This is a genomic window from Dyella sp. A6, assembly GCF_036320485.1.
GTDB classification, from domain to species: domain Bacteria; phylum Pseudomonadota; class Gammaproteobacteria; order Xanthomonadales; family Rhodanobacteraceae; genus Rhodanobacter_A; species Rhodanobacter_A aluminiiresistens.
Genome location: NZ_CP132911.1, coordinates 747,943 through 805,613 on the forward strand (window position 1 = coordinate 747,943; position 57,671 = coordinate 805,613).

Annotated in this window: 41 protein-coding genes, 1 tRNA gene and 2 pseudogenes (1 of these 44 running past the window's edge); 20 read left to right on the top strand and 24 right to left on the bottom strand. The window is 65.5% G+C overall.

Annotation, left to right across the window (positions count from 1 at the left end):
• Positions 1–53 precede the first annotated feature (53 nt).
• The 3 genes from RA164_RS03110 to ppnN all read left to right on the top strand — a co-directional run bounded on the left by RA164_RS03110 (position 54) and on the right by ppnN (position 8,069).
• Entirely contained in the window at positions 54–3,347 is a 3,294-nt protein-coding gene (locus RA164_RS03110) for a TonB-dependent receptor (protein WP_329742517.1), read from the top strand.
• Positions 3,348–3,987: 640 nt separating this feature from the next.
• Positions 3,988–6,492, top strand: coding sequence for a TonB-dependent receptor (locus RA164_RS03115; protein ID WP_329742518.1), 2,505 nt, complete (start codon positions 3,988–3,990; stop codon positions 6,490–6,492).
• A gap of 170 nt (positions 6,493–6,662) precedes the next feature.
• Complete coding sequence (gene ppnN / locus RA164_RS03120; protein WP_329742519.1) at positions 6,663–8,069, top strand: nucleotide 5'-monophosphate nucleosidase PpnN; 1,407 nt, start codon at positions 6,663–6,665, stop codon at positions 8,067–8,069.
• Positions 8,070–8,850: 781 nt separating this feature from the next.
• Here ppnN and RA164_RS03125 read toward each other — a convergent pair.
• The 3 genes from RA164_RS03125 to RA164_RS03135 all read right to left on the bottom strand — a co-directional run bounded on the left by RA164_RS03125 (position 8,851) and on the right by RA164_RS03135 (position 14,067).
• Positions 8,851–8,927: transfer RNA gene (locus RA164_RS03125), tRNA-Asn, on the bottom strand.
• Between the two features lie 137 nt (positions 8,928–9,064).
• Positions 9,065–11,938 (bottom strand): TonB-dependent receptor plug domain-containing protein, encoded by a 2,874-nt coding sequence (locus RA164_RS03130; protein WP_329742520.1) that lies wholly within the window; start codon positions 11,936–11,938, stop codon positions 9,065–9,067.
• Between the two features lie 281 nt (positions 11,939–12,219).
• Positions 12,220–14,067 (bottom strand): alpha/beta hydrolase family protein, encoded by a 1,848-nt coding sequence (locus RA164_RS03135; protein ID WP_329742521.1) that lies wholly within the window; start codon positions 14,065–14,067, stop codon positions 12,220–12,222.
• On the opposite strand from RA164_RS03135, the gene RA164_RS03140 reads away from it, so the two are divergent.
• Positions 14,066–14,308 (top strand): hypothetical protein, encoded by a 243-nt coding sequence (locus RA164_RS03140; protein ID WP_329742522.1) that lies wholly within the window; start codon positions 14,066–14,068, stop codon positions 14,306–14,308. The two genes, RA164_RS03135 and RA164_RS03140, sit on opposite strands and share 2 nt — an antisense overlap.
• A 113-nt stretch (positions 14,309–14,421) precedes the next feature.
• The gene (gene lgt, locus RA164_RS03145; protein ID WP_329742523.1) at positions 14,422–15,315 is read left to right on the top strand and encodes a prolipoprotein diacylglyceryl transferase; all 894 of its coding nucleotides are present in this window, start codon (positions 14,422–14,424) and stop codon (positions 15,313–15,315) included.
• Positions 15,316–15,356: 41 nt separating this feature from the next.
• Here lgt and RA164_RS03150 read toward each other — a convergent pair whose 3' ends face one another.
• Complete coding sequence (locus RA164_RS03150) at positions 15,357–16,373, bottom strand: TIGR00266 family protein (protein ID WP_329742524.1); 1,017 nt, start codon at positions 16,371–16,373, stop codon at positions 15,357–15,359.
• 112 nt (positions 16,374–16,485) lie between these two features.
• Here RA164_RS03150 and RA164_RS03155 point away from each other — a divergent pair, with 112 nt between their 5' ends.
• The 6 genes from RA164_RS03155 (at position 16,486) to RA164_RS03180 (ending at position 20,252) form a co-directional block, all read left to right on the top strand.
• Entirely contained in the window at positions 16,486–17,280 is a 795-nt protein-coding gene (locus tag RA164_RS03155; RefSeq protein ID WP_329742525.1) for a thymidylate synthase, read from the top strand.
• A 250-nt stretch (positions 17,281–17,530) separates the two neighbouring features.
• A complete protein-coding gene (locus tag RA164_RS03160; protein WP_329742526.1) occupies positions 17,531–18,019 on the top strand; it encodes a dihydrofolate reductase in 489 nt (162 codons plus the stop codon).
• Positions 18,020–18,028: 9 nt separating this feature from the next.
• Positions 18,029–18,442, top strand: a complete 414-nt coding sequence (locus RA164_RS03165; RefSeq protein ID WP_329742527.1) for a (deoxy)nucleoside triphosphate pyrophosphohydrolase — start codon at positions 18,029–18,031, stop codon at positions 18,440–18,442.
• Positions 18,443–18,499: 57 nt separating this feature from the next.
• A complete protein-coding gene (locus tag RA164_RS03170; protein WP_329742528.1) occupies positions 18,500–18,778 on the top strand; it encodes a putative signal transducing protein in 279 nt (92 codons plus the stop codon).
• Positions 18,779–18,786: 8 nt separating this feature from the next.
• Positions 18,787–19,737: a DMT family transporter gene (locus RA164_RS03175; protein WP_329742529.1), complete on the top strand. Its 951-nt coding sequence runs from the start codon at positions 18,787–18,789 to the stop codon at positions 19,735–19,737.
• Positions 19,734–20,252, top strand: coding sequence for an adenine phosphoribosyltransferase (locus RA164_RS03180; protein WP_329742530.1), 519 nt, complete (start codon positions 19,734–19,736; stop codon positions 20,250–20,252). The genes RA164_RS03175 and RA164_RS03180 overlap by 4 nt, the downstream gene beginning before the upstream one ends.
• Here RA164_RS03180 and RA164_RS03185 read toward each other — a convergent pair.
• The 8 genes and pseudogenes from RA164_RS03185 to RA164_RS03210 form a co-directional block, all read right to left on the bottom strand.
• Positions 20,246–20,845: a DUF3501 family protein gene (locus RA164_RS03185; RefSeq protein WP_329742531.1), complete on the bottom strand. Its 600-nt coding sequence runs from the start codon at positions 20,843–20,845 to the stop codon at positions 20,246–20,248. The genes RA164_RS03180 and RA164_RS03185 overlap by 7 nt on opposite strands.
• A gap of 127 nt (positions 20,846–20,972) precedes the next feature.
• A complete protein-coding gene (locus RA164_RS03190) occupies positions 20,973–22,316 on the bottom strand; it encodes a (Fe-S)-binding protein (protein WP_329742532.1) in 1,344 nt (447 codons plus the stop codon).
• 82 nt (positions 22,317–22,398) lie between these two features.
• The gene (locus RA164_RS03195) at positions 22,399–22,818 is read right to left on the bottom strand and encodes a rubrerythrin family protein (protein WP_329742533.1); all 420 of its coding nucleotides are present in this window, start codon (positions 22,816–22,818) and stop codon (positions 22,399–22,401) included.
• A 108-nt stretch (positions 22,819–22,926) separates the two neighbouring features.
• Positions 22,927–23,907 (bottom strand): DNA-binding transcriptional regulator OxyR, encoded by a 981-nt coding sequence (gene oxyR / locus RA164_RS03200; protein ID WP_329742534.1) that lies wholly within the window; start codon positions 23,905–23,907, stop codon positions 22,927–22,929.
• Positions 23,908–24,047: 140 nt separating this feature from the next.
• Positions 24,048–25,961 carry a S8 family serine peptidase gene (locus tag RA164_RS03205; protein ID WP_329742535.1) on the bottom strand — a complete coding sequence of 638 codons (1,914 nt, stop codon included), beginning with the start codon at positions 25,959–25,961 and terminating at the stop codon, positions 24,048–24,050.
• Positions 25,962–26,079: 118 nt separating this feature from the next.
• Positions 26,080–26,295 carry a YadA-like family protein gene (locus RA164_RS16645; protein WP_459553953.1) on the bottom strand — a complete coding sequence of 72 codons (216 nt, stop codon included), beginning with the start codon at positions 26,293–26,295 and terminating at the stop codon, positions 26,080–26,082.
• A gap of 147 nt (positions 26,296–26,442) precedes the next feature.
• A pseudogene (locus RA164_RS16650) lies at positions 26,443–26,844 on the bottom strand (YadA family autotransporter adhesin); the annotation flags it as partial.
• Between the two features lie 231 nt (positions 26,845–27,075).
• Positions 27,076–30,243, bottom strand: a pseudogene (locus RA164_RS03210) (ESPR-type extended signal peptide-containing protein); the annotation flags it as partial.
• 363 nt (positions 30,244–30,606) lie between these two features.
• Here RA164_RS03210 and RA164_RS03215 point away from each other — a divergent pair.
• Positions 30,607–31,938: a sensor histidine kinase gene (locus RA164_RS03215; RefSeq protein ID WP_329742537.1), complete on the top strand. Its 1,332-nt coding sequence runs from the start codon at positions 30,607–30,609 to the stop codon at positions 31,936–31,938.
• Here the strand turns inward: RA164_RS03215 and RA164_RS03220 are convergent.
• Positions 31,905–32,648 carry a response regulator transcription factor gene (locus tag RA164_RS03220; RefSeq protein WP_329742538.1) on the bottom strand — a complete coding sequence of 248 codons (744 nt, stop codon included), beginning with the start codon at positions 32,646–32,648 and terminating at the stop codon, positions 31,905–31,907. The two genes, RA164_RS03215 and RA164_RS03220, sit on opposite strands and share 34 nt — an antisense overlap.
• A gap of 148 nt (positions 32,649–32,796) precedes the next feature.
• On the opposite strand from RA164_RS03220, the gene RA164_RS03225 reads away from it, so the two are divergent.
• Both RA164_RS03225 and prmC read left to right on the top strand, forming a co-directional pair.
• Positions 32,797–35,478, top strand: a complete 2,682-nt coding sequence (locus tag RA164_RS03225) for a M1 family metallopeptidase (RefSeq protein ID WP_329742539.1) — start codon at positions 32,797–32,799, stop codon at positions 35,476–35,478.
• Between the two features lie 108 nt (positions 35,479–35,586).
• Complete coding sequence (gene prmC / locus RA164_RS03230) at positions 35,587–36,435, top strand: peptide chain release factor N(5)-glutamine methyltransferase (protein ID WP_329742540.1); 849 nt, start codon at positions 35,587–35,589, stop codon at positions 36,433–36,435.
• A 45-nt stretch (positions 36,436–36,480) separates the two neighbouring features.
• On the opposite strand, the gene dxs is transcribed toward prmC, so the two are convergent.
• On the bottom strand, positions 36,481–38,373 hold the full coding sequence (dxs, locus tag RA164_RS03235; protein WP_329742541.1) for a 1-deoxy-D-xylulose-5-phosphate synthase: 1,893 nt from the start codon (positions 38,371–38,373) through the stop codon (positions 36,481–36,483).
• Between the two features lie 303 nt (positions 38,374–38,676).
• The gene (locus RA164_RS03240) at positions 38,677–39,279 is read right to left on the bottom strand and encodes an HNH endonuclease (RefSeq protein WP_329742542.1); all 603 of its coding nucleotides are present in this window, start codon (positions 39,277–39,279) and stop codon (positions 38,677–38,679) included.
• 244 nt (positions 39,280–39,523) lie between these two features.
• On the opposite strand from RA164_RS03240, the gene RA164_RS03245 reads away from it, so the two are divergent.
• On the top strand, positions 39,524–40,288 hold the full coding sequence (locus RA164_RS03245; RefSeq protein WP_329742543.1) for a SapC family protein: 765 nt from the start codon (positions 39,524–39,526) through the stop codon (positions 40,286–40,288).
• 150 nt (positions 40,289–40,438) lie between these two features.
• Positions 40,439–40,786 carry a GFA family protein gene (locus RA164_RS03250; RefSeq protein ID WP_329742544.1) on the top strand — a complete coding sequence of 116 codons (348 nt, stop codon included), beginning with the start codon at positions 40,439–40,441 and terminating at the stop codon, positions 40,784–40,786.
• A 7-nt stretch (positions 40,787–40,793) separates the two neighbouring features.
• Here RA164_RS03250 and RA164_RS03255 read toward each other — a convergent pair whose 3' ends face one another.
• From RA164_RS03255 to RA164_RS03275, 5 genes are all read right to left on the bottom strand, one after another.
• Positions 40,794–41,267, bottom strand: a complete 474-nt coding sequence (locus tag RA164_RS03255; RefSeq protein WP_329742545.1) for a GNAT family N-acetyltransferase — start codon at positions 41,265–41,267, stop codon at positions 40,794–40,796.
• Positions 41,268–41,375: 108 nt separating this feature from the next.
• Entirely contained in the window at positions 41,376–43,340 is a 1,965-nt protein-coding gene (locus RA164_RS03260; RefSeq protein ID WP_329742546.1) for a CocE/NonD family hydrolase, read from the bottom strand.
• A 225-nt stretch (positions 43,341–43,565) separates the two neighbouring features.
• The gene (locus RA164_RS03265) at positions 43,566–44,171 is read right to left on the bottom strand and encodes an OmpA family protein (protein WP_329742547.1); all 606 of its coding nucleotides are present in this window, start codon (positions 44,169–44,171) and stop codon (positions 43,566–43,568) included.
• Between the two features lie 260 nt (positions 44,172–44,431).
• Complete coding sequence (locus RA164_RS03270; RefSeq protein WP_329742548.1) at positions 44,432–46,207, bottom strand: acyl-CoA dehydrogenase C-terminal domain-containing protein; 1,776 nt, start codon at positions 46,205–46,207, stop codon at positions 44,432–44,434.
• Positions 46,208–46,234: 27 nt separating this feature from the next.
• The gene (locus tag RA164_RS03275; RefSeq protein ID WP_329742549.1) at positions 46,235–46,717 is read right to left on the bottom strand and encodes a hypothetical protein; all 483 of its coding nucleotides are present in this window, start codon (positions 46,715–46,717) and stop codon (positions 46,235–46,237) included.
• A 142-nt stretch (positions 46,718–46,859) separates the two neighbouring features.
• Between RA164_RS03275 and RA164_RS03280 the strand changes: the two genes are divergently transcribed.
• Together RA164_RS03280 and RA164_RS03285 are read left to right on the top strand one after the other, a co-directional pair.
• On the top strand, positions 46,860–47,327 hold the full coding sequence (locus RA164_RS03280; protein ID WP_329742550.1) for an SET domain-containing protein: 468 nt from the start codon (positions 46,860–46,862) through the stop codon (positions 47,325–47,327).
• A 10-nt stretch (positions 47,328–47,337) separates the two neighbouring features.
• Positions 47,338–47,796: a DUF2310 family Zn-ribbon-containing protein gene (locus RA164_RS03285; RefSeq protein WP_329742551.1), complete on the top strand. Its 459-nt coding sequence runs from the start codon at positions 47,338–47,340 to the stop codon at positions 47,794–47,796.
• Between the two features lie 25 nt (positions 47,797–47,821).
• On the opposite strand, the gene glpK is transcribed toward RA164_RS03285, so the two are convergent.
• The 3 genes from glpK to fusA form a co-directional block, all read right to left on the bottom strand.
• Positions 47,822–49,318 carry a glycerol kinase GlpK gene (gene glpK / locus RA164_RS03290; protein WP_329742552.1) on the bottom strand — a complete coding sequence of 499 codons (1,497 nt, stop codon included), beginning with the start codon at positions 49,316–49,318 and terminating at the stop codon, positions 47,822–47,824.
• A 24-nt stretch (positions 49,319–49,342) separates the two neighbouring features.
• Entirely contained in the window at positions 49,343–50,848 is a 1,506-nt protein-coding gene (gene glpD, locus RA164_RS03295; RefSeq protein ID WP_329742553.1) for a glycerol-3-phosphate dehydrogenase, read from the bottom strand.
• A 65-nt stretch (positions 50,849–50,913) separates the two neighbouring features.
• Complete coding sequence (gene fusA / locus RA164_RS03300) at positions 50,914–52,953, bottom strand: elongation factor G (RefSeq protein ID WP_329742554.1); 2,040 nt, start codon at positions 52,951–52,953, stop codon at positions 50,914–50,916.
• Between the two features lie 255 nt (positions 52,954–53,208).
• Between fusA and RA164_RS03305 the strand changes: the two genes are divergently transcribed.
• Positions 53,209–54,243, top strand: a complete 1,035-nt coding sequence (locus RA164_RS03305; RefSeq protein ID WP_329742555.1) for a hypothetical protein — start codon at positions 53,209–53,211, stop codon at positions 54,241–54,243.
• Positions 54,244–54,280: 37 nt separating this feature from the next.
• Positions 54,281–56,299: a hypothetical protein gene (locus tag RA164_RS03310; RefSeq protein WP_329742556.1), complete on the top strand. Its 2,019-nt coding sequence runs from the start codon at positions 54,281–54,283 to the stop codon at positions 56,297–56,299.
• 7 nt (positions 56,300–56,306) lie between these two features.
• Here the strand turns inward: RA164_RS03310 and RA164_RS03315 are convergent, their stop codons facing one another.
• Positions 56,307–57,671, bottom strand: partial view of a xanthine dehydrogenase family protein molybdopterin-binding subunit gene (locus RA164_RS03315; RefSeq protein ID WP_329742557.1) — the 3' portion only. 894 nt of this gene lie beyond the right edge of the window; the window shows 1,365 of its 2,259 coding nt (coding positions 895–2,259); the start codon falls outside the window, past its right edge; it ends in the stop codon at positions 56,307–56,309.

A 57,671-nucleotide genomic window follows, 5' to 3' on the forward strand; every position in this document is an offset into this window, starting at 1 on the left:
GCATGCCGTCGGTGCCCGAGTTGTCAAACGTTGCGAAACTGGGATCAAACAAGATGATGAATCGAATTCGAGCCAAAGTGCTGCCGTTCGCTATCGCGTCGTTGCTGGCTGCCACGCCGGTGCTCGCGCAGAACGTCACTTCCTCCTCGCTGGGCGGTACGGTGCTTAACGCCCAAGGGCAGCCGGTTGCCGGTGCCACCGTCGAGATCGTCCATGTGCCCTCGGGCACCACCAAGATCGTGACGACCGATGCGCAGGGCCATTACAGCGCGCAGGGTCTGCGTGTGGGCGGCCCGTTCGAAGTCATCGTGTCCAAGACCGGACTGCAGAAGGCCGAGCGCGACGACGTCTACCTGCAGTTGGGCCAGAAGGGCGACATCAGCCTGAAGATGAGTCCGGAAGCGGCTGTTGCCAGCGCCAAGAACCTGTCGGCGGTGACGGTTTCCGCCAGCGCGCTGGCGCAGTACTTCACGCCCGACAACAAGGGCATGTCGACGTATATCTCGGAGGCGCAGATCCAGGCGACCCCGCAGGCCAACCGTTCGATCGACGACATCGCCCGTCTTGATCCGCGCATCAACGTGACCAACCAGGGTGACGGCTCGATCTCGGCCATGGGCCTACCGAACCGTTACAACAGCATCAACGTGGACGGCCTTTCCGTGGGCGACCCGTTCGGCCTGAACGCCAACGGCCTGCCTTACCAGAACTCGCCGATCTCGATGGACACCATCGCCGGCTACAACGTGTCGACGGCGAACTACGACGTGACCTCCGACACCGTCGGTGCGGACATCAATGCGGTCACCAAGTCGGGTACCAACAAGTTCCACGGTTCGGTTTACTACGTGTTCCAGAACGCTTCCTCGATGGTGGGCAGGGCGGGCTGGCTGAATTCGGGCGACTCGGGCTACAAGTACAAGGGCTTCAAGAAGAACTGGACCGGCGGCTTCACCCTGGGCGGTCCGATCATCAAGGACAAGCTGTTCTTCTTCGTCGGTGCCGAAAAGCAGAATGTGACCGACATCGGCGCCGATTCCGTGAACGGCCTGGACAGCAGCCTGACCGGCGCCTCCACCTCGAACAAAGTGTCGCCGGCCGACCTGCAGCGCATCCTCAATATCGCCAAGGGCTACGGCATCGACACCGGCGGCTTCGGCGGCAGCACGGGTGTGACGTTGCAGGACAAGCGTTACCTGGCCAAGCTGGACTGGAACATCTCCGACAACCACCGCGCCACGCTGACCTACAACGACACCAGCGAGACCCATCCGGTGCTGCTGGGTAATTCGTCCACCAACGTCGGCGTCAGCAACTATCGCTACGTGCAGGCGATCAAGAACAAGAACCTGTCGCTCGAGTTGTATGACGACTGGAACGACAGCTTCTCGACCGAGACCAAGATCGGTTACCAGCACTTCACGCAGAACACCAATGTGCCGACGCAGGCACCGCAGATCGCGGTATCGGTGGCCGGCTACGGTTCGCCGACGGTGTACCTGGGCGAAGAGCAGTATCGCGACTACAACAAGGTCGACACCAAGAACCTCAACGTGTTCTTCGCAGGCACGTATTACGCCGGCGACCACACCATCAAGGGCGGCATCTACTACGAGCGCACCAAGATCTACAACCTGTTCGGGCGTACCGAATTTGGCGCGTACTCGTTCGATACCATTAACGACTTCGCCAGCGGCAACTACTACAGCTACAACCTGTACCAGCCGGCTCCGGGGTACGGCATCAACGATGTCGCGGCACAGTGGACCTACATCCAGTACAGCCCGTTCATCCAGGATACCTGGCAGGTCACCAACAACCTGTCCGTGCAGTACGGTGTACGTGTCGATATTCCGGATTCGAACCACAAGCCTTACTACAACGCGGGCTTCCAGCAGGCATTTGGTTATCCGAACAACACGGCGCTGACACCGAGTCACAAGGTGGTCGAGCCGCGTCTGTCGTTCAACTACACCTTCGACACCAAGCGCATGATGCAGCTGCGTGGTGGCGTCGGCCTGTTCCAGACCTACCCGCCGACGGTGTGGATGACCAACCCGTACCAGAACAACGGCCTGACGGTTGCGACCTACAAGTCGTACGATCCGTCGACCGCTGCGTTCAGTGCGAACCCGCATGCCCAGAACATCCCGCCGGGTGGTGCCAACGTCATCGGCGACGTGGATACCATCTCGCCGAACTTCAGGCTGCCGACCTACTGGAAGATGAGCCTGGGCCTGGACCGCGAGCTGCCCTGGTGGGGCATGATCGGTACGGTCGAGGCGCAGGAAGTGCGCGCGCGCGATGCGATCCTCTACCAGTCCGTCAATATCGGGGCACCGACGGGCGTGTTGCCTGACGGTCGCCTGGAATACTGGCGTTGCCCGGGTGCTGCGCCGAGCGGAACCGTGACCTGCAACGGCCAGACGGTCAAGCAGTCGCCCACGTGGAATTCGAATTCCGCCTTCACGAACAACTCGACGCTGCTGACCAACACGAGCCGAGGCAAGACGGACGCCCTGACGCTGGCACTGCGCAAGCCCTTCTCGAATGAGTCGGACTGGTCGTTCAGTGCGGCGTTCACCTATTCGCATGCCACCGAAGTCAATCCGGGTAACAGCTCGCAGGCTTCATCGGGCTATGCGTATGTGGCACGCCTGAATCCGAACGACAATGTTGCTGGTATCGCCGACCGCAATATTCCGCGTTCGCTCAAGCTCTCGGTGGACTGGCGGCACAAGTTCTTCGGCAACTACTACACCACCGTTTCGGCTTTCTACAACGGCCAGGACGGGTTGCCCTACACCTGGATCTTCACCGGCGACGTCAATGGCGACGGCATCTCGTATGAGGATCCGGCCTATATCCCGACGATCAACGATCCGAAGGTGTTCTTTGCCGACACCAAGGGCAATGCGGCCAGTGCACAGTTGGTGCAGCAGTTCCAGGACTACGTTTCGCACAATTCGTACCTGAACTCCCATCGTGGCCAGATCGCCAACCGCAACGGCGCGCGTGCGCCGTGGATCAACCTGCTGAATCTCAGTGTCTCGCAGGAAGTGCCTGGCTTCTTCAAGGGCAACAAGGGCATCCTGCGTTTGGACGTCTACAACTTCCTGAACCTGCTGGACAAGCACTGGGGAAATGTCCGCTACCTGACCTACAACACCCGCAACCTTGCCGGCTATGGTGGCGTCAACAGCAAGAACCAGTACATCTACGAGCTGTTGACCGACAAGTACGGCAACTATCAGCCGGAGCAGTACGTCACGCAGGATGCAGGCAGCAACCCGACCCGCCTGATCTCGCGCTGGTCGGCGATGCTCACGCTGAAGTACACGTTCTGATCCTGCACCGCGTTGTCACCCCGGTGACAACGCCTGCAACGCGACCGGCGCCCTCAGGGGCGCCGGTTTTTTATTGGCCGAGGCCAACTGCGTGGAACGACGGATCGGGCCGGTTACCCATATGCCGTCATCACACGAGGCACGTACCACATCTGCCGATTCCGGCATCTGTGCCCGAACCGAGCCCACTGGAATATGACGCTAGCCTGGCCTTGGCAGCTCGCCGAGATTGCTACATTTTCGTGAAATGTTTCGTGCTGACGGGAACTGCCGAGCAGGGCGACGTGCTTTTACGCAAATCATTGCTCGTGGACGGTCTCGCAAATTCTTACCCTATATGGCATTTAAATACAGTGACTTGTGCTCGGTATGGATGTCGTGTCTGTCCGGGGTAATGCCGAACGGGACCTGAGCCGCTCACGTCAAAATGCAAAAAAAATGTAAAAATTCAGTGTAGAATGCCGCCGTTCTGTGAGCTTGATGCCGGCCATGGTGGCCGTAGCTTTCCCCCTCGCTTCGCAGTAACCGGCAGGTCGATACGCCTGCCGCACGCAATCAGAAAATTTCAACGCACGGGACGCATCCGCGTACCGGCAAGCTTCCTTTTTCCTACTTTCGGGGTAACACCATGAGGACCGACATGAAGCGCAAGCATCTGTCCGCCGTGATTATTTTTACGCTCTTCGCCGGAACCGGCACGGTCATGGCGCAATCGACGGGCGCCCAGCAGACCCGGGGCGTTTCGGCTCAGCAAGGCGTGGGCGGTCAGGCCAGCGTTTCCAGCACCTCGAAGGTCACGGCCGTGGCCACCAAGCGTGCGCGCAAGCTCGAGCAGGTAGACGTAACCGCTTCGATGCCGACTCTCGGCGGTGGTCTGATGTCCGAACAGGACGCGCCCAAGGCGGTGTCCACCATTACCCGCGCCGCCATCCAGCAGGGCGCACCGGGCGGTACCTTCGTGCAGGCGATCCAGAGCATCCCGGGCGTGTTCACGTCCACCGATGACTACACCGGCCTGAACGACGGCGACTACTCCATCCGTGGCTTCACCAGCGACGAGGTCGGCACCACGGTGAACGGCGCGCCGATCAACGACAGCGGCAACTATCGCGTCTACGCCACCGAATACGGTGACACCGAGAACATGGGCGACATCACCGTCCAGCAGGGCTGGCCGGACGTGGACCAGCCGATTTCGGGTGCTGCCGGTGGTTCGATCGGTTGGGCGACCATCGATCCCACGCACAAGGCCGGCCTGGACTTCAGCCAGACCTTCGGCGGCAACAACTACCACCGCACCTTCCTGCGTGCCAACACGGGCGACCTGGGCCCGGTGCGTTCGTGGCTGTCCTATTCGAACAACGAGACCCACCTGTGGAATGGTCCGGGCAAGGCCAAGGTGACCAAGGTCGATGGCAAGTCCCTGTGGACCATCAACGACCGCAACTCGATCTCGTTCTCGCTGCAGTACAACCGCGAGGTGAAGAACAGCTACCTGCACCTGACCAAGCAGCAGGCTGCCGAGAAGTATGACCAGAACTACTCCGGTTACTGGTCCGTACCGGAAAACCTGAAGTCCACCAGCACCAGTGCCTGCGGTCCGGACACCACCTACAACGCCTGCTACTACAAGCTGCACATCAATCCGTACACCAGCTGGATGGCCAGTGCGGACGGCGAGTTCACGCTGACCGACAACCTGCACCTGTCCGTGGTGCCTTACTTCCAGTACGGCAGCGGCGGCGGCAGCGGTGCCACGGCTGCCTACGAGAGCATCGCCGGCAACAACCAGTACCTGGACGTGAATGCCGACCTAAATGGCGACGGTGTCGTCAGCAACGGCAGCAAGGGTCTGGTCTACTCGCTCAGCCAGAACTTCACCCATCGCCCGGGCATCATCGCCAAGCTCAGCCAGGACTTCGGTCTGAACGACACCCTGGTCTATGGCGTGTGGTGGGAGCGTCCGCGCGAACAGCAGGACGAAGTCTTCTCGCTGATCGACCCGAGCACCGGCGTACCGTCGGACATCTGGGGTCGTTACGACGTGATCCGTTACCCGAATGGCGTCGCCCAGAAGGCTTACGGCGAATACACCACCACCACCACCGAAAAGGCCTTCGCCACCAACACCTGGACGCCGAGCGACCAGTGGACGGTGACGGCGGGTCTGTCCTACGTCTGGGCCAAGCGCAAGGGCTATGACTTCGAGTACCCGGGCGCCGATTACGGCCCGTCGTACAAGCAGCAGTTCGGCGGCACGTTCAGCGGCACCTACCACAAGTGGTCGCCCACGGTCGGCGTGAAGTTCCAGCTGGACGACGCCAACCAGTTCTACTTCGGCATGGGTCGTACCTTCCGTACGCCGGTCAATGGCGCGCTGGCACAGAACGGCGCGGCGGCTTACTACAACGCCAGCAACCCCTGGGCCGGCCACAGCTACACCGCCGTCAACAAGCCCGAGACCGCGACCAGTGCCGACCTGGGCTGGCGCTTCTATACCTCGCGCGTGTCGGCCAGCGTCGACGCATACGCCGCCAACTTCCACAACAAGCAGGTCAGCGGCTACGACGAGAACAGCGGCCAGACGGTATTCACCGAACTGCCCAACGTGCACATGCGCGGCCTGAACGGCGAAGCCAGCGTCAAGCTGGACAGCATGTTCACGCTGTACGGTTCGTACACGTACACGGTGTCGCGCCAGCAGGACAACGTGAATGCCGGTACCGATGGCATCTACTACACCCGGGGCAAGACCCTGACGAATACGCCGCGCAACTCGGGCTATGTCCGTCTGGGCTACAAGCAGGGCCCGGTCTGGGCCAGCCTGAACGCGAAGTACCGCGGCGCGGTGTGGGGCGACTGGTCGAACACCGAGAAGGTGGGTGGCTACACCACGTTCAACCTGAGTGCGGGTTACCACTTCCCGGACTTCTCGTCGAGCTTCCGCAAGCCGTACATCAAGCTCAACGTGTTCAACTTGACCAACCACCGTGCATTCACCTGGGCCTCGAGCAATCCGTTCCTGGCTTCGAGTGCGGGTACGGTGTACGACGTGAACGGAACCAAGCTGTACGCTTCGCCGGCAACCTACTCGGTGCTCGAAGAGCGCACCTGGATGGTGACCTTCGGCGCCTCGTTCTTCTGATAGGCGCGGTTCCGGGGCGCATGCCCCGAACAGATGGACAAGAGGCCGGCATATTGCCGGCCTCTTGCTTGTCAGGCCCCGGTAACTTGACCATGCCAGCATGCATGGAGGAAGCTGGTGAGTCGGTAAACGCCGGCCGGACCCAGCGTCATGCACATGCAGGAGCTTCAATGAATCACAACGATGCCAACCCGTCGCAAGCGCAGTCGAAGAAAACCGTCAGCGCGCGCATTTCGCCAGCCGGTGGCCTGGATATCCTTTCCCGCAACGAAGTGGCGCGACTGCGCGATGCCAGCGGATCGGGCCTGCACGGCCTGCTGCGCCGCTGCGCGCTGGCGGTGCTCACGTCGGGCAGCATGAGTGACGATCCCGGCTCGATGTTCGAGCAGTTTCCCGATTTCGACATCCAGGTGCTGCAGCAGGACCGGGGCATCAAGATCGAGCTGACCCATGCGCCCGCACAGGCATTCGTCGACGGCCAGATCATCCGCGGTATCAACGAGCTGCTGGTCGCGGTGATGCGCGACATCGTCTATGTGTCCAGCCAGCTAGAGCAGGACAGTTTCGATCTGGACGACTCGGTGGGCATCACCCATGCGGTCTTCGAGATCCTGCGCAACGCACGCGCGCTCAAGCCGCATGTCGACCCGAACCTGGTGGTGTGCTGGGGCGGTCACTCGATCTCGCGCGAGGAATACGAGTACACCAAGCAGGTGGGTTACCAGCTCGGTCTGCGCAGCATGGACATCTGCACCGGTTGCGGACCGGGTGCGATGAAGGGGCCGATGAAGGGCGCCACCATCGCGCATGCCAAGCAGCGGCGGCGACATAACCGCTACGTGGGCGTGACCGAGCCGGGCATCATCGCGGCCGAATCGCCCAACCCGATCGTCAATCAACTGGTGATCATGCCGGACATCGAGAAGCGCCTCGAAGCCTTCGTGCGCATGGGGCACGGCATCATCGTGTTTCCGGGCGGAGTGGGCACGGCCGAGGAGATCCTCTACCTGCTCGGCATCCTGCTGCATCCCGACAATGCCGATATTCCGTTCCCGCTGATTTTGACGGGACCAGCGCAGTCGGCCAGCTACTTCGAGCAGATCGACCGCTTCCTGCGGCTGACGCTGGGCGACGAGGTGGCGCGGCACTACCAGATCATCGTCGACGACCCGACCACGGTGGCGCGTACCATGGTCCGCGGCATCGACAAGGTGCGCAATCACCGGCTCGACAACAAGGACGCCTTCTTCTTCAACTGGGCGTTGAACATTCCGCTGGCCTTCCAGCAGCCGTTCCGCCCGACGCATGAAGCCATGCGCGGACTGGTGCTCAGGCATGGTCGCCCCCGGCACGAACTGGCGGCCGACCTGCGCCGGGCGTTCTCGGGCATCGTCGCCGGCAACGTGAAGGACGAAGGGGTACGTGCGATCCGCGAGGGCGGCCCGTTCGACATCGACGGCGACCGCGACATCATGCAGGCGCTGGACGCGCTGCTGCAGGCGTTTGTGGTACAGCACCGCATGAAACTTCCCGGCGGTACGGCCTATGAGCCGTGCTATCGGGTGTTGGGCGGCTGATCGGAAAAGAAAGCCCCGCCATGGCGGGGCTTTCTTTTCGTCGAAGTTCGTTGCATCAGCTTCGACGGATATCTGGACGGGCCTGGGCGCGAATGGTGTCGTTCGATGCTGTGCGCATCACCCATCGTTCGAATCGGAGAAGCACACGTACCGCCAAGTCACCGCTTTCCGTACGTGACGCGCGTCACCGCGGTACGCGAAGCGATGATCCGCGCAGCGCTTCCTCACGCGCCAGATCATCGGCGCAGTCCGTGGCCTCCGCGTCCAGATCGCACGGCATCGGCTTCGGCATGTGGCTGCTGTGGGGTGGCTGGTCAGCGACTGCCGGCTGGTCGGTTGAAGTCATTCCATCAGTCTCGGTCGTGGGTTGGATGACGGCATGGCCGCGGTAGCAGCGACCTTAGCACGGGCCTGGTTTCGGAAACCCGCGCGCGATATTCAGTGCCGGTCGGTCGAAAGAGTTGGTTCATCAAGCCAGACTCGATAATGAGTGCTGCTCAGTCCAACGTTGGATGTCCGCATCTGGCCGATCTTTTCCAGTGATGCCATCTGGTTACTCGCGTCGGCCAGCTTGTAAGCCTTGGCCTGTGGAGACAGCCGACAGCGCTGTATCACGGCAATGCTTGGCGACAGGTCGGAAGTCTGGCCCGGCTAGAGCAACGCTGACATTCGCCCTGGGTGACCACGCGGGGCTTGTCGGGTGCTATGCGTGACGTCGACGCAACAAAAAACCGCGCCGTGGCGCGGTTTTTGTGTTTCGGGGTATCCCGACAACTGAATCTGGCGCCCGAAGTTGGACTCGAACCAACGACCCCCTGATTAACAGTCAAGTGCTCTAACCAGCTGAGCTATTCGGGCGGGGTGAGCTGCGTAGTTTGCTAAAGAGCTATTCGGGTGTCAAGCCTTGGCATGGCCGGCATCCGCGGGTGCTTCGAGGCTAAGAAAAAGGCGGGCCCTTGCGGGCCCGCCTTCCAGAACGTCCGGCTCGCGGGAGCTTAGAACTTCTGGTTGTACGACATGTAGAAGTAACGGTCGATGTCGAACGCCGGCAGGTAGGGGCCTTCGCCCGAACCCGCGATGGCGACGTTGTAGTAGAACGGACCCTTCTTGTTGAAGATGTTGTTCACGCCAACGCTGAACGACGCATGCCACGGCAGCTTGTAGCGGAACTGCGCGTCGTTGAAGGTCACGCCGCCCTTGCTGCTGGCACCGGTGGTGCCGATCCAGGGGTTGGTGTAGTTCGGCTCGTTGCACTCCACGCCGACATCCCAGCAGGTATCACGCAGACCGGAGTAGTAACGCACGGTCCAGGTGGCGCCGAAGTTGCCGTAGCTCCAGTCCAGCGACGCGTTCGCGCGGATGCGGAACAGGCCGTTGGTGCCGTTGATCATGCCGGCCATGCCTTCGGTGGGCTTGCCGGGGCCGTTGGTGATGTCGTACTTCGACAGGTAGGTGCTGTCGAGCGAGATCATGAATTGGCCGTACGGCAGCTTCGGCAGGCGGTAATGCCCGGAGAAATCGTAACCTTCGGTCTTGAGCGTGCCGAGGTTGGCCAGGCTCTCGTTCAGGTTGGTGATGACGCCGGCGCTGTTGCGCGTGAAGCGACCGCAGAAGCTGGGATCGTTCTGGATGTAGCAGTAGTCCAGGATGTCCGAGGCCAGCACGGACTGGATCGTGTTGCGGATCTGGATGCTGTAGTAGTCCAGCGTGAAGTCCAGGCCCGGCACGTAGTGCGGGCTGTACACCAGGCCCAGCGTGCGGGTAGTGGACGTTTCCGGCTGCAGCTTGGCGTTGGAACCGGACAGGAACGGGGTCGGCGTCTGGCCGCCGGAATTGCTGCTGATCTGCTTGCCGGTGGCGTCGACCTGGCGATAGTTGGCCGGCACGCCGGCAGCGGCGCAGGACTTGGCCACTGCGGCGTTGGTCGCCGCTGCACCGTAGGCGCTGTCGCACGGGTCCAGGAAGGTCTCGAAGCTCTGGCCGGTGCCGCCGTACAGGTCGCTCAGCGTCGGTGCGCGGAAGCCCTCGGCATAAGTGCCGCGGACCAGCAGGTCGTTGATCGGCTTCCAGCGGAAGCTGTACTTGCTGTTGGTGGTGCTGCCGAAGTTGCTGTAGTGCGAGTAGCGGCTGGAAATGTTCACCGCCAGCTCCTGCGCGCCCGGCAGACCCTGAAGGATCGGCACGTCCAGTTCGACGTAGGCTTCGTTGGTGGTGTACTTGCCGTTGGTCGGTGCGCTGGCCAGGTCGGTGGAGTAACCCGAGGAAGCGAACTGGTCCGGCGTGTACGAGCCGGCCAGGCGGCGATGCTCGACACCCAGGGCCATGTTCACGGTGCCGGCCGGCAGGTCGAACAGGCCGCCGCTGACGTTGGCGGTGAAATCGCGCGTCGTGTTCTGCGCCGAAGCCTGTTCCACGGTGTTGACGTAGTTCCACACCGACTGCGGCGTGCCGCCCGGGCCGGCGAGGATGTTCCACGGCACGCAGCCGTTGGCGCGGTCATCGGCGTTGGCGCAGACCACCTGGCCGTTGATGACGGCGGTCGGGCCCAGCGCCTTTTCGGCGTTCAGCAGGTTGATGTTGCCGGTGGTGCGCTGGTTGATGTCAGCCTTCGAATAGCTGTAGTCCGCGTCCCAGCTCCATTCCTGTTCGCCGATGCCGAAGAAGCCTTCCGCACCGATGTCGAAGTGCGACATCTTGGACGTGCTGTCGGTGATGCGCGGCAATTCCACCGTGCGGCGGAAGAACGACACATCCTGGCCCGGGAACGGGTTGTAGGCGTTCTCGCCGGAGATCTTCACGATCTGGTTGCCGTTGGTCTGGAACGGATAACCGGCCAACTGCGAGGATGAGGTGCGCTCGCTGTAGCTGCCCGTGCCGTGCAGCGTGATGTTGTCGGTGAGGTTGTAGCGTTCCTGCGCGAACAGGTTCTTCAGGCGCGAGGGCGCGCGATAGGTCATGTCCTGGTTGGTGTTGTACTTGTCCGCGTTGCTGGTCGGATCGTACAGGTGGTAATCAGCCAGGTCGGCGGTGTTGCCGGTGAGACCGCCATTGTGGTTGTAGACGTAGCTCTGGGACGGATTGTTCGGGTCCACCACGCGGCCCCACGGACCGGTGTAGAAGCCGTCCTGGGGATGACGCGGGCCATAGCCGTAACGGGTCAGGGCACGCTTGTTGTCCCAGATGGCGCTGGTGTTCTGGTAGGTGGCAGTGAAGACGGTGTTCGACTTGTCGGTGCTGGTGCCGAACGTGATGTCGTAAGCCTGCTGCTGGCCGTCGCCCTTCTGGTTCTGGCCGTAGTAGACGTTGGCTTCGGCGCCGTTGAAATGGTCGCGCGTGATGATGTTCACCACGCCGCCGATGGCGTCCGAACCGTAGATCGAGGAGGCGCCGTCCTTCAGGACTTCGATGCGCTCGATGATCGAGGTCGGAATCGTCGACAGGTCGGTCAGACCGTCGATGTTGGTGCTCCAGCGACGACCGTTGACCAGCACCAGGGTACGTTCGGAGCCGAGGTTGCGCAGGCTGGTGTACAGGCCGCCCACCGACGGGCCGGAGGAGAGCGTGTCCTCGGGCGTGATGTCGGGCGAATTGGCGGACACGATCCGCTGCAGCACGTCGCTGACGTTGGTCAGGCCGGTGGCTTCGATCTGTTGGCGGCCGAGCGAAACGATCGGCTGCGCGGTCTCGACGTCCACGCTGCGGATGCGCGAGCCGGTCACGGTGATCGTTTCGAGGTTCTTGGGCTGGGCCGGTGCGGTGCTCTTGGTGCTCTGGGCCGATGCCGCAGGCGCATTCTGTGCGGAAACCGCCCATGCCTGAAGCATGAGCGCCGCCGTGATGGCGGTCGCCAGCAAAGTCTTCTGTTTCATTGTTATGCAAACTCCAAACAAAAAATGACCTGCGCCAGCCGCGGCGGGCCGGTTTCAGGGCACGTTTTTGAGAGACATGCAGCCCTTGGGGAGAGGGTGTGCACGCAGTGGCATCGTCACGCTTGGGGGACTGACGATGTAATCACGACGTTAAGGCAAAGTGATATGGGAGTGCAAGATCCTGCGCAGCAGGGCGTCTCGATCCGGCGTGGCTCATGCGAGGCGCAGGCAAGGATGCGATGGGCGTTCGCGCCACCGCATCCTTGCCGGAGATGTACCGATCAGTGGGTCGTGGGCACGCCCGGACCGATGTATTTGGCCAGGAACGCCTGCAGGTGATTGAGCATGTCGATGTTGTTCTGCACCGAGTAGAAGCCGTGCCCCTCGCCTGATTTGACCAGCCATTCGAACGGCTTGTGCGCAGCTTCCAGTGCCGCGCGCATGGCCTTGGCCTGGGCATAGGGAGCGCGCTGGTCGTCCTTGCCGTGGATCAGCAGTACGGGAACATCGATCTTGTCGGCCAGCTTGTCGGGGGAGTTGGCGGCAAGATCGGCGTCGTTGCTGCCAATGGCCAGCTTCAGGTAGCTGCGGCCGGTCTGATGCTCCCTGATGTCGCCTTTCTTGTACATCATCGCCAGGTCGTAGACGCCGGCGTAGCCCACCGCGCACTTGAACAGGCCGGGGGCACGGATCACCGACATCATGGCCGAATAGCCGCCGAAGCTGGCACCGTAGACGCATACCCGTTTCGGATCGGCATAGCCCTTGGCTTCGGCCCACTTCACGCCGTCGATCAGGTCCTGCTGGATGCGTGTGCCCCATTTCTGGTAACCGGACTGCTCGAAGGCATAGCCGCGTCCACCCGACCCGCGATAGTTCACCTGCAGCACCAGATAGCCGCGACTGGCGAGGAACTGTGCGTCGTTGTCGTAGAACCAGCTGTCGCTGATGCCATGCGGGCCGCCGTGCGGCAGCAGCACCATCGGCAGGTTGTTGATTTCCGCATGGGGCGGGATGGTCAGGATGGCCTCCAGCGTGGTGCCGTCGCTGGCGGTGAAGTGCATGGGCACCCGTTCGGCCATCTGCGCGGGGTCGACCCATGGCTCGGCGGCGAACAGTTTGATCACCTTGTAGTGGTGCGTGTCGATCAGGTAGTACGAGCCGGGGTCGCGGTCGCTGCTCACCGAGAACAGCAGTTCGCTGCCGTCGTCGCTGTAATTGATGAAATCCACGAACTCGCCGGGGAATTTCTGGCTCAGCGCCATGTAAAGCTTGGCTGCGGGAAGGTTGGGTGCGATGTAGTGCACCTGGGGCGTGCCGGTTTCGTCGATGGTGGCAAACGGCTGCAGCGGCGGTGCCGTCCACTCCACATCGCCCACACTGCCGAAACCACCGTGGGCCAACATGCGGCGGTCGCCGCCGTTCTCATTCTGTTCGACCAGGTCGCTCGGCGCGCCATTTTTGCTGTTGTAGGCGTAGACATCGGTACCGTCGGGTGCCATCCGGATCGGTACGAAGCGATCATCGCGCGCCACGCCGTTGTAGAGCGCCCAGCCATTGTTCTGGCGATGGTAGACGACATAGTCGTATTTGCTGTTGGTGCCGTAGGCGAAGTGCGGCGAGCCATCGTTGCCGACGATGAAGTCGAGGTCGCCGACCCCGATGTCGGCGATCAGGTGACGCACACTGCTGGTCGCATCCACGTCGTAGAGCCAGCTGTGGTCGTTGCTGTTCCACAGCTGGGCTTCCATGTAGAAATGGCCGTTGGCGGGCGTGGGCAGCCCATCCACCGAGCCCCATCCGCGATCGGCTTCACGGGTGTCACCACGACTGCCGTATTTGTCGGACTGGTAGCCGAAGAGGTAGTCCTGGTGTTTGCCGTCGACATCGGTGGCGATGATTTCGCCGGTGCTGTACGGCTTGTCGATGGAGCCGTACTCCTTGCCCTTGACGATGATCAGTCGTGTCGAACTCACCCACTCGATATCGACCGGCAACTCGAACTTGGGCATGCGCAGTAGGCTGACCGGATGACTCATGTCGGAAACCGCGTAGACCACCAGGGCGTGTTCGTTCCCTTGGTCCATACGCAGGGCAATATGCTTGCCGTCGGGCGAGAGCCTGGGCATGGACAAGCTGGCGTGGCGGGCAAAGGTTTCGACCGGCAGGCGGTCGGTCGAGGCGGCCATGGCGGCCACGGAAAGCGAGAGACAGCAGGCGGCCATCATGGCGCGCATGATTCGGCTGGGCATCGATTTTCCCCTGGTAACCTTGAGTTGCGGCCGTTCCATGCCCATCGATTCCCCCGCGCATGGCGCGGCCGACCCGACCGAGTCTAGCGAAGTTCGCGGCATTGTGGTCAATGCTTGATCAGTCACATCCCCGGCAGGCTGCCATCGCGATGCAGAAAGCGGTTGGGGAACCGTTCTGCCGGAACATGGGGCGAGCCGCTAAACTGGCGGCTTTCACACGGCCGGATCCGCATGACGCACCCTTACGTCGTTCATTTCAACCCGGTGGCCTTCCACCTCGGTCCGGTGCAGGTGCACTGGTACGGTCTGATGTATCTGCTGGGCTTTCTGGCCGCGGTGGTGCTGGGCGAATACCGCCGTCGCCAGGGCCGCCTGCCGGTGAGCCGGGAAGCGCTCAGCGACCTGTTCTTCTACGGCATGATGGGCGTGATCATCGGCGGGCGCGTCTGGTACATGCTGTTCTACTACGCCGGTGGTCTGCCGTGGATCTGGCACGATCCGCTGGCACTGTTCAGGGTGTGGGACGGTGGCATGAGCTTCCACGGCGGCCTGCTCGGCGTGCTGGTCGCCTCGTTGTGGTGGTCGCGCCGGTACAAGCTGCACTTTTTCGACACGGTGGATTTCGTGGCGCCGCTGATTCCGATCGGCCTGGGGCTGGGGCGCATCGGCAACTTCATCAATGGCGAGCTGTGGGGCAAGCCCGGCACGGTGCCGTGGGCGATGATCTTTCCCGAGGCGCACGGTGAGGACCTGCAGTACGTGGCCAGCCATCCGTCCTGGGCGCCGCTGCTGCAGCGTTATGGCGGGTTGCCGCGCAACCCTTCCGAGCTGTACGAGCTGACGATGGAAGGCATCGTGATGTTCGTGGTGCTGTGGCTGGTCTCTTTGAAACCGCGCCCGCGTTACCTGGTGTCCGGCCTGTTTTCGCTGATGTATGGCGTGTTCCGCTTCGCGGTGGAATTCGTGCGTGTGCCCGACCCGCAGCTCGGTTACCTGTTCGGCACCAGCTGGGTGACGATGGGACAGATGCAGTCGCTGCCGCTGATCGTGGTTGGTGTGGTGCTGCTGTGGATGTCGCGGCGGGCACCGACGCTGCCGCTGGCGGACGTCGCCGCGAAAGCCTGAGCAGGGCGTCCCCCGGTCTGCAGACCGGGGGACAGATGCAGTCAGTAGTTCTGGTCGCCGCCGATCAGGTCACCCAGCCCGCCCAAGATCGAGCCTTCGCCCCGGCGCTGGTTGCCACCCTGCGGCGCCGCCGCCAGCATGCGTCCGGCCAGGCGCGAGAACGGCAACGATTGCAGCCACACCTTGCCAGGTCCGGTCAGGCTGGCCAGGAACACGCCTTCGCCGCCGAACAGCATGCTCTTGATGCCGCCGATCGGGCGCACATCCATGCTCACCGTGTCGTGGAATGCCACTACGCAGCCGGTATCCACGTCCAGCCGTTCGCCATAGGCCAGCTCGCGCTCGACCACGGTGCCGCCGGCGTGCACGAACACCCAGCCGTCGCCTTCCAGCTTCTGCATGATGAAGCCTTCGCCGCCGAACAGGCCGGTGAGGATGCGGCGCTGGAAGAAAATGCCCAACTGCACGCCGCGTGCTCCGGCGAGGAAAGAGTCCTTCTGGCAGATCAGCCTGCCGCCGTGGTCGGACAGTTTCATCGCCATGACGGTGCCGGGGTAGGGCGCGGCGAATGCCACCTTGGCCTTGCCGCTGCCAGTGTGGGTGAACACGGTGGTGAACAGGCTGTCGCCGGTGAGCACGCGCTTGCCGGCCGAGAACAGCTTGTCCATCAGGCCGGCATTCTGGCCGGCACTGGAACCGTCGCCAAACACCGTGTCCATCTGCACGGACGCTTCCTTGTACATCAGGGCACCGGCCTCGGCGACCGCGCTTTCGCCCGGGTCCAGCTCGATCTCGACGAACTGCATCTCGTGCCCGACGATGCGGTAATCGATCTCGTCGGCAGCGCCGTGCAGGCCGGCCGGTACCGGCGGCGGCGCGGCAAAGCCTTCGTCGCCGGCAGCCAGTTCGGCGGTGTCGCGGATCGGCCTCCATTCGGTGAAACCCTCGCGCCAGCAGTAGCCGTCCGGCTGACGCCTGGCCTGGGCGCGCGCGGCCGCGTCGTCGAGCGGGCCGATGCGTTGCGAATTCTTGCCGTAGCTGAAATACCACTGCGCCATGATGTTTCGTCCGGTGGTTGAAAGGGTTTCAGTCTAGGCGGCGCCCCGGCCGCCTGCGAGTGACCGTTGTCATGGACCGGCCGCCGGCGGGCGTATCGGCTATCCTTCGTTCATGCGCGCTTATCTCGACCTGCTCCGCCACGTTCTCGACCATGGCGCCGAGAAATCTGATCGCACCGGCACCGGCACGCGCAGCGTGTTCGGCTGGCAGATGCGTTTCGATCTCGGCGAAGGCTTTCCACTGGTCACCACCAAGAAGCTGCACCTGAAGTCAATCATCCACGAGCTGATCTGGTTCCTGCGTGGCGACACCAATATCGCCTACCTAAAGGAACACGGCGTCAGCATCTGGGACGAATGGGCCGATGCGCAGGGCGATCTGGGGCCGGTCTACGGCAAGCAGTGGCGCGCCTGGCCGGCGGCTGACGGGCAGGCGGTCGACCAGATCCGCTGGGTGGTCGACGAGATCCGTCGCAATCCCGATTCACGCCGGCTGATCGTCAGTGCCTGGAACGTGGGCGAGCTTTCGAAGATGGCGCTGATGCCCTGTCACACGCTGTTCCAGTTCTACGTGGCCGACGGCAAGCTCAGCTGCCAGCTGTACCAGCGTTCGGGCGACATTTTCCTGGGCGTGCCGTTCAACATCGCCAGCTACGCCCTGCTCACCCACATGGTGGCGCAGGTCTGTGGGCTGGGTGTGGGCGATTTCGTGCACACCCTGGGCGATGCCCACCTGTACAGCAATCACCTTGAACAGGCGCAGCTGCAGCTCACTCGCGAACCGCGCCCGTTGCCGCGACTGGTATTGAACCCCGAGGTGCGCCGGCTGGAGGACTTCCGCTTCGAGGACATCGCCATCGAAGCTTACGCCCCGCACCCGGCGATCAGGGCTCCGGTGGCGGTGTAGCGGCAGCCCTGCAGCCGCGCATGCGGCGGAAGCCGGTTGTGTCCCGCGAAGAACCCGTGCCGGTCGCGAAATGGTGGCATGTACGGCCCTCGCCCGGCTCGGCTGGGTCCGGTCATCCGTGGCGTCGGGCCGCCGATTGCACGAGTCATGTCCGTTCGACCTCGCGACTGGCTACAATAGGCGGTCAGGATGAGGCGGCCGTGCCGTTTTGGCATATGCCGTTCGACCCACCTTTTCCTCTGGAGCACCAATGGCCATTTCCTTGATTGCAGCGCTGGACGAGAACATGGCCATCGGCCGCAAGGGCGAGCTGCCCTGGCACCTGCCGGACGACCTGCGCTGGTTCAAGCAGCTGACCGTCGGCAAGTACGTGCTGATGGGTTACAACACTGCCGTGTCGATCGGCCGGGTGTTGCCCGAGCGCACGAATCTGGTGCTTTCGCGCAAGCATGAGGCGCCGTTCCCCGGGCAGATCACCGTGCGCTCGTTCGACGAGGCGCTGGCGCGCAGTGGGGGTACCGGGCTGATGGTGATCGGTGGTGGCCAGGTATTCCGCGAAGCGTTGCCGTTCGCCCGTCGCATGTACCTGACCTGGGTGAATGCCGCGATCGACGGCGCCGATACCTTCTTCCCCGGCGTGCATTTCAGCGAATGGACCGAAGTCTCGCGCACGCACCACAAGAAGGACGCGGCGCACGCCTACGATTTCGACATGGTCGAATACGTCCACGGCAGCTGAGCGGCTCCGATGGATGCGCGTCCGTCGCCGCTGCATGTGATGGCTGGCGCGCTGATCGATGGCCAGGGCCGCGTGCTGCTGGCGCAGCGCCCGCCTGGCAAGCATCTGGCCGGTGCCTGGGAATTTCCCGGCGGCAAGCTCGAACCCGGCGAAAGCCCGTTGCAGGGCCTGGCGCGTGAGTTGCGCGAAGAGCTGGGCGTGGCGATCGATCCGTCCACGGCAACCCCGCTGATCCGGGTACCCTGGCAGTATGGCGAGCGGCAGCTGCTGCTCGACGCATGGTGCGTTACCCGCTGGCAGGGCGAACCGGCATCGCTGGAAGGTCAGGCCTTGCGCTGGGCCGAACCGGCCGGTGTCGATGCGCTGTCGCTGGCGCCGGCCGATCGCGTCATTCTGCAGGAACTGCTCGGGCTGTCGCACTGAGTGCCGGCCTGCGTGTCGTCGCTTGCAGGCGCCGTGGCGCAGCGGTAGCGTGCGTCCATGCACATCGTCTACCGAGCCGAAAACCTGTTCGACGCCCATCTGGTGCGGGACGCACTGGAACGCGCGGAGATTCCGGCCTTCATCAGCGGCGAATACCTGATCGGTGCGGTCGGCCAGCTGCCGGCCCGTGATTACATGACCGTATCGGTGCCGGAGACTTGCCTGCCGGAGGCCGAGACCATCGTGCGCCAGATCGAGGCGATGCTGGTCGAGGCACGCGAAGCCCTGGCCAGCATGGACGATGCCGCGGACGGCATGACGCCGGCGGCCTGCTGAATCCAGCCATGAGCGCATCGATGTCCGACGTGCCCGTGCACGCCGTGCCGGAGCTGTCGGCACGTGGCGCGGTCGTGCGCATGGGCGTGGGTGCGGCAATGCTTTCCAGCACCAGCATTTTTGTGGCGCTGGCTCACGTGCCGCCTACCGTCTCGGCGTTCTATCGCATGCTGTTCGGCGGCGTGGTGCTGCTTGCCTGGGTCGCACTGCGCGGGCAGTGGCGCAAGATCCATCTGCGCGATATCGGCTTGGCACTGCTGCCTGCCTTGGGTTTCGCGGCCGACCTGGCGCAATGGCACCACAGCATTCTCTGGGTGGGGCCGGGCGTGGCGACCCTGCTGACCAATGTGCAGGTATTCCTGCTGGCCCTGGTGGGCGCCTTGTTCTATCGCGAGCGGCTGGCCCGCGGGTTCGTGCCGGGCATGCTGTTGGCGATGGCGGGCTTGTGGCTGCTGGTCGGTGTCCACTGGGAGGTGCTCGACGAGCGTCATCGTCTCGGCGTGTGGCTTGGCCTGGGCAGCGCTCTGGCTTATACGCTTTATCTGCTCAGTTTCCGGAGTGCGCTGTCGGGACGGACGCACATGTCGGCAGCGCAGTTGCTGGGCCTGATGAGCCTGCTCAGTGCCGTGCTGCTTTGGCTGCTGGGATGGTGGCGCGGCGACAGCTTCGCCCTGCACGGCCTGCGCAACTGGAGCGCCCTGCTTGGACTGGGGCTTTTCGGTCAGGTACTGGCCTGGCTGTTGATCGTGCGGGCGATGCCGAACCTGCCGGCCTCGCTGGTGGGCTTGCTGCTGTTGCTGCAGCCGTCGCTGGCATTCGTGCTTGACGTGCTTTTGTTCCACCGGGCCACGTCGGTGGCGGACTGGCTTGGTCTGGTGCTGGCGCTGGCCGGTATCCTGCTGGGTGCGTGGCGGCCACGCCGGCGCCCCGTCATGACGACGACCGAGGAAACGACATGAATCCGATCGAAGACCTGATCCGCGCCGTACCGGATTTTCCCTCGCCGGGTGTGCTGTTCCGCGATGTCTCGCCCCTGCTGGCCGACGCGGCGGGCTTTTCCCGTTGCATCGAGCAGCTCGCGGCCCCGTGGCGCGAGCATGATGTGCAGGCGGTCTGCGGGATCGAGTCGCGCGGTTTCATCTTCGGTGCCGCGTTGGCCAGGGAACTCGGGGCTGGTTTCGTTCCTGTACGCAAGGCCGGCAAGCTGCCGCCGCCGGTGCGTGGCGTGGACTACCAGCTGGAATACGGCAGCGACCGGCTCGAAATGGCGGTCGGTGGCCTGCATGCCGGCGAGCGGGTCTTGCTGGTGGACGACGTGCTGGCCACGGGCGGCACGTTGGTTGCGGCGCGGACACTGGTCGAGCAGTCCGGTGTCGAGCTGGTGGGGGCGGCAGTGGTGATCGAGCTGGCCGCTCTCGACGGACGCGCACGCTGGGCGGGTGATGTCCCGCTGCAGGCGCTGCTGAACTACTGAGCGGGCGCGTCGCCCAGGAAATCCGCTGCGAGCATGCAGCGTTGTTCGGGCGTGAGGGTTGCCTGCACGCGCAGCTCCGGCAGCGTCGAGGCCAGGCTCACGGCTGCGCCGGCATTCCAGTCCGCGATCATGCCGCTGTCCAGCTCGAAGCGGAGGAAGTGCACGGCGGCCGTCTTTTCCTCGTTGCTGCGTTCCATGTCCTCGTCGGCGATGGCAATGGCCGGTTCATGGCCGTCTACGGTCAGCGTCATGTGGTGCTCGATGTCGCGCAGGCGCACCAGCGCGCGCTTGCGCTCGTCCACGTCGTCGTAGCCGATCAGCAGGGTAGCCTTGAGGTTGCCGCCGTCGGGGATCAGCGGGTTGTAGGCGTCGAGTTCGTCCTGGATGCCGGCGGGTTCGAAGATCCGTTCAATCCGCAGCATCTCCTGTATCTGGTACTGGATGGTCATCCGGTCCTCGAAGATCAGGGTGAGGTGATCGCCCAGCTGCACCGTGCGCTTCTTCTTGTGCGCCATCACACGGGCGCGGAAGTCGGTGCGCTGCTGTGCATAGTCTTCGAGGGAAAGCAGGTCGCTGCGGACGAGTTTGTTCATGGGCAAGGTGCAGGTCGTGAATGGGGGCGAGAGGCGAGTGTGGGTCGTGGGAAGTGATGAGTGAGTGAGTCGACCGGGGCGGGTCGTAGTGCGCTTTCCCGCATCACACCCCTTTCCACAGGTATCCTCAGATACCGTAGGCCTTGCGCAGCAGGCTGAGTGGATGCTCCGCCTCGGGCTTGTCGTTCAGGCCGTGGGCGATGTGGCTGCCGGCCATCGGGCAGTCGCTGGTGAAGTGGGTCGGCTCGGCCTGGGCCACGCGTGTTTCCACCGGTTTGGCCAGCTTGCGCGACAGCGCATAGGTTGCATGTTTCACGCCGTAGGTGCCGTCGTGGCCGGAGCAGCGTTCGATGGTGACGACTTCGGTGTCCGGCACCAGCTGCAGGATCTCGCGCGTCTTCGGTCCGATCTTCTGCACGCGCTGGTGACAGGGCACCTGCCAGGCGACCTTGCCCAGCGAGCTGCTGAAATCGGTCCGCAGCAGCTCGGCCCGGTGGCGCTCGGCAAGGTATTCGAACGGGTCGAAGAAGCGGTCGCGGACCAGCGCCACGTCGGGATCGTCGGGAAACATCAGCGGCAGCTCCTGCTTGAACATCAGCACGCAGGAGGGGATCGCCGCGGTGAAATCCCAGCCGTCGCGCGCCATCGCCGCCAGCACCGGGATGTTGCGCTCCTTGTACTTTTGCACGGTGTCGAGGTCGCCGAGCTCCAGCTTCGGCATGCCGCAGCAGCTCTCCTGCTCGACCAGCCGGGTCGGGATGTCGTTGTGCGCCAGCACGGCAGCCAGGTCCTCGACCACGCCCGGGTCGGCGTGGTCGCAGTAGCAGGTGGCGAAGATCGCCAGCCTGCCGCGCGTGCGCCCGGCCGGTTGCGCCTCGCCACGGCCGTCGAGTGCGCGCAGTCGCTTGCGCGCGGTGGGTGTTTGATAGGTTGGCACGCGCGCCTGGGCATCCACGCCCAGGGTCTTTTCCAGCAGCTTGCGCGCGACGCCATTGCGGTTGGCCGCATTGATCGTCTCGACCACGACCGGAATCGACGCCAGCTTGCCCACCGCGCGGGTGTTGGACAGGATCTTCGCCGACAGCGGTGCACCCTGTTCGCGGAAGCTCACCGCCTTGGCGCGCAGCATCAAGTGCGGAAAATCCACGTTCCACGGATGTGGCGGCGTGTACGGGCACTTGGTCTGGTAGCACAGGTCACACAGGTAGCACTGCTCGACCACCTTGGGGTAGTCGGCCTTGTCCACGCCATCGACCTCCATCGTCGTCGATTCGTCGATCAGGTCGAACAGGGTGGGGAAGGCGTGGCACAGGCTGACGCAGCGACGGCAGCCGTGGCAGATGTCGAACACGCGCTCCAGTTCCGCCTCGAGTGCGGCATGGTCCCAGAACGCGGGTTCCTGCTGGCCCAGCGGGTGCCGGGTGGGGGCTTCGAGGTTGCCTTCGCGGATGCCGTCGACGGGGTCGGCCATGGGCTTCTCCATGGGCACCGCGGCGCAGCGCCCGGTCCGTTGCACACCGGTGGCCGGCGACCGGTGGCCGCCGGGGCACCGCTCAGTTGAGCTCGTTCAGCGCCTTGCTGAAGCGGTTGGCGTGCGAGCGTTCGGCTTTTGCCAGGGTCTCGAACCAGTCCGCGATCTCGTCGAAACCTTCCTCGCGCGCGGCCTTGGCCATGCCGGGGTACATGTCGGTGTACTCGTGGGTCTCACCGGCGATGGCGCTCTTGAGATTCAGGTGGGTTTCGCCGAACGGCAACCCGGTAGCGGGGTCGCCCACGTTTTCCAGGTATTCCAGGTGGCCGTGGGCGTGGCCGGTTTCGCCTTCGGCGGTGGAGCGGAACACGGTGGAGACGTCGTTGTAGCCTTCCACGTCGGCCTTGGCCGCGAAATACAGGTAGCGCCGGTTGGCCATGGATTCGCCGGCGAACGCGTCCTTCAGATTCTGCTCGGTCTTCGAGCCTTTCAGATTGCTCATGACATCACCTCGTGGCGTTGGGCTGGGAGGACAATGCTTGAGTGGGCGGTGCCCAGACATGGCCGAGCGTAGTCGCCCGGGGTGGGCCGATGAAATTGATTGTCTCGATCAGTCCGATTGACGGCGGCTATGGCCACCAGCACGGCTCTTGGCCGCTGCAGCTACCGGCGGCGAGGCGGCACTGTGCGCATCGAGCAGGGTTTTCGGCAGCTCCTTGAACACCGCGGCAAGCTGCTGCAGGAAATCGGTCATCGCCGAACTCTTGCGCCACAGCATGGCAATGCGGCGGCTGGGCGGCTGGCTGCCGCGGAACTCGATCAGGTGCACGTTCGGCGTATGCGCCACCGGCGGCTTCACCGCCAGCGTGGGCAACAGGGTGATGCCTACGCCCGCGGCCACCATCTGGCGCAGGGTTTCCAGGCTGGTGGCGCGGAACCCGGCCTTTTCGCCGGCACCGGCCAGGTGGCAGACCTCCAGCGCCTGGTCGCGCAGGCAGTGACCGTCCTCCAGCAGCAGCAGGCTCTGCGTCGTGAGGTCGGACAGCTTCAGCGAAGGCCGGCTGGCCAGCGCATGGGTCTGCGGCACGGCCAGCAGGAACGGTTCCTCGAACAGGAATTCGGCGTGCAGGCTGTCCTCGTGAACCGGCAGCGCGACGATGCCCGCGTCCAGCCGACCCTCGTGCAGGCGGCGCAGCACCTCCTCGGTCTTTTCCTCCACCAGCAGCAGCTCCAGCCGGGGAAAGCGCTGGTGCACCATCGGCACCACGTGCGGCAGCAGGTAGGGCGCCAGAGTGGGAAAGATGCCCAGACGCACCGTGCCCGACTCGGGGTCCAGCGTGCGCCGTGCGATGCCCCTGATCTGTTCGACGTCGTTGAGCACGTCGCGCGCGCGCGCCGCGATTTCGCGGCCGACATCGGTAAGCAGCACCTTGCGTGGCGTGCGTTCGACCAAGGCCACGCCCAACTCGTCCTCCAGCTTGCGGATCTGCGTGGAAAGCGTGGGCTGGCTGACGAAGCAGGCCTCGGCGGCACGACCGAAATGGCGGTGTTCGGCGAGGGCCACCAGATAGTGCAGGTCACGCAGGTTCATGGGAATGCCTTTGATAGCTTCAGGCTATTACCTTGCTACCGGTGATCGATTTTGGCAATACATATGCGGCTGGCTGCACGACGAAGAAGCCCCAGCACGGGCCGGGGCTTCTTCGGGACCAGATGTGTCCGAGTCGGGATTCAGAGCGAGTAGGTTCCCAGCAGCCTGAGGCCCGCATAGTTGCTCACGCCCACGATACGGATGTAGTACGTGGTGGCCGTGGGCGTCGCGATGACCGCCGTTTCGGTGTTGCCGGGGCGGGCCGAGGTGATGTCGGCGTCGCTGCCGTCTGCTGCCGGGACCGTGCCGGCCTTCACGTACATGGTCACGTTGCCGGTGCCGCCGAAACTGCGCAAACTGAGCCTGGTCGCACCCGCCGGAACGGTCAGCGCATACAACTGCGAGGTACCGGCGCTGCCGCTCTGGTCCGAAAGCACGGTGCCTTCGGTCAGCGTGATGGCACTGGGATCGACGCCGCCACCGCTGCCGCCGTTGATCGCAAGATTCACGGCAGCGGCTGCATCCAGGATGCCCGCGCCGATCGGCTGGTCCTCGGTCACCGGAAAGGCTCGCGCGGAGTTGACCAGGATGTCCTTGATCTCGGCCGGAGTCGACAGGGGCATGCCTGCGGCTTTTTCCGCGCCGAGAATCATCGCCACTGTACCGGTGACGTGTGGGGCGGCCTGCGAGGTACCGGCCATGCCACCGTAGGTGGCATTAACCGGCGTCGTGGTGCCGCTATTGATCGCCGACCATACGAAACCATCCTGCACCTGGGTACCGCTGCTCGCGTCATTGGCGTAGACGCCGCCGCCCGGGGCCGACAAGGTCACATCGTTGCCGTAGTTCGAGTAGAAGGCACGCTTGCCGGTGATGCCGTTGGACGCCACGGTAATCACGCCCGGGCAGCTGGCTGGGGTGAAGGTGGATGCATCCACGTCACTGTTGCCGGCAGCGACCACCACCGTGGTGCCGCGGGCGATGGCATCGGCAATTGCGGTGCCGGTCACGTCGCTGGCCGAGCAGGTGCCGCTGCCGCCCAGGCTCATATTGATCACCTGTGCCGGGTTGGTGTTGTCCGGGACGCCGGAGACCGTACCGCCGGAGGCCCATTCGATCGCATCCGCGATGTCCGAGGTGTAACCGCCGCAATGGCCGAGTGCACGAACCGGCAGTACCTTGGCCGAATGCGCGATGCCGGCCATGCCGGTACTGTTGTTGGTCAGCTCGGCGATGGTGCCGGACACATGGGTGCCATGCCAACTGCTGTTCTTGGCTGGACTGCCGCTGGCGCACTCGTCTGCCGTGGTCCAGTCGCCGGTATCCCAGCCGCCGGCCACGCGGCCATTGGTGGTACGGCCAGAGATCGCGGCGTCGGTGATGAAGTCGTAGCCCGCGTCGGCCAGCGACTCGTCGATGTCCGGGTGTGCGGTGATGCCGGTGTCGATCACCGCCACAATGATGCCCGCGCCATCGGCTACCGGCCAGGCGTTGGCGACATCCGCACCGCCGGTGGCATTGTTGAAATGCCATTGGTACGAGTAGTAGGTGTCATTGGGAGCGCCGGTGAAAAGGTCGCTGGGCGCGACGACGGTGTTGCTGGAGATGTCGCGGACGAGATGCATCATCACGTCGGCCTCGACATGCGCCACTGCTGGATCCGCAGCGATCTGCCCCATCAGCGTGGCGGCCTCGCTGGCATTCAGTTTGCGCGAGGTACGCACCAGTTGGGCGCCCATCGCGAGCTTGCGCATGTACGACACCGTCATGCCCGGCACCGCCGCACCGGTGCTGCTGCGGGTGGCCATGCCGAAGCCGGCCCGGCTGACCGCGGCGCGGATGTTCTGCGCGACGGCCGCGCCACTGGTGCTTTCAGTGCTGCCCTTGCGGTAGGTGACGATGAAGCGGTCGTACTGCTGCGAGTTGGTCAGCGTGCGCAGATTGACCTTGGCGGCCAGTGCTGGCGTGCTGGTGGTGGCTGCATGGGCAAACGGCATCGCCATCAGCAGGGCCGATGCGAGCAGGCATATGTGAAGCGAACGAGTCGTAGACATGTGTTTCCCCGATAAAGTTGATGGATGGATAGGGCCATCTCGGTTCGGCTCCCGGCGTTCCCACATGGGGCGTGGTGGCGCCGGAACCTGGTTCAGGCATCCCGCCTGGTGGCTGGGGTTACCAGCCGAAACTGACGCCGACGCTGGCAGTCGACTCGCCGCCGCCGGCCACCGAGCCGCCGATCAGCACTGCACCGTTGCCCGGCAAGCGATGGGCGTAGCCGACCGCGAGTGCTCCCTGGCCGTGGTAGCCGCCGACCGCCGCACTCACGCGGTTGTCGGTGTTCGGGGCGGCAGCGATCGCACCGGCCATGCCGGCCATCGCCGAGCCCATCGCCCCGACCCGGTCCAGACGGGTGTTGACGGTGTGGAACTGGTTGTTGACCGAACTGCGGAAGGCATCGAAGTTGTCGCTGCTGACCAGGCCGGAAAGCTTGCTGTCGGTATAGGCGTTGGCGCTGCTCAGGGTCTTCTGGTCGCCGCTGTCGGCATAGCTCTGAGCGGTGGAGATCGCCTCCGAAGTAGCGCTGTCGAGCTGGCTCTTGTTGACCGCGTCGGTAGCCTGGGTGCCCGCAGCCACATTGGTGATCTGCCGCTCGCTGCCAGCGGCACCCACCGACACGGTGTTGGCGCGGTCGGCCACCGAGTGGGCGCCCAGTGCTACCGCGTTGTCTGCGGTAACCGAGGCAGCCTGGCCGATGGCGGTGCCGGAGGCATTGGACACCGAGCTGTCGGCGCCCACGGCTACGGCATTGGTGGCGCTGGCGGCGATGCTGGTGTTGTTGCCGATCGCCGTGCTGCCATCGGCATCGATCCTGGCGTTGATGCCAAATGCCGTGTCGCGGGTGTCCTTCGCCTGGCTGTTACCGCCCACTGCAAGGCCGTTGCCTCGGCCGGACTGGACGCCGTTGTTGTTCAGTTGCGGGAGGCTCTCGAGCGTGTCCAGGCGACCGTTCATCGCAGTCATGCTGTCGATGGCGCCGGACAAGGCGCTGTCCAGCGCACCCATGGCATCGCCCACGTTGAAGTAGGTGTTGCCCTGCACGCTGAAGTTCGGCGTGTTGATCAGGCCGTTGGCGCCCATCGAGATGCCGCCGCCGATGGTGGCGGCCAGCGACTCGAACTGCTTCACGTTCACTGCCTCGTCGGCATGGGTACCCGCTGCGACATTGGTCAGTACCGTGCCGTTTGCGCCACCGAAGGTCACCTGGGCGAGATCGGTGCTGTCATAGGTCACCGCACTCAGCGTATGGCCCTTGTCGTCCACCAGGCCGGTCTGCTTCAGCTGCGCCACGTTGACGGCATCGGTGTCCTTGGTGCCGGCGGCCACGTTGCTCACTGTCACCGGGGTCGAACCGTCGCCCAAGGCTACTGCCGTCCGGCTGGTATCGGTGTAGAACACCGCGGTGTCGTTGATGGTGCTGATACTGGCCGTGTTGGTGGCGATGTCGGTGGTGTTTTGCGCCACGTTCTCGTTGGTGCTGTGGAGCTGGCTGCCGTTCACCGCTTCCTTGCTGGTGGCGCTCACTTCGCCGTCCGCCACGTTGCCGATTACGGTGCCGCTGGTACCGGCCAGGGTCACACTGGCCTTGCTGGCGTCGTCGTACTTGACCGCCGAGGCATCGGTAGCGCCGGCCACACTGGCCACGGTGTCGAGCTGCGCCTTGTTCACCGCATCGGTGCCTTCGGTGCCTGCAGCGACATTGGTGATCTGGCGGTCGATGGCGGCGTGGGTGGTACCGGAGGCGTCCTGCCAACTGGTGGCAGCGCCGACCGAGACGGTGTTGGCGCGGTCGGCGAGCGAGCCGGCACCGAGGGCGACGCTGTTGCTGGCGTCCTTGGTGGTCCAGGCGTTGGAGCCGAGCACGGTGGCGTTCTCGGCCTGGGCATAGCTGTTGTAGCCGAGCACGCTGGCGTTGTTCTCGGTGGCCCAGGCGTCGTTGCCGACGGCGGTGGTGTTGAGGGCATCGGTCAGGCTATTGGCGTCCTTGCCGGCCAGCGATTTGCCGCCCAGCGCGGTGCCCTTGGCCGCGGTGCTGGTCGCATCGACGCCCAGCGCCACGCCATCGGTGCCGGTGACGGAGGTGCCGGAGCCGACGGCGGTGCCGTGCAGGCCGCTGGCATAGGCGGGGCCGCCGAAGAACGAGGCCTGGCCACCGATGGCGACGCTGGCGATGCCGCTGGCGCGGGCGCCCGGGCCGATTGCGGTCGCATTGCCGGCGCTGGCCGAAGCGTTGTCACCGAAGGCTGCCGATTCGCGCACGGCATAGGCGCCGTAGCCGACGGCGGTGGCGGCCAAGCCGTTGGCGATCGCCCACGAACCCAGCGCGGTGGCATAGGCACCGTTGGTCTGGGTGTTCTGGCCACCGATGGCGGTACTCATGGCGCCGGCGGCGTTGGAGTGGAAGCCGATCGCGGTGGCGGTGGCCCCGTTGGAGGTCGCGTTGGCGCCCATCGCGATGCCGTCGTAGAGGGCATGCGAGTTGAGACCGACGGCGAGGCCGTTGGCATAGTCGGCCATGGCGTTGGTGCCGATGGCGATGCTGTTGTCGCCGCTGGCGGTAGCACCGAAGCCGCTGGCATTGCTGGCGTTGCCCAGGGCCATGGCGTTCTCGCCGTAGGCGGCGCTGTCGTTGCCGCTGGCGGTGGCGTCGTAGCCGGTGGCGGTGCTGAAGTCGCCGAGTGCGGTGGCGCCGCTGCCCAGTGCCGAGGCCCCGGTGCCCAGGGCAAAGCTGGCCGAACCCAGGGCCGTGCCGTAGTCGGTACCGGCGTAGGCCATGTTGCCTTCGGCGGTAGCCTGTTCGCCGGCAGCGATGCTGCTGGCGCCGGTGGCAGTGCTGCCGTGGCCGGAGGCCGAGCTGGAGTCGCCGCTGGCGGTGGCGTCGTCGCCTACGGCCTGACTCATGTAGCCGACGGCCTGCGCGCCTGTGCCGCTGGCGCTGGCCAGTGAGCCCAGCGCGATCGCACCCTGGCCGCTGGCTACAGTTGCCTCGCCTGGGTCGGGTAGACCGTTGCCGTTGGTGTCGTTCCAGGTATGACCGCCGATGGCGATGCTGCTGTCATCGAGTGCCGCAGCGTATTCGCCCACGGCCACGCTGTGCTCGCCGACCGCGGTACTGAAGGTGCCAACGCCGGTGCTGCGCGCACCGATCGCCTGACTGAAGCTGCCTACGCTGGTGCTGCCTTCGCCGGAAGCGACGCTGTAGCCACCCATGGTGGTGGTGTAGTCGGCCACGGCCATGCTGCGGGCGCCGACCGCCGTGCTGGCGGTGCCACCGGCACCGGCCTGACGGCCGAGCGAAACGCTGCCGGCACCATAGGAGACAGCCTCAGCGCCGACCGCTGTCGCGCCATCGGCTTCGGCATCCGATGCGGTGCCGATGGCAGTGGTCGCGCCGCCTTCGCTATAGGAGAAGGCGCCATCGCCCACAGCGAGGTTGCCCAGGCCATAAGCAATGGCATTCGCGCCGACTGCCGTGGCAGAGCCTCCAGCAGAGATCGCGTTGGCACCCATCGAGGTCGAGGAGTTGCCGCTGGCAAAAGCGTTGTTGCCGAAGGCCGAGCCGGAGTTGCCATCGGTATGGCTGCCATAGCCGACGACGGTGCTGCCATGGGAGCCGTCGGTGGTGTGGGCTTTGGCGCCGACCGCCACGGAATTGATGCCGAGCGCCTGGGCGTCGTCGGTGCCGTCGCTCTTGCCGGTGGCCTTGAAGTAACGGGTGGCGTTGGTCAGGTCACTGCTGGCCTGGGCCGCGACCGCGTCGAGTTGCTCGACGTTCACGGCGTCATGTGCATTCACGCCGTCGGCGACGTTGGTGATACGGCGTTCGTGGCCGGCCTTGCCGACCGAGACGGTGTTGGCTTCGTTGGCCACCGAGCCGCGGCCCAGCGCCACGCTGTTGTTGGCCATGGCATTGCTGCCGTCGCCCAGCGCCGTACTGCCGTTGCTGCTGGCCTGGGCGCGGTAGCCGAAGGCGCTGCTGTGGTTGCCGATAGCCAGGCTCTTGTTGCCGATGGCAGTGGCGTAGTCACCGGTGGCGGCAGCGACGGCACCGCAAGCCAGGGAGCTGCCGACAGCGGTCGGAGCCATGCCGGTAGCGAAGGTGCCGAAGCAGACTTCGGCATGGGTAGCCAGTGGCAGCAGGGCCAGGCTCAGGACCATCGTGGCGCCGCGACGTGAGATCACCCCACGACGGCCCTTGCCGCTGCCACGGGCGAACTCGGATGCCACAACCAGGGCACCCAGCGATCGATTCCAGATCTTGCTGTAGATCGTGTTCATTTCTTCGTTCTCCCCATGACGCGTGATGAAGACGACGGCGCGAGCCCTGATCTGATCTAAAGCGGATTCCCCCACTGGTTCCGGGAGGCACGACGCCTGCGGGGCGGCATCCGGATTGGTGTGGCCGAAAGGCCATGGAAGGAGCTTCGGTGAGTGGGGCGCGGGGAGTCACGCACGCAAAACAACGCTTTCTTTCAAAGCTGACGGAACCTCACGCTTGCTCACGTAAATGTCCCGTCGTATAACCGCCAAATGGTTGAAACAGGCTATGTTTCAGTGATCAAACAGGTGTGGGCACGCGCTGTGGATTGGCTCGGCAGGGCGCCGATCCAGGATCCGGTCGACCGGCGCAATGCTCCACTCGTGCAGCTATTGCTGATCTGCGTGGGCTGCTTTGCGGCAGTGAACAAGGTCGTGATGTTCTCGCAGCCCGAATTTCGTGCGGCGCTGAGCAACCTGGTGATGTTCGTCGATGCGTTCACCGACGTGATGATCGTGGTCGCGGCCTGGGTCAGTCTTTTCTTCGTCCGCCGCGGTGAATTTCGCAAGGGCGTGAGCCTGTTTCTCGGCGTGATGCTGGCGAGCGGCCTGCTCGCCTATACGGTGATCGGGTTGAGGCGCTTATACCTCGATCCGTTTCCGCTGCTGTTGCTCGGCCTTGCAGGCCTGATGCTGGGGCGCCGTGCGCTGTGGACAGTGTTCGGCATTCTGATGCTGTGGTTCGGGCTGGGCACGCTGTCCGATGCCTGGAGAGACATCCATGCCGGAGTGGTGCACTGGAAGTTGAGTTTCAGGCCGACCGTGGAGATCAGCTATCTCGCTGTGGCGCTGGTGCTGGACCGGGCGATCGGTGCGCTGCGTGAAACGCTGGCGGTGTCGGAAGCGCGTGGCGAGCAGCTCGAGCGCACTAACCGGCAACTGCAGCACGAGATGGTCGAACGCGAGCGCACGATGGAGCACCTGGTGCATGCGCAGAAGATGGAGGCGGTCGGCCGCGTCGCCAGTGGCGTGGCACACGATTTCGACAACATTCTCGGCGTGATCCTCGGCTATACGGCTCGCCGTGAACGCCTTGCCGATGGCGGCGTGGCCCCGCTGGTCAATGCGATGGCGGGCATTCACGCGGCGGCCGAGCGGGCCGCGATGATCAGCCGGCAACTGCTGGGTTTCAGCCGGCACGATGTCACGCGGGTGGAGCTGCTGGACCTGCGCGAGATCATGCAAACGGTCTGCCCGATGATGAAGCAGCTGTTCGGCGCGCATATCCGGATGTCGATCGAGCAGCCCGAGGAACCCAGCATGGTTGCCATGGATCGTGCCCAGCTCGAACTGATCCTGCTCAGCGTCGCCTCCAATGCCCGCGATGCGATGCCTGACGGCGGCGACTTCGACATCGTCGTCCGGCGCGGCAGGGATCAGGTTCTGATCGAACTGTCCGACAACGGCGTAGGTATCGCGCCGGGACGCCTGGAGCACATCTTCGAGCCGTTCTACACCACCAAGCCGGTCGGCAGCGGAACCGGGCTGGGCCTGTCAGTCGTACATGACGTGCTGGACGCCACCGGAGGCGGCATCAGCGTGCGCAGCATCGTCGGCAAGGGCACCACCTTCGTCATGATGATTCCGCTCGCAGAGCAACAGGCCGGGCAGGATGTCGCGACTCAGGCGATGCTCTCACCCGCCGCGAACAGATAACCGGTGCCGCGGGCCGTGAGCAGCGGCAATGGCTCGCCGGTCTGCTCCCGCGCCTTGCGCCGCAGGCGATGGATCATCATCTCGAGACGATGCGGATCGAAATCGTAGATGTCGTCGGTCAGCGCTTCGATCAGCGTTTCGCGTGACACCGGTTCGCCCATCCGGGCCATCAGTGTGGTGAGCACGCATTGTTCCGGAGCGGTCAGTGCCACGATGCTGTCGTTCGGCGCAATCAGGCGCCAGCCATCGGCTTCGAGGTGCCAGCCGGCATGGCTCATGGCGCGTCCGGCGGAGGAGGGCGCGGGTGCCTGCAGGCGACGGGCCAGACTGTGCAGGGTGGCTGCGAGCACGTCGACGTCCACCGGTTTGCTCAGGAAGGCATCGACGCTCTCCTGCAGCGCGCGGATGCGGTCGTTCTTCTCGCGGCTGCCGGTGAGCATGATCAGGCCGATATGGGTCGAGGCCGAGCGCAGATAACGCGCCACGCTGAGACCGTCTTCATCGGGCAGGCCCATGTCCAGTACCACGATGTCGAACTGATGCGAGATCATGTGCCGGTACAGTTCGGCAGCCAGGCCGGCGCCGGTCACGGCAAAGCCGTAGTCGCGCAGCGCCGGCAGCAACACGGCGTCGCGCAGCTCGACGTCGTCCTCGAGCACCGCGATCTGCAGTGCGTGCGAACCGGTGCCGGAGGCTCGGCCTGAACTCATGGGATTCCTTCCCGTGCGATGACGACCCCATCCTAGCAAGCGGTTGGCTGGATTGGCATGCACGGGGTGATCCGTGCCTTCTGGCACTGTGCCTGACGTCATGCCGGACATAGCTTGGGCGATTGTCTGCAACTTCGGGAAGATCGCCATGCGTCGCTTCGTCCGTCCGCTCCTTCTTACTGCCCTGGCCGCCGCCTGCGGTTCCGCTCTCGCCGCTGGCACGAATCAGGCCCCGCAGGGCCGGCTGCCGCGCTGGGCGATGCCCGAGTCCTATCACATCGCGTTCAAGGTCGATCCCGCCAAGCAGGACTTCGCGGGTACCACCACCATCCGGGTGGACCTGAAGAAGGCATCCGACTACGTGTGGCTGGACGGCCAGGACCTGCACGTCAGCAAGGTGACCATCACCGACGCGTCGGGCAAGGTGCATCAGGGCAAGTACGAGGCGGTGTCGCCCAAGACCGGCGTGTCGCGGGTGGACTTCGGCAGCACGCTGAAGCCGCAGCAGCTGACCCTGACCTTCGACTACACCGCGCCGCTGAACCAGCAATTGCAGGGTCTGTACAAGGTCGTCTATGCCGGTCATCCGTATGCGATGACGCAGATGGAACCGATCAGCGCCCGCTTCGCCTTTCCCGGGTTCGACGAGCCCTCGTTCAAGACGCCGTTCGACATCAGCCTGACCATCCCCGACACGCTGGTCGGCGTGGCCAATACCAAGCAGGTGAAGGATGTTCCCGCCGGCAAGGGCTGGAAGACCCTGACCTTCGCCCAGACCAAGCCGCTGCCGACCTATCTGGTGGCGTTCGCGGTCGGTCCGTGGGACATCGTGAGCGGCCCGGTGATCTCGCCGGATGCGTACCGCAGCAAGCCGCTGCGCCTGCGCGGTATCGCCGCCGCCGGCCAGGCACACCGCATGAAGCACATCCTGGGCGAGACGCCGGCGATCATCCACACGCTGGAGAACTACTACGCCTTCGGTTATCCGTGGGACAAGCTCGACCTGCTCGCCGCTCCCGACTTCTCCGCCGGTGCGATGGAGAATCCGGGCCTGGTCACCTTCCGTGACTGGCTGCTGCTGCTGGACCCGGATTCGCCGGCACGCGACGTGCGCGGCTCGTTCAACGACACCGCGCATGAGCTGGCGCACCAGTGGACCGGCGACACCGTCACCATGAAGTGGTGGAACGACATCTGGCTCAATGAGGCCTTCGCCACCTGGATGCAGCAGAAGGTCACCATGAAGCTGCACCCGGAATACCGCGCTGATCTCGATCGCGTGCTGGGCGCCGAGGGTGCGATGAACAACGACAGCCTGGTCAGCGCGCGCGAGATCCGCCAGCCGATTACCGGCAACGGCGACATCATGACCGCGTTCGACGGCATTACCTACATGAAGGGCGCGGCGGTGCTCGGCATGTTCGAGGCCTACGTCGGCGACAAGACCTTCCGCAAGGGCATGCGCGCCTACATCCAGGCGCACAAGTTCGGCAATGCCGATGCCGACGACCTGGTCAACGCGATCGCCCAGGCAGCCGGCAAGGGCCAGGTGTTCAAGAACGCATTCAAGAGCTTCCTCAACCAGTCCGGCGTGCCGTACGTGCAGACGAAGCTGGAGCACAAGGACGGCAAGACCGTGCTGGAGCTGAAGCAAAGTCGTTACCTGCCGCTCGGCAGTACCGGCAACAGCCATCGCATCTGGGGTATCCCGGTGTGCGTACGCTACGGTGTGGCCGGCGGCAGCAAGGTGGCCTGCGACATGCTGGACAAGGCGACCGGCTCGATGGTGCTGGCCGGCGCCACGCCATCGACCTGGGTCATGCCGAACGCCGATGGCCGCGGCTACTACCGCTTCAGCCTCGACAAGTCGGCGCTGGCCGCGCTGAGCCGCCACGTCGACAAGCTCAGCGACACCGAGCAGCTGGCCTATGCCGACGCGATCGGCGCCAGCTTCAAGCGCGGCGACTTGGATGCCGGCCAGGCGCTGATGGCGCTGCAGCCGCTGACGCATTCGAAGACGCGTGAAGTGGCGACCTCGCCGATCAGCCTGGTCACCTGGATCTATCAGCACGAAGCGGTGACCGACGCCCAGCGCGCGCATATCCGCCAGTGGATCGAGCACGCCTACCTGCCGCGCCTCGAACAGCTCGGCTACATGCGCAAGCCGGGCGAATCGGACAGCGACGCACTGCTGCGCAGCAAGCTGGCAGGCGCGCTGGCGTTCGACTTCGACGTGCCGCAGGTACGCGCAGCCCTGCTCAAGCAGGGCGAGGCGGTGCTCAAGCGCAAGGCCGACGGCAGCCTGGACTTCGCCGCGGCGAACCCGGACCTGCTGGGCGACGCGCTGGGCATGGCGGTGCAGGCGCACGGCAAGCCGGTCGTCGATACCCTGATCGCGGTGCTGCCCAAGACCACCGACCCGGCACTGCGCAACAGCATGCTGTCGGCCCTCAGCAAGGCGCAGAAGCCGGCGCTGGCCGACGAGGCCCGCGATTTCGCGCTGAGCAAGTCGGTTAAGGTGGGCGAGATGGCTTCGATCCTGCGTGGCGGTCGTGACACCCGTGCCGGTCGTGATGCGCTGTGGCACTGGTTCACCGCGCATTACCCGCAGGTGCTTGCCCGCACCGGCAGCTTCGCCGGTGGCTACCTGCCGCTGATCGCAGCCGGCGGCAGCTGCTCCACGGCTGAGGTGGATCGCCTGCAGGCGTTCTTCAAGCCACGCGTGAACGATGCCCCGGGCGCCGCCCGCGGCCTGGCACAGACCAGCGAAAGCGGTCTGCTGTGCGCAGCCCTGAAGGCCAAGCAGAACCCGGACACGATCACGCGCTGATCGTCCGGGGTTGCGGGAACGACGCCGGGCAGCGACCGCTGCCCGGCGTTTTCGTCCGTGGCCCTGCGTCCTACACTGCCGGCCACTTGCCGTTTTCGGGGACATTGCGTGACAGGCCTTCCATCCACGCCGGACGTGCGTTCGCTGCTGGCGAGTGCCGCGCAGGCGCTTGGCGAACGGATCGACGCCGAACTGCTGCTACTGCATGTGCTGGGCAAGCCGCGCAGTTGGCTGTTCGCGCACGCGGACGAACGGCTGGATGCGGCCGCCATCGATGCGTATGCGGCCCTGGTACAGCGTCGTCTGGCGGGTGAACCGGTGGCCTACCTCACCGGGTATCGAGGCTTCTGGACCCTGGAACTGGAGGTCAGCCCGGCGACACTGATTCCGCGGCCGGAAACCGAGCGGCTGGTCGAGCTGGCGCTGGAACGACTGCCGCTGGACGCCGCGGCAAGCGTGGCCGACCTGGGTACTGGCAGCGGCGCCATTGCGCTGGCGATCGCATGCGAACGGCCACAGGCACACGTGGTCGCCTGCGATGCCAGTGCGCCGGCGCTGGCCGTCGCGCAGCGCAATGCACAACGGTTGCAACTGCCGCAGGTGCGCTTCGTGCAGGGCGACTGGCTGGCGCCACTACGCGGCGAGCGTTTCGACCTGGTCGTTTCCAACCCGCCCTACATCGAGGCGGACGACCCGCATCTGGCACAGGGTGACCTGCGCTTCGAGCCGCGCTCGGCACTGGCTTCAGGCACCGACGGTCTCGACGACATCCGGCGCATCGTGCACGACACCCTTGACGTGCTGAAGCCAGGCGGATGGCTGCTGTTCGAGCACGGCTGGAACCAGGGCGAGCTGGCACGCGCGCTGTTGCGCCAAGCCGGTTATGCGTCGGTGTTCACGGCGCAGGACCTGGAAGGCCGCGACCGCGTCAGCGGTGGTTGCTGGTCTGCGGCATAACAGGCCGGATCCTGCGGCTAACGCCTTGCTTGCGCTGGATTGCGCTTATCCCGCGCTGGCGGTCTGCGTGGCCACGATGTGCGGAAAGCGCGCGCGGATGGCGCGGCGGATGCCGGGCAGGTCGAGGCCGGCCATGCTCAGCACTTCCTCGCGGCTACCGTGTTCCAGGTAGGTGTCGGGCAGGCCCAGGTGCAGCACCGGCAGGGTGATGCCGTGTGCGGCCAGGCACTCGGCCACCGCTGAACCGGCGCCGCCGGCGACGGCGTTGTCTTCCAGCGTGACGAAGGCTTCGTGGGTTCTGGCCAGTTCCAGGATCAGGGCTTCGTCCAGCGGTTTCACGAAGCGCATGTTCGCCAGGGTGGCGTCCAGCTCGGCGGCAACCGTGGCGGCCGGTGCCAGCATTGCGCCGAAACTCAGCAGGGCCAGGCCGTGGCCACGCCGCCGCAGTTCGGCCTTGCCGATCGGCAGGGCGTCGAGTTCCGGGCGCAGCGCGATGCCCGGGCCGGTACCGCGTGGATAGCGGATGGCGGCGGGGCCTGCGTGCCGGAAGCCGGTGGTGAGCATCTGACGGCACTCGTTTTCGTCCGCCGGGGCCATGATCATCATGTTGGGCAGGCAGCGCAGGAAGCTCAGGTCGAAGCTGCCGGCGTGGGTGGCGCCGTCAGGACCGACCACGCCGGCACGATCGATCGCGAAGGTCACGTCCAGATTCTGCAGTGCCACGTCGTGGATGGCCTGGTCGTAGGCGCGCTGCAGGAAGGTGGAATAGATCGCCACCACCGGCTTGGCGCCTTCGCAGGCCATGCCGGCTGCCAGCGTGACCGCATGCTGCTCGGCGATGGCCACGTCGAAATAGCGTTCCGGATAGGTCTTGGAGAAGCGCACCAGGCCCGAGCCCTCGCGCATCGCGGGGGTGATGCCCATCAGGCGATCGTCCGCGGCAGCCATGTCGCACAGCCAGTCGCTGAAGATGTCGGTATAGCTGGGTTTGGCCGGTGCGCTTTTCTTGACCAGCCCGGCCTCGGGATCGAACGGGCCGACGGCGTGGTATTCGATCTGTGCCTGCTCCGCCGGTGCGTAACCCTTGCCCTTGGTGGTGATCACATGCAGCAGCTGCGGACCGGGCAGGTTCTTCACCGTGCGCAGTGCGGCCAGCAGTTGCGGAATGTTGTGGCCGTCGATCGGGCCGGTGTAGTGGAAGCCAAGTTCCTCGAACAAAGTCGAGGGCACGAACATGCCCTTGGCATGTTCTTCCCAGCGCTTGAAGAAGCGGCCGGCATAGGACTGCTTCGGAATCGCGCGCTTGGCCCGCTCACGCACAGCATTCAGGCGTCGGCTGGCCATGGCACGGGCCGCCATCTTGGTCAGTGCCCCCACGTTTTCGCTGATCGACATGCCGTTGTCGTTGAAGACCACCAGCATGTCCGGTTCGACGTCGCCGCCGTGGTTCAGCGCCTCGAACGCCATGCCGGCGGTCATCGCGCCGTCGCCGATCACCGCCACCACCTTGCGCTTGTCGCCGCGACGCTGGCTGGCGATGGCCATGCCCAGCGCGGCCGAGATCGAGGTGGACGAGTGGCCGACGCCGAAGGTGTCGTACTCGCTTTCCTCGCGGCGCGGGAACGGTGCCAGGCCGTCCTTCTTCTTGATCGTGGTGATGCGGTCGCGGCGGCCGGTGAGGATCTTGTGCGGGTAGCACTGGTGGCCCACGTCCCAGACCAGGCGGTCGTCCGGGGTGTTGAACACGTGATGCAGCGCTACCGTCAGTTCCACCACGCCCAGGCCTGCACCGAAGTGGCCGCCGGAGCTGGCCACGGACTCGATCAGGTAGGCGCGCAGTTCGTCGGCGACCGCAGGTAGCTGGTCGTCGGCAACGTGGCGCAGGTCGGCGGGAGTCTGGATGGACGCCAGGTGAGGGTAGCGCGAGGAATCGATCATCTGCGTATTGTTGGCCTGTGGCGGGCACGGAGCAAGGGCCACTGATAAAAACTTGCGCCCGGACGGTGACTTAATGATGGCGATGCGGGGCTGGTGATCGTGGCCAGGGGTGGTCCGGGCTGTTGCTCTGTCTCGGCAAAGCGGGGCGGCCGCCGATCAACGCCAGCCGGGGGCCTCTCCTGAGAGTATGTCGGGTACGAAACAGGCAGCAACGCGACAGTTTGTCGCCTCAGCTGATGCTGGACGGGCGATTCGGGTGGTCGGGCACATCGCGGGCAGGCCGCGGCACCGAAGTCAACGCGATCAGTGAGCCAGCTTGTCGCGCCGGTTGCGCGGCAGGTGATTGACCAGGAATTCCATCTGGTCGGCCAGGATGTTGCGGTTGGAAAGGATCAGGTGCTCGACCCAGCTGGGCCGGTAGGGCACGGCCAGCAGCGGCATGTGAGCCTGCTGCGGCGTGCGGTTGCTTTTCTTCAGATTGCAGGCCAGGCAGGCGCTGACCACGTTTTCCCATTCGTCGCGGCCGCCGCGTGAGACCGGCAGCACGTGGTCGCGGGTCAGCTCGCCGCGATTGAAGTGGTTGCCGCAGTAAAGGCAAAGGTGGCGGTCGCGCGCGAACAGCGCAGTGTTGGTGAGCGCCGGTGCGGGGTCGATGGCATGATCGCGGCAGTGGCCGGTGCTGGCGATGATCGGATGCAGCTGCAGCAGGCTCTGCTCGCCGGTGTCGCGGTTGTGCCCGCCGTGAACGGTGAGGCAGGGATCGCCCAGGGTCCAGGCCACCGCCTCGCGGACATACAGGCAGACCGCATCCTGCCAGCTGATCCAGTCAAGGATGCGGCCGGCGGCGTCCAGCGACAGCACGCGGGTCGAGTGCAGGTCGGCGTTGATGGGCGCGTCCATCAGCATGTGTTTCGTCCTTCAGCCTCGGCGAAAGAGCGGTACAGCAATGCCCGGTGGGCTCAGCATAGACCAAATGTGTTGCAAAACGCATGCAAGCTGCTGTCCCGGCAGGCAGAAAGGCTTTTTTCGACCCGGTCGCCCATGTGGCCGGGCGCTGATATAGTGGGGGTTCATCTGTAGACCCGACGCCGGGTTTGGGAGGGGACGCCGATGGTGGTGGCCCCGGCACGGCGGGGCAGAGGTAATAGACGTGGCTGAAGTTCTTTTCTACGAGCGCCCGGTGCCGCTCAACCGTTCCCAGCACAAGGACCTGCGCCTGAAGCCGGTGCCGAGCCTGAGGTTCGCGCAAAACGTGCATTCCGTGCCGTTGACCTGCGTGGAATTCCCGATGGCAGCGCGCGACATGCCGATCCTGTTCGGCGGCAACGATGTCGCCAGCGCCGGTCCGATGGCGCTGCTTGGCCTGCGTCAGGACGAAAACCTGTTCGTGGACGTGGACGGGCAGTGGGCGCCGAACACCTACATCCCGGCCTTCATCCGTCGCTATCCGTTTGTTCTGGCCGAGAAGCCGGCCGACAGCGAGGGCGATGACTTTGCGGTGTTCCTGGACGAAGCCTACGAGGGTTTCGATACCAACGAGGGCGAGCGCCTGTTCAAGGAAGATGGCACCGACAGCGAAATGCTGACCAATGCGGTGAACTTCCTCGGTGAGTTCCAGCAGTACGCGGCGCGCACCAACTGGTTCATGGAGCAGCTGCGCAAGCATGACCTGCTGGAGCCGCGCACCGTCACGCTGCAGAAAGACGGCAACGCGATCAACCTCAACGGCCTGTTTGTGGTCAGCGAGGACAAGCTGCTGCAGCTGGACGAGAAGACCACGCACGAGTTCCTCAAGTCTGGCGTTCTCGGCTGGATCTACGCGCACCTGCAGTCGCTGGCGAACATCGACCGCGTGACCCTGCGTCTGAATCAGCGCGAAGCGGCTGAAGCCACCGCAGGCGCCAGCAAAAACTGAACTCCGGCAGGCCGCGTCCGCGCGGCACCGGTGGATGCGAAGGGCGGCCATTGGCCGCCCTTCCTGTTTGCGCGACGACTTTACGCCACGACGTGACAATGGCTCATGCCTGACTCAGACTCTTCGCCTACACCCGGAGGGAGAAGGGGCATGCGGTATCACGGAAGCTGTCACTGCGGCCGCATCGCGTTCGATGTCGAAGGCGAGCTGGAAAGGGTCCACGAGTGCAACTGTTCGCACTGTAGCCGCAAGGGATTCCTGCTGTGGTTCGTGTCGCGCGAACAGCTGTCGCTGGCCACGCCCGAGGCGGACATGGCCACCTACACGTTCCACAAGCACGTCATCAAGCACCGTTTCTGTCCGACTTGCGGCTGTGCGCCTCTCAGCCTGGGTAGTGCACCGGACGGAAAGCCGATGGCGGCAGTCAACGTGCGTTGTCTCGAGGGCGTAGATAGTGCTGCACTGACCCGCGTGCAGGTAGACGGTCGCAGCTTCTGAGCCGTACTCAGCGCAGCGGCTTGGCCAGCCGCAGCAGATCGGTGTCGTAGCCGCTGGCTTCGTACAGCGCGCGGGCTCGCGCGTTGCCGGGGAATACGGCAAGCGTCATCAACTGGCAGCGATGTTCGCGTGCCCATTCTTCGGCGTGGGCCAGCAGGGCGCGTGCCACGCCGCGGCCCTCGTGATCCGGCGCGACGGCCAGGTCGGAGATATGGCAGTTGCTGCGGCCGGTGAAGAAGTCCTGCGTCTTCTGCAAGCGGATGAAGCCGACGCGTTTGCCGGCAGTATCCTCGGCCACGAACAGGTAGCTGTTGAGTGGTGCCTCGTCCAGGTGCAGCGCGATGTCGCGTTGTATGCCTTCGATGCATTCGTGCCGCTTGCGCCAGGGAGGCAACTCGAACGCGGTGAAGCGCGGTACCAGGCCGAGGATGAAGTCGTCGTCATCTTCGGCCAGGCGTATCAGGAAATCGTGCTCGGCCATGGGCGTGTCGATCGGCAGGGCGGTGCCTGCGGTTCTACACCCGGCCCGCAGTGAAGTGGAAGCCGTGCGATGCCGCGTACGCTGCTGCCGTGCGCGGCATCGGCAGGCCTAAGGTGTTACCGGCAGGTCGATGTAGGTGGCCTCACCCGGTGCGTGGTAGATCCGCTGGGTGGCTTTCACGTAGTCCGCGGGCTTGGCCCAGAAGATGTTGGGCACGAACGTCTGCGGGTTGCGGTCGTACAGCGGGAACCAGCTGGACTGCACCTGCACCATGATGCGGTGACCGGGCAGGAACACGTGATTGGCCGCCGGCAGGTCGAAGCGGTAGGTCAGCGGCTTGTTGGGCGTCAGCGGCTCGGGCTTGTCATAGCCGGTGCGATAGCGGCCGCGGAAAATATCCATCGAGATCGGCAACTGGTAACCGCCCATTTCAGGTTGTGCCGCTACCTGATCGGGGTAGACGTCGATCAGCTTCACCACCCAATCGCTGTCGGTTCCGCTGGTGGAGGCAACCAGATGCACCACCGGTACGCCGGCGATGGTCAGGGGTCGGGTCAGCACGCTTGATTCGTAGGTGAGCACGTCGGTACGACCGGAGGCCTCGCGCTGGTCGTCCACCAGCCATTGCGACCAGGTCAGACCGTTGCTGTAGCCGATCGGCTGGATCGGTCGTGCACGGAACGGCACCGGATGTGCCGGGTCGGAGATGTACTCGTCGTAGGCGGGTCCGCCCTTGGGGGCGTTGAAGCCAAGCTTCATGCCCGGCTCGAGATACAGCGCACGGCTCTTGTCCGGGCAGCCGCTGTCGCAGGAGATCGGCCAGCGGTTCAGCCGCTGCCAGCGATTGGTGCCGGTCTGGAAGGCGGTGACCGGCGCGAGGTTGGCCTTCGGGGCACCGTCCTTGAGGTATTGCGCCAGGAACGGCCGCAGGATGTGCTCGCGGAAGTATTTGGCGGTGTCGCTGCCGAAGCGGATCGCACCCAGCGAGCTGCCGTTCTCGATTTCCTGGCCGTGATGCCACGGACCCATCACCAGCTTCACCATGTTGCCGCTGGTGTCTTTCGGCTTGATCGCCCGGTACACCGCCAGCGCGCCGTAGATGTCCTCCTGGTCCCACAGGCTGTGCACCAGCATCACCGGCACCTTGAGCGGCTGTTTGGCGAGCACCTTGTCCACCGCCTGGTCGCGCCAGAACGCATCGTAGGCAGGGTTGGCGACCAGCTTGTTCCAGAAGCCGAGCTGCTGCATGCCATAGGCGCGCCCCAGGGCGCCGGCCGACACGTAGTGCATGAACAGGTCGTATTCGTCGTGGTAGTTGGTCCACCACAGGTCGCTGTTGTCGCGGCTGGCTTCCTGCTCGTAGATGTAACTCATGTTCTGTTCGCGGAAGGCGCCGTGGTGGAACCAGTCGTCGCCCATCCAGCCATCCACCATCGGGTTCATCGGTATCGCCGCCTTCAACGCGGGATTTGGATGGATCAGCGACATCAGCGGCTCGAAACCGTCGTAGGAGATGCCGATGGTGACCACCCGGCCGTTCGACTGCGGAATGTGCTTCACCAGCCAGTCGATGGTGTCGTAGGTGTCGGTGGCATCATCCACGGGCGTGGGGTTCAGCGGGCCGTGGATCGGGCGGTTCATCACGTAGTCGCCCTGCGAGCGGTACTTGCCGCGGATGTCCTGGATCACGCGGATGTAGCCGTCCTCCACGATCACGTCGGTGGCGTTGTCGTAGCCCTCCAGCATCGGGCCGAGATGGCCGCTGAGCATGTGGTGGGTCAGTGCGTGTGCGTCGTAGGGTGTGCGCGTCAGCACGATGCCGACGTGTTTTGCGCCCTTCGGAATCAGGATCACCGTGTACAGCTTCACGCCGTCGCGCATCGGAATCATCACGTCGCGTTCGGTGTAGTCGAAGCTGCTGGTGGACGGCTTGAAGTGCGCCGGTGTTTCGCTGGGATAGTCAGGGTACTTGGCAGTCGACGGTGCGTCCGTGGCCTGCAGGCTGCCGCCGAGGCAGAGCAGGAGGGCAAGGAGCGCAGGCTTCCAGCCCGCGGCAAAGCGGTGCGTAGTCATACGTTGATCCCCTGGTGGAAACAGCGCGCTCAGCTTAGCGCGATGTCGGGGATGTGGGGGCAGGGGGCTCGCGATGGGCTATCCCGATCGGAGGGCAGAGTCCACGGTCTACAAGGATCGCCCTGGTACCCGGCTTTGCGGTAAGGGCGCGGTGTCGGCGGTGCAATGAAAAACGCCCGGGCAGGAGGCCCGGGCGTTCTGGGTGTCGCGTGGCCGATGGCTGCGTCAGGACGATGACGACGCCGATGCGATGGCACCGGCACCGGTGGCGTCCACCGTCAGCGAGACGCGGCGGTTGTCGGCACCGCGTGCATGCGTGGCGCCTTTCACGACCTGGCGGTTGGCGTCCTTGCCGTAGCTCACGGCACGAACTTGGCTGGCATTGAGGCCGCTGCTGACCAGGAAGTCGCGCACGGCGTCGGCACGTTCCATGCCCAGCTTCTTGTTGTAGGCACGCGAGCCGGCCGGGTCGGTGAAGCCTTCCACGGTGATCAGCGCATTCGGGTGATATTTGCTGATGGTCTGGGCGAAGTTCTGCAGCGCGGGTTTGTCCTGATCCTGCAGGGTGGCGCTGTTGAAGGCGAAGTGGGCGACGGTATCGACGCTCACGCGGCCCTGCATCGCAGTGATCTGGGCATCGTACTTGGAGAACTGCGTCTGCATCTGCTGCTTGAGCGAGTCGATCTGCTGCTGCTGGTCGCTCTGTTTCTGCTGCAACTGCTGGATGGCCGCGGCGAAGTCGGTTTTCTTCACGTATTGCGAGCAGCCGGTCAGACCGATCGCCATCAGGCTGGCTGCGAGCACGGCGGTTCGAGTGGTGCGAATCTTCATCGCATGATCTCCTGGTGTTTCGCGCCTGCGTGGATGGACAGCGATGCGCGGGCAGGCGGATATGAGGCAGACATCGTTGCTGTCCCGTCGACCGTACCCCATCGGGAAAGGAGAGTGGGTATATGCGGGAGCCGCTGCTGCGGAACGGTTCAGTTACCTGACGATGGCCTTGACGCAGCGTATGCACGAACGTTGCAGGTGTCACAGAAAGCGAAGCCCGGCATTGCCGGGCTTCGCGATATCGGCTTGAGAGGCGCGGCTCAGTCGATGCCGGGCACGGTCGCCACGCCGGCCTCGATGGCGGCCTTGTGCATCAGGGTGCGCGGCAGGATGCGCGCGAAGTAGAACGCCGCCGTGTCGCGCTTGGCCTGCTTGAACGCAGCCGGTTGGGCGCTCGCCTCGGCGGCGGCCACGCTGCGCGCCCAGAAGTAGGCGAGCGTGACATAGCCGGAATACCAGAGATAATCCACCGCGGCCGCGCCGAGTTCTTCCGGGTTGGCCTGCACCCGCTGTGCCAGCGCCAGAGTGAGCTCGCCCCACTGCTTGGAGGCCGCACCGAGCGGGCCGACCAGCGGCTGCAGCGATGTATCGCCGGCGTGCTGCTTGCAGAACGCGCCGATTTCTTCCAGGAAATGCTTGAAGCCGACGCCCTTCAGCTGGAGGATTTTGCGGCCGAGCAGATCAGCCGCCTGGATGCCGGTGGTGCCTTCGTACAGCGTGATGATACGGGCGTCGCGGACGAACTGCTCCATGCCGTTTTCGCCGATGAAACCATGGCCGCCGTAGACCTGCAGCGCTTCCTTGGTGCACTCCTGCGCCAGCTCGGTGACCACGCCCTTAGCGATCGGGATCAGGAAGGCGACCAGCTCGCTGGCTTTCGCACGCTCGGCCGGGTCGGCGGCGCGGGCTTCCACGTCGGTCTGCAGTGCGGTGTAGAACAGCAGCGCACGCGAACCTTCGACGAAGGCACGCTGGGTCAGCAGCATGCGACGCACATCCGGCTGCACCAGCAGGTTGTCGGCGGGCTTGTCGGGGAACTTCGCGCCGGACAGCGCGCGGCCCTGCAGGCGCTCGCGCGCGTAGTTGAGGCTGTTCTGCAGCGCTCGTTCGGCCAGCGCCAAGCCCTGCACACCCACCGCCAGGCGTGCCGCGTTCATCATGGTGAACATGGCGGCAAGGCCCTTGTGCGGCTGACCGATCAGGAAGCCCTCGGCATCGTCGAAGTTCATCACGCAGGTGGCCGAGCCCTTGATGCCCATCTTGTGTTCGATGGCGCCAGCGTAGGCGTTGTTGCGTTCGCCCAGCGAGCCGTCGGCGTTCACCTTGAACTTGGGCACGATGAACATGGAGATGCCACGGCTGCCAGCCGGCGCGTCGGGCAGGCGTGCCAGCACCAGATGCACGATGTTCTCGGCCAGGTCGTGCTCGCCGGCGCTGATGAAGATCTTGGTGCCGCTGATCGCATAGCTGCCGTCACCCTTCGGTTCGGCGCGGGTCTTCAGCAGGCCGAGGTCGGAGCCGGCCTGGGGCTCGGTCAGGCACATGGTGCCGGTCCAGCGACCTTCGACGATCGGCTTGAGGTAGGTTTCCTGCTGCGCCTCGGTGCCGTGCAGTTCCATCGCGTGGCAGGCGCCCTCGGACAGCAGCGGGTACAGGCTCCACGACAGGTTGCCGGACTGGAACAGTTCCGTGGTGGCGGTGCCGAGCACGCCGGGCAGCGCCTGACCGCCGAACTTCTCGGCCATGGTCAGGCCGGCCCAGCCACCCTCGGCGAACGCCTTGAAGGCTTCCTTGAAACCCTTCGGCGTGGTGACGGTGCGGTTTTCCTTGTCGTAGTGGCAGCCCTCGGCATCGCCGGGTGCGTTGGTCGGCGCCAGCACCTGCTCGCTGAGCTTGCCCGCTTCTTCCAGCACGGCGTCGATCAGGTCGCGGCTGTGGTCGGCGCCGCCCTGCAGCCTGGTCAGTACGGCTTCGGATCCAAGCACGTCGAAGAGGGTGAAACGCTGGTCATCGAGCGGAGCCTTGTAGAGGGTCATGACGGAATTCCTTCGTGTAATGCGTGTTCAGCGGTAGGTGTTGGGGATACCCGGCACTGGCGAGAGCCAGTCGTTGCCGTGAAAGTCGAAATCGCGTGTTTTCTTGTCCTGGTGGGCGGTGGCGTTGGTGCTGCCGCCGATGCGGTAGGCCAGCGAGCCGGCACTGCCCTTGGCGGCGACCGCGTTCAGCGCTGCCGTCATGGCTGGGGTCGGCAGTACGTCGAGCGGGATCACGTCGGCCGCCAGCGCCGGGATGCTGCGCTTGAAGTCGGCATGCAGGCGCACCGGTATGCCATTTGCGACCTGCAGGGTGCCGTCGATCGAATGAAAGGTCATGCCGGTGTAGCTGTTGTTCTGGATACGCAGCACCAGGTGCCATTCGCCGTCGGGTTGCACGCTCATCTGCTGGATGCTCAGCGTGGGCGGGAAGACGCTTTTGCGCGGCGGACCGCAGGCGGCCAGGCCGGCAACCAGTGCGACGAGGGCGATGCAGCGGAGCAGTCGTTTCATCGATCGGGCCTCAAACGATTGTTTGAATCTTGGCGGGCGGCGGCTCGCGCGTCAATGGCGGCGGCGTGAAAGTGCCCATGCGCGGTTCCCATCCGCACGGGCTGCGGGCATCATGGAAAATCCCTTTCCAACGTTGAATGCCATGACCCGTCGCATCGTCGCCCGCCGCTCTCCCATCCATGGCAATGGCGTGTTCGCCGTCGCCCCGATCAGGAAGGGCGAAGAGGTCATCGAGTACAAGGGCACGCTGATGTCCCACGACGAGGCCGACACGATGTATGGCGACGGTGGCGAGACCGGTCATACCTTCCTGTTCACGCTGAACGAGCACTACCTGATCGACGCCAACCGCAAGGGCAACACCGCGCGCTGGATCAATCACAGCTGCGCGCCGAACTGCCGGGCGCTGATCGAGGAGAGCGCCAGCGGCGACCCGCGCAAGGACAAGGTGGTGATCGAGGCGATCCGCAACATCAAGCCGGGCGAGGAACTCACCTACGACTACGGCATCACCCTCGACGTGCCGCATACGGCGCGCCTGAAGAAGATCTGGAAATGCCTGTGCGGCTCGCCGAACTGCACCGGCACGCTGCTCAAGCCCAAGCGCTAGACGGACGCCGATGAGCCATTACGACAAGCTAAGGCCATCGGATGATCTGCGGTTCTGTGATTGCAAGGAACTTCGTGAGCTCCTGCTGGTGCACCGGCTCACAGGCAACCCTGTGCACTGTTTTGCCTGCAATGGAACCATCGATCCGCAGCGATTGGGTCTCAGCAGCAAGCAGGTCGACATGGTCCGCTCCTGGCATGGCCAGTTTCAGGCGCTCTACAGCCTGTGGCTCGACTCCGGCGAGTACGAGGTCTGGGCCAAAGCCCAACTTCTCAGGCAAGATGGCCAAGTCAACCGCGACGGCCTCGCCGCAGTTGCTGCGTTGAGCACCTTGCTGCCGACCTACTACTGGTGGTTTCACGACGAGAGCGATCCGGTTCCGCGGTGCTGCCCGGTATGCGGCGGCAAGCTATCGGCGCCCAGGGGGCACGGACACGGTCAGTGCGACACTTGCCAAGTGGTCATCTGATGCCGGTGTGCGGTGGGCTTGGCGGTCAGACCCTGAAACCCAGCGTGGCCTGCACGGCCTGCTGCCAGCCGGCGTATAGCCGTTCGCGCTGCGCCGCCGGCATCGCCGGTTCGAACCTGCGGTCGACCGCCCAGTGCCGCGCAATGTCCTCGCGGCTGGTCCAGAAGCCGGTGGCCAGGCCGGCCAGGTAGGCCGCGCCCAGTGCCGTGGTCTCGGCGATCCGGGGGCGCAGCACGGGCACGTCGAGGATGTCGCTCTGGAACTGGCCGAGGAAATCGTTGGCGATGGCGCCGCCGTCGGCGCGCAGTTCCTTCAGCCGCAGGCAGGCATCGCTTTCCATCGCCGTCAGTACGTCGCGGGTCTGGTAGGCCATCGACTCCACCGCCGCGCGCACGAAATGCTCCTTGGTGGTACCACGCGACAGCCCGAACACCGCGCCGCGCACGTCGCTGCGCCAGTAGGGCGCGCCGAGTCCGACGAAGGCCGGCACCATGTAGACGCCGTCGCTGTCGGGTACACGGTCGGCATAGGCCTGCGAATCGCTGGCCCTGCCCAGCATGCGCAGGCCATCGCGCAGCCACTGGATCACCGACCCGGCGACGAAGATGCTGCCCTCCAGCGCGTATTCCACCGAGCCGTCGAGTCCCCAGGCGATGGTGGTGAGCAGGCCGTTCTTCGATGCGACTGCCTGGCTGCCGGTGTGCATCAGCATGAAGCAGCCGGTGCCGTAGGTGTTCTTGACCATGCCAGGTTCGAAGCAGGCCTGACCGAACAGCGCGGCCTGCTGGTCGCCCGCCACGCCGGCGATCGGTACCTGCTCGCCGAAGAAGTGCTGGCCCAGGGTGTGACCGTAGACCTCGCTGCTGGAACGCACCTCGGGCAGCATCGCGCGCGGCACGTCGAGCATGGCCAGCAGCTCGTCGTCCCAGCAGCACCGGTGGATGTCGTACATCAGCGTGCGCGAGGCGTTGCCGGGATCGGTGACGTGGGCCTTGCCGCCGGTGAGGTTCCAGATCAGCCAGCTGTCCACAGTGCCGAACAGCAGCTCGCCGCGTGCGGCACGGGCACGTGCACCGTCGACATGGTCGAGTATCCATTTCACCTTGGTGCCCGAGAAATAGGCGTCGATCAGCAGGCCGGTGCGCTCGCGCACCAGCGACTCGTAGCCCTCGTGGCGGAGCTGTTCGCAGATCGCATGGGTCTGCCGCGACTGCCACACGATCGCGTTGTAGACGGGCTGGCCGGTGGTGCGGTCCCACACCACGGTGGTCTCGCGCTGGTTGGTGATGCCGATAGCGGCGATCGCGCGCGCATCGATCTGGGCGTTGTTCATCACCTCGGTGATGGTGGAAAGCACGCTGGTCATGATCTCGCGCGGCTTGTGCTCGACCCAGCCCGGCTGCGGGAAGATCTGCCCGAACTCGCGCTGCGCGATGCCAGCGACGTGTCCGCGGCGGTCGAACAGCATCGCGCGTGAGCTGGTGGTGCCCTGGTCGATCGCCAGGATGTGGGTCTTTTCCATGCGTGTGTTCCCGGATTCGGGTGGTCAGGCCGGCAGCGCATGCTGCGCCGATGTTCCGGCAAGGTAGGACGCCAGGCGTTGGGCCTGTGCGTCGTTTACGCGCAGGCCCAGTTTGCTGCGTCGCCAGAGGATGTCGGCCGCGTCGCCTGCCCATTCGTGATCGCGCAGGTAATCGACTTCGGCCCGGTACAGGTCGGCACCGAAATGTTCGCCCAGATCCGACAGTGCCTGTGCTTGTCCGATGATCTGCACGCAGCGGGTGCCGTAGCTGCGCACCAGTCGCTGCGCCAGCGCGGCGGGCAGCCACGGCGCGCGTGCCTGGACTTCGCGTTGCAGCGCATCGATATCGGTGCGTTCGCCGCCGGGAAGTGGCGAGCCATGCGCGGTCCATGCCGGGCCGGTTTCCGGCCAGTGCACAGCCAGGCGGTCGAGCGCTTCTTCGGCCAGTCGCCGGTAGGTGGTGAGCTTGCCGCCGAACACGTTGAGCAGCGGTGCGCCACGGGAATCCAGTTCGAGCAGGTAGTCGCGGCTGACGTCGGCGGCGCTGCGCTGCTCGTCGTCCAGCAGTGGGCGTACGCCGCTGTAGCTCCAGATCACGTCGGCCGGGCTGATGGCGCGACGGAAGTAGCGGTTGGCTGCCGTGCACAGATAGTGCGTCTCGGCGTCGTCGATGTGCGGTGCGACGGGCTCGTCGTGGTAGTCCACGTCGGTGGTGCCGATCAGGGTGAAATCGTGTTCGTAGGGAATCGCGAACACGATGCGCCGGTCCGGCTGCTGGAAGATGTAGGCATGGTCATGCCCGAACAGCCTGGGCACCACGATGTGGCTGCCCTTGACCAGACGCAGTGCATGGTCGTGGCCGACCTGAGCCACGTCATCGAGGAAGCGCACGGCCCAGGGGCCGGTGGCATTGATCAGGGCACGGGCCTGGACGGTCGAGGTCGTGCCGCCGCGGGCTTCCAGCCGTACGTCCCAGACGTCGCTGCCTCGCTGCGCAGCCACGCAGCGTGTCCGCGCGAGCACCGTCGCACCGCGTTCGCATGCGTCCATGGCGTTCAGCACCACCAGCCGCGCGTCCTGCACCCAGGCGTCGGAATAGGTGAAGCCGGTGTGGAAGGTATCGCGCAATGGTGGGCCCGCCGGATGACGCCGCAGGTTGACCCGGCGCGAGCCGGGCAGGCTGTGGCGACGGCCCAGGTGGTCGTACAGGAACAGGCCTAGGCGGATCATCCACGCCGGCCGCAGATGCGACTCCAGCGGCAGCACGAAGCGCAGCGGCGAGGTGATGTGCGGCGCCAGCCGCAACAGCACCTCGCGCTCGGCCAGCGCCTTGCCCACCAGTGCGAATTCGAACTGTTCCAGGTAGCGCAGGCCACCGTGGATCAGCTTGGTGCTGGCACTGGACGTATGCGCGGCTAGGTCGTCCTGTTCGCACAGGCAGACCTTCAGTCCGCGACCCGCGGCGTCGCGCGCGATGCCGGTACCGTTGATGCCGCCACCGACGACAAGCAGGTCGAACCGCTCCGTCATTGCACGCTCCGGATCATGCCGCGATGGCGTCAGCGTGATCCTAACCGGAAGCAGGCGCAGCGCGGTCAGTCGTCGTCGGCATGTGGCCGCCAGCCTTCGCTGAGCTGCTTCTGCACCGGTGGCGGCACCGGTTCGTAGTGGCTCAGGTCGAGGTTGTAGCGACCGCGTCCGCCGGTCATCGATTTCAGCTCGGTGGAATAGTCGGTGAGCTCGGCCAGCGGCGCCTGTGCCTTGATCAGCAGTTCGCCACCGCGTTGGGCGTCGGTACCCATGATGCGTGCGCGCTTGCCGGCCAGGCCGCCGGTGACATCGCCCACGTTCGCGGCGGGGATCGACACTTCCACGTCCACGATGGGTTCCAGCACGACCGGCCGCGCTCGGCCCACCGCATCGAGGAAAGCCTTGCGGCCGGCGCTGACGAAGGCCACCTCCTTGGAATCCACCGGGTGGTGCTTGCCGTCGTAGACGGTCACGCGCAGGTCCTGCATCGGGTAGCCGGCGATCGCGCCGCCCTCCATCGCCTGGCGCACACCTTTCTCGATCGCCGGCAGGAACTGCCCGGGAATTACGCCTCCTTTCACCGCATCGACGAATTCGAAGCCGGCGCCGCGCGCCAGCGGTTCCACCCGCAGGAAGACTTCGCCGAACTGGCCGGCGCCGCCGGTCTGCTTCTTGTGGCGGTGGTGTCCCTCGGCCTGGCTGGCAATGGTTTCGCGATAGGCGATGCGTGGCGGGCGCGTCAGCACGGTGACGCCGTAGCGTTCCTGCATGCGTTCCAGCATGGTCTTCAGGTGCAGGTCGGACAGGCCGCGCACCACGGTTTCGTTGAGTTCCTTGTGATGCTCGACGCGGAAGCAGGGGTCTTCCTCGGCCAGTCGCGCCAACGCCAGCGAAAGCTTCTGTTCCTGGCCCTTGTGTTCGGGTTCTAGGGCCAGGCCGAACATCGGTTGCGGAAAGCGCAGCGGAGCGAGGTGGATGTGGTCCGCTTCGTGCGAGTCGTGCAGCACGGCGTCGAAGTGGATTTCCTCGACCTTGGCTACCGCGGCGATGTCGCCCGGTATCGCCTCGTCGATTTCCCGGTGCGTCCTGGCCTCCAGCCGGAACAGGTGGCCGACCTTGAACGGCTTGCGGCCGTCGTCGACGAACAGCTGCGAATCGCGCCGCACCGTGCCCTGCCACACGCGGAAGATGCCGAGCTTGCCGACGAACGGGTCGTTGACGATCTTGAACACGTCGGCGATCACGTGTTTCGCGGAGTCGGCGTTTACCGCGACCGGCATGTCCCGGTCGTCGAGGAACGGCGGCGGGTTGCCCTCGGCCGGATTGGGCAGCAGGCGCTCGATCAGCTGAAGCAGTTCGGTCACGCCGGTGCCGTTGCGTGCGCTGACGAAGCAGACCGGCACCAGGTGACCCTCGCGCAGGCACTGCTCGAACGCATTGTGCAGCTGTGGCGGGGTGAGCGCGCCTTCACCCTTGTCCAGGTAGGCGCCCATGGCCGCCTCGTCGATCTCGACCACCTGGTCGATGATGCGCTGGTGCGCCTCGGCGAGCGAGGAGAAATCGGTCGCGCCGTCGGCGTGGAAGAAGCAGTCCAGCACTTCGCTGCCGCCTTGCGCGGGCAGGTTCACCGGCAGGCATTCGGGACCGAACTCGGCACGCAGCGTTTCCACCAGCGCGTCCAGGTCGGCGCCTTCGACATCGATCCGGTTCACCACCAGCACGCGCGCCAGCTTGCGGGTGCGTGCGTGCTCCATCATGCGGCGGGTGCCGTGTTCGATGCCGTTGGCGGCATTCACCACCACCATCACCGTTTCCACCGCGGCGAAGGCGGACAGCGTGCCGCCGCGGAAGTCGTCGTAGCCGGCGGTATCGATCAGGTTGATGTGGCAATCGCCGTGATCGATACCGGCGATGCAGCTGTCGATGGAATGGCCGCGCGCCTTTTCCTGCGCGTCGGTGTCCGATTGCGTGTTGCCGCGCTCCACCGAGCCCTGCGTCTGGATGACGCCTCCGGCGTACAGCAAGGCCTCGAACAAGGTGGTCTTGCCGGCGCCGGCGTGGCCGGCGAGCGCGATATTGCGGATGCATTCCGTGTTGTACGACACGAGACGTCCCTCCCTAGCAGGGCGCGGGCTCGCATCGGCATGAACGGCGCCGCACGAGGCCGCGCGTGGCGGCTGACGATGGCGGGCCGTCATGGTCGTCCTGCGCCGGGGCGCGGAGGCGGTCATGGCGGGAACGGCGCAGAGCGCCGTCCGCATAGCCTTGTGCCATCGCGCCCGGTGGTCAAGTTGCATTGCGGGGTGGAACCGGCGGGCTGTCCGTGCGGTCTGCCACAATGGACGGCCGGGTCGACGACGATGTCGTGGGCACCGGGCTACGCTTGGCGAGGACGCATTATCGAAAACCTGCACGAGGTCGAACATCACCGCTGGTTTCCGCCGGACTCCGGCACGGCGCGCGGCCTGGCGCCGCTGGACCACGATACCCGCGAGCTGCTGCACCGGATGCGCTGGCGTCGGCCCATGCGTGATCCGCGGCGTCTGTGGGGAGCGCTTGCGCTGACCCTGCTGCTGCACGTGCTGTTGCTGGCGCTGATCGTCCACGAACTGCGCCCGCAGCGGCTTCCGCCGACGGTCGGAACGCAGGACGACGCGCTGCAGGTGCGCCTGATTACCGGCACGCCGGTGCCGCCGGCCGCCGCCGCGCCGGCCATGCCCGCGCTGCCCAGGCCGGTCCCCCGCCAGACCATGCATGCACGGCCGCCGGTGCCGCCGCGGGCCGTACGCGAGCCGTTGGACCGTCATGCGATGACCATCAGTCTGCCGACCAAGGCCCCGCCGCCGAAGCTGTACGACGCCACCGGACAGATCCGCCTGCCGCCGGCGCCGGCCACCAGCGCCCGGGTGCCTGCCTATGTGTCCGCGGCGTTGCAAGGGGGCGACAGCGCCGTGATGAAGCACGACGCAGGCAATCGCTATCGCCCCACGCAGAACCGCTTCACCCAGTATTTCCCGCCACCGGGCGAAAGCTCGGTGGATACGGCGATCCGCAAGGCCGTAGAGAAAACCACCAAGACCGCCACGATCCACCTGCCCAAGGGCGTGCGCTTCCACTGCTCGACCGTGCTGTTCATCCTGCCGGCCGGCTGCGGGGGTGATCCGCCGCCGCCGCCACCACCCACTGACGGCGACGAACGCCTGAGCATGGCGCCGGCGCCGCTGGTGAAGCACCCGCCGGGACCGAAGCCGCCCAGCGTGGCCAAGTGCATCGCCATCTACCGTGCAGGCAAGCCATTGCCGTACGGCTGCCCGGTAGATACGCCGTACCGGGCGGTGGATGCCCAGTTGCGAGAACTCCATCGCAAGCAGGCGGGTGGGCAGAAGGGTCACTGACCGGAAGAATCTCAGTGGCGGCAGCTACACTTCGCGCATGCCGCTGCCGCCCAGTGACCCCATCGACTGGCCGCCTGTCCGCGTGACGATGGAGTCGCCGCGCGAAGCGGCCCTGCGCGCCATCGTCTACCGCAACCATCTGCGCGAGCTGCCGCGCGAACGCGGGCTGCGCATCGTCGCCCTGGTCGGCACGCTGCTGGTGCACCTGGTTTTCCTGCTGGGCGCCGTGCTGGGGCCAGCCTATGTGCCTGACCAGGTGCACGAGCCGTATGGCGATGTGCTGCACGTGCGCCTGATCGACAACAAGCCGCAGCCGCCGCCACCGCCGCCGATCCGCGGCACGCCACCGAAGCGCCATGGACCGCGGCATCGTGGCCATGCCGCAAGCCAGGTCGCTGCCCGGACCGCCAACGTGGCCCATCGTCAGACCGCGACGGCCGCGCCCACGGCGCAGCCGCTGCCGCCGGTGCCGGCTCCGCCGATCGATCGCCCGGTGATCGTGGTTCAGGCCCGGCCGTCGGCGCCGGTGCCGAAGATCGTCGCCGCACCATTGCCGTCAGTCAGCGTGCCCAAGCCCGCACCGGCGCCACGGATCCAGCCGATAGCGGTCAGCCCGCCGCCACCGGCGATCACCCTGCAGGCGCCGGTGGCGGTGCAGCCGGTGCCGCCGCGCTTCCAGCCCGAGCCGGTACGCAAGGCGCAGGTCGAAGGCACCCGCCCGATGCCGCCACCGCCCTCGCTGGCCCTGCCGCAGCTGCCGGCCCAGTCCGCACCGAAGGTTGCCCCGCCGGCGGTTGCGCTGGACCGGAGCGTAACGGTCGCGGTGGCCAGGCCCAGCGTGTCGGTCGTGACACATGTCGAGCCGCCGGCAGCGCCACCGGCGCCAGCGCTGCAGGCCGTGCCGCTGCCGGCGTTGCCGGCGCCGACGGTGAACCTGCAGTCCACGCTGGATACGCCGCTGCCGTCGGTGCCGCGCCTGCGTCAACAGGTGCAGTCGCCGGCGATCCGCGTGGCGCCGGCGCAGCTGACCGCTGTACCGCTACCGCCCGCCTACGCTGCGCCGGCCACGCCACGGCTGCAGGCGCCGTCGGTGGATATCCAGCCGCCGACGTTGCCTTCGGCGCCGCTGGCAACCCAGCCACCGCTGGCGAAGGTGGACGTGCAGCTGCCTTCCACCGTATCGGCCAGGCCGGCCGTGCCGGTGCATGCACCACCGATGCCGACGCCGGCCGCGCCGGCCATGCCGAAGCCCGTTCCGACCCGGACAGCCGCCAAGACATCGGCATCGAAGACATCAGCACCGCACACATCGGCAACGAAGACCGCAGCCGCGCAATCGACGCAGTCGTCGCCCAGCCGAGCTCCGGACGCCACGCCGACGGGTAGCGACAACGCCAACCCGGGCCAGCCCGGTGGCGTGGTGCAGACAACGCCGCCGACGGTGCCCACGCACACGGGCGATTTCGCCGCGCCGGTCACCGGACAGGGGCGTGTGCCCGGTGCACGTGGTCACGGCACGCAGGGCAGCCCGGAGGGGACGTACATCCAGCTGGTTCCGCACGGCGACACCCGGATCATGTCGCACCGCGTGAACGGCTTCCATTACACGCCGACCATCTTCAACAAGTACTGGACGCCCGAGGGCGAGAGCTCGATCGACACCGCACTGCGTCGAGCGGTGGAGAAGACCACGGTCAGCCACACCTTCCATCTGCCGCGCGGCGTGCGCGTGAAGTGCGTGGCGATGCCGTTGTTGCCGATGCTGCTGTTCGGTTGCGGCAACCCCGACCCGCCGGCGAAGCCGCTCGACCCGAAGATCTACCGGCAGCTCAACCTGCCGACCTTGAACGCCTCGATTCCGAAGGTGGCACCACCGGCCAGTGCGCCCGCGCCGGCCGTACCGGTGAAGCTCACCAACGCCGTGCAGTGTGCCGATGCGCGCGTGGCCGGCGGGCCGATGCCACCCGGCTGCGGGGCCGCGACGGTGGTTCGCCCGGTGCTGTCGCCGGCAACGGCAGGGAGTTCGTGGGCGCCGGCCAGTGACCAGTTCCACTAGCGGCCGGCTACAGCAGCCGCAGCAGTTCCTTCATCAGCGGCAGGCGCCGCACGCGCACGGCGCTGACCCGGAATACCGCGTTGGCCAGGGCCGGCGCGGCGCTGGGCATGGCCAGGAAGCTGGCGCCGTTCGGGTCGCGCTGGCCGGGCACCACGATCACTTCCACGTCGTCCGGCAGCTGCGCCATGCTGGCCAGCGGATAGTCCTTCCAGCTGCGCTGCTGTGGCCGGCCGTCCTTGAAGGTGATGGCCAGGTTGAGTGCGGTGCCCAGCGCATCCAGCGTGGCACCGGCGACCTGGCCGGTGAGACCGGTCGGGTTGATCACCCGGCCGACGTCCACTGCGCAGACGGCGCGCACGATGCCCAGCGTATTGCCCTGCAGTGAGGTCTCGATGGCGTGCGCCACGTAGGCGCCGTCGATGTGCCAGCAGGCGATGCCGAAGCCGTTGACGCTGTGCAGCCAGTTCTGTTTCCAGCCGATGCGCTCGGCTACCAGCTGCAGCACATTGACGAGCCGGCCGGTGTCCAGCGTGCCGCCGCCCTGCAGCGGTACCAGCCGCGGCTTGCCGAGCAGCCGCAGCTTGGTGTCCAGCGGGTTCTCGCGCAGCTGGTGGGCCAGCTCGTCGATGAAGCATTCCACCGCGAAGGCGTTGGTGAGATGTGGCATCGCCCGGTACGGGCCGCGCGGCAGTGCCGAGGCCAGGCCGTACCAGTCGCTGCGGTAGTTCGGAACCAGCCCGGCCGGCATCTGGTCGGCCTGCAGTTCGGAAGTCCACAGCTGGTTGTCGGGCACGCCGCGGCCAACCAGCGCCGAGGCGCTGGCCACGCGCTGGTCCCAGCCGATCACGTGACGCCGGTGGTCGATGATGGCGCTGATGTGATGCGCGGCGGCGGGACGGTACCAGTCGTGGGTGATGTCCTCGTCGCGCGTCCACAGCAGGCGCACCGGATGGCCGACCGCCTTGGCGATGGTCACCGCCTCGGCCACGTAGTCGTGGTCCAGGCGCCGGCCGTAGCCGCCGCCGACGCGGGGCACCCGGATCTGGATCTGGGCCGGCTTGAAACCGGTCAGCCGCTGCACCACCGACCAGGCCCGCTGCGGCGCCTGGGTGGGTACGACCAGTTCGGCCTTGTCCTTGTCGACACGGGCCAGGCAGCACATGGTCTCGGCGGTGGCGTGGGCCAGCCACGGCTGGTAGTAGGTCGCCTCGAAGCGCCGTGCGGCATGCTTGCCGGCCTTGTCGACGTCGCCGTCGTCACGCACGCGGACGGTGGGCGGGGTCTTGCCGTCGAGCAGGGTGGTGGCCTGCTGTTCCAGTGCGGCGCTGCTCTCGCTGCCGCTGGGGCCGGGCTGCCAGTCGATCTTCAGTCG

What these genes read in the sequence shown, in the direction of transcription:
- RA164_RS03220 (WP_329742538.1), bottom strand. Translation starts at nt 32,648, where the DNA reads ATGAGTTCAGGCCGAGCCTCCGGCACCGGTTCGCACGCACTGCAGATC.
- RA164_RS03310 (WP_329742556.1), top strand. Translation starts at nt 54,281, where the DNA reads ATGCCGCTGCCGCCCAGTGACCCCATCGACTGGCCGCCTGTCCGCGTG.
- RA164_RS03110 (WP_329742517.1), top strand. Translation starts at nt 54, where the DNA reads ATGATGAATCGAATTCGAGCCAAAGTGCTGCCGTTCGCTATCGCGTCG.
- RA164_RS03240 (WP_329742542.1), bottom strand. Translation starts at nt 39,279, where the DNA reads ATGCTGATGGACGCGCCCATCAACGCCGACCTGCACTCGACCCGCGTG.
- RA164_RS03265 (WP_329742547.1), bottom strand. Translation starts at nt 44,171, where the DNA reads ATGAAGATTCGCACCACTCGAACCGCCGTGCTCGCAGCCAGCCTGATG.
- glpD (WP_329742553.1), bottom strand. Translation starts at nt 50,848, where the DNA reads ATGACGGAGCGGTTCGACCTGCTTGTCGTCGGTGGCGGCATCAACGGT.
- RA164_RS03190 (WP_329742532.1), bottom strand. Translation starts at nt 22,316, where the DNA reads ATGGCCGACCCCGTCGACGGCATCCGCGAAGGCAACCTCGAAGCCCCC.
- RA164_RS03305 (WP_329742555.1), top strand. Translation starts at nt 53,209, where the DNA reads ATGTCGTGGGCACCGGGCTACGCTTGGCGAGGACGCATTATCGAAAAC.
- RA164_RS03205 (WP_329742535.1), bottom strand. Translation starts at nt 25,961, where the DNA reads ATGTCTACGACTCGTTCGCTTCACATATGCCTGCTCGCATCGGCCCTG.
- RA164_RS03155 (WP_329742525.1), top strand. Translation starts at nt 16,486, where the DNA reads ATGCGCGCTTATCTCGACCTGCTCCGCCACGTTCTCGACCATGGCGCC.
- RA164_RS03135 (WP_329742521.1), bottom strand. Translation starts at nt 14,067, where the DNA reads ATGCCCAGGCTCTCGCCCGACGGCAAGCATATTGCCCTGCGTATGGAC.
- RA164_RS03225 (WP_329742539.1), top strand. Translation starts at nt 32,797, where the DNA reads ATGCGTCGCTTCGTCCGTCCGCTCCTTCTTACTGCCCTGGCCGCCGCC.
- RA164_RS03255 (WP_329742545.1), bottom strand. Translation starts at nt 41,267, where the DNA reads ATGGCCGAGCACGATTTCCTGATACGCCTGGCCGAAGATGACGACGAC.
- RA164_RS03275 (WP_329742549.1), bottom strand. Translation starts at nt 46,717, where the DNA reads ATGAAACGACTGCTCCGCTGCATCGCCCTCGTCGCACTGGTTGCCGGC.
- glpK (WP_329742552.1), bottom strand. Translation starts at nt 49,318, where the DNA reads ATGGAAAAGACCCACATCCTGGCGATCGACCAGGGCACCACCAGCTCA.
- RA164_RS16645 (WP_459553953.1), bottom strand. Translation starts at nt 26,295, where the DNA reads ATGGGCTCGGCGATGGCCGGCATGGCCGGTGCGATCGCTGCCGCCCCG.
- RA164_RS03150 (WP_329742524.1), bottom strand. Translation starts at nt 16,373, where the DNA reads ATGGCGCAGTGGTATTTCAGCTACGGCAAGAATTCGCAACGCATCGGC.
- RA164_RS03180 (WP_329742530.1), top strand. Translation starts at nt 19,734, where the DNA reads ATGAATCCGATCGAAGACCTGATCCGCGCCGTACCGGATTTTCCCTCG.
- oxyR (WP_329742534.1), bottom strand. Translation starts at nt 23,907, where the DNA reads ATGAACCTGCGTGACCTGCACTATCTGGTGGCCCTCGCCGAACACCGC.
- RA164_RS03280 (WP_329742550.1), top strand. Translation starts at nt 46,860, where the DNA reads ATGACCCGTCGCATCGTCGCCCGCCGCTCTCCCATCCATGGCAATGGC.
- RA164_RS03115 (WP_329742518.1), top strand. Translation starts at nt 3,988, where the DNA reads ATGAAGCGCAAGCATCTGTCCGCCGTGATTATTTTTACGCTCTTCGCC.
- RA164_RS03165 (WP_329742527.1), top strand. Translation starts at nt 18,029, where the DNA reads ATGGATGCGCGTCCGTCGCCGCTGCATGTGATGGCTGGCGCGCTGATC.
- RA164_RS03140 (WP_329742522.1), top strand. Translation starts at nt 14,066, where the DNA reads ATGGACAAGCTGGCGTGGCGGGCAAAGGTTTCGACCGGCAGGCGGTCG.
- RA164_RS03285 (WP_329742551.1), top strand. Translation starts at nt 47,338, where the DNA reads ATGAGCCATTACGACAAGCTAAGGCCATCGGATGATCTGCGGTTCTGT.
- RA164_RS03175 (WP_329742529.1), top strand. Translation starts at nt 18,787, where the DNA reads ATGAGCGCATCGATGTCCGACGTGCCCGTGCACGCCGTGCCGGAGCTG.
- RA164_RS03130 (WP_329742520.1), bottom strand. Translation starts at nt 11,938, where the DNA reads ATGAAACAGAAGACTTTGCTGGCGACCGCCATCACGGCGGCGCTCATG.
- dxs (WP_329742541.1), bottom strand. Translation starts at nt 38,373, where the DNA reads ATGATCGATTCCTCGCGCTACCCTCACCTGGCGTCCATCCAGACTCCC.
- RA164_RS03170 (WP_329742528.1), top strand. Translation starts at nt 18,500, where the DNA reads ATGCACATCGTCTACCGAGCCGAAAACCTGTTCGACGCCCATCTGGTG.
- lgt (WP_329742523.1), top strand. Translation starts at nt 14,422, where the DNA reads ATGACGCACCCTTACGTCGTTCATTTCAACCCGGTGGCCTTCCACCTC.
- RA164_RS03195 (WP_329742533.1), bottom strand. Translation starts at nt 22,818, where the DNA reads ATGAGCAATCTGAAAGGCTCGAAGACCGAGCAGAATCTGAAGGACGCG.
- RA164_RS03160 (WP_329742526.1), top strand. Translation starts at nt 17,531, where the DNA reads ATGGCCATTTCCTTGATTGCAGCGCTGGACGAGAACATGGCCATCGGC.
- RA164_RS03250 (WP_329742544.1), top strand. Translation starts at nt 40,439, where the DNA reads ATGCGGTATCACGGAAGCTGTCACTGCGGCCGCATCGCGTTCGATGTC.
- ppnN (WP_329742519.1), top strand. Translation starts at nt 6,663, where the DNA reads ATGAATCACAACGATGCCAACCCGTCGCAAGCGCAGTCGAAGAAAACC.
- RA164_RS03260 (WP_329742546.1), bottom strand. Translation starts at nt 43,340, where the DNA reads ATGACTACGCACCGCTTTGCCGCGGGCTGGAAGCCTGCGCTCCTTGCC.
- RA164_RS03270 (WP_329742548.1), bottom strand. Translation starts at nt 46,207, where the DNA reads ATGACCCTCTACAAGGCTCCGCTCGATGACCAGCGTTTCACCCTCTTC.
- RA164_RS03185 (WP_329742531.1), bottom strand. Translation starts at nt 20,845, where the DNA reads ATGAACAAACTCGTCCGCAGCGACCTGCTTTCCCTCGAAGACTATGCA.